General features: G+C 45.0%; 51 protein-coding genes (2 of these 51 only partly in view). 3 read left to right on the plus strand and 48 right to left on the minus strand.

The window, feature by feature from the left end:
- Together R3187_RS12485 and R3187_RS12490 are read right to left on the minus strand one after the other, a co-directional pair.
- Positions 1-552: the 5' portion of a TonB family protein gene (locus tag R3187_RS12485; protein WP_318967385.1), read on the minus strand. It extends 81 nt beyond the left edge of the window; the window shows 552 of its 633 coding nt (coding positions 1-552); the start codon lies at positions 550-552; its stop codon lies beyond the left edge, outside the window.
- 112 nt (positions 553-664) lie between these two features.
- Positions 665-1033: a DUF440 family protein gene (locus R3187_RS12490; RefSeq protein ID WP_318967386.1), complete on the minus strand. Its 369-nt coding sequence runs from the start codon at positions 1031-1033 to the stop codon at positions 665-667.
- A 70-nt stretch (positions 1034-1103) separates the two neighbouring features.
- Between R3187_RS12490 and rlmA the strand changes: the two genes are divergently transcribed.
- Positions 1104-1901: a 23S rRNA (guanine(745)-N(1))-methyltransferase gene (gene rlmA / locus R3187_RS12495; protein WP_318967387.1), complete on the plus strand. Its 798-nt coding sequence runs from the start codon at positions 1104-1106 to the stop codon at positions 1899-1901.
- Between the two features lie 47 nt (positions 1902-1948).
- On the opposite strand, the gene R3187_RS12500 is transcribed toward rlmA, so the two are convergent.
- From R3187_RS12500 to R3187_RS12510, 3 genes are all read right to left on the minus strand, one after another.
- Positions 1949-3196 (minus strand): serine hydrolase domain-containing protein, encoded by a 1248-nt coding sequence (locus tag R3187_RS12500; protein WP_318967388.1) that lies wholly within the window; start codon positions 3194-3196, stop codon positions 1949-1951.
- A complete protein-coding gene (locus tag R3187_RS12505; protein WP_318967389.1) occupies positions 3174-5852 on the minus strand; it encodes a S8 family peptidase in 2679 nt (892 codons plus the stop codon). The genes R3187_RS12500 and R3187_RS12505 overlap by 23 nt, the downstream gene beginning before the upstream one ends.
- A gap of 99 nt (positions 5853-5951) precedes the next feature.
- On the minus strand, positions 5952-6368 hold the full coding sequence (locus tag R3187_RS12510) for an MAPEG family protein (protein WP_318967390.1): 417 nt from the start codon (positions 6366-6368) through the stop codon (positions 5952-5954).
- Positions 6369-6517: 149 nt separating this feature from the next.
- On the opposite strand from R3187_RS12510, the gene R3187_RS12515 reads away from it, so the two are divergent.
- On the plus strand, positions 6518-7102 hold the full coding sequence (locus tag R3187_RS12515) for a thymidine kinase (RefSeq protein WP_318967391.1): 585 nt from the start codon (positions 6518-6520) through the stop codon (positions 7100-7102).
- Between the two features lie 74 nt (positions 7103-7176).
- Positions 7177-8709, plus strand: a complete 1533-nt coding sequence (locus R3187_RS12520) for a diguanylate cyclase (RefSeq protein ID WP_318967392.1) — start codon at positions 7177-7179, stop codon at positions 8707-8709.
- 4 nt (positions 8710-8713) lie between these two features.
- On the opposite strand, the gene R3187_RS12525 is transcribed toward R3187_RS12520, so the two are convergent.
- From R3187_RS12525 to rfbA (R3187_RS12735), 43 genes are all read right to left on the minus strand, one after another.
- Complete coding sequence (locus tag R3187_RS12525; protein WP_318967393.1) at positions 8714-10831, minus strand: YjbH domain-containing protein; 2118 nt, start codon at positions 10829-10831, stop codon at positions 8714-8716.
- Positions 10828-11601: a capsule biosynthesis GfcC family protein gene (locus R3187_RS12530; RefSeq protein WP_318967394.1), complete on the minus strand. Its 774-nt coding sequence runs from the start codon at positions 11599-11601 to the stop codon at positions 10828-10830. The genes R3187_RS12525 and R3187_RS12530 overlap by 4 nt, the downstream gene beginning before the upstream one ends.
- Positions 11598-12317: a YjbF family lipoprotein gene (locus tag R3187_RS12535; RefSeq protein WP_318967395.1), complete on the minus strand. Its 720-nt coding sequence runs from the start codon at positions 12315-12317 to the stop codon at positions 11598-11600. The genes R3187_RS12530 and R3187_RS12535 overlap by 4 nt, the downstream gene beginning before the upstream one ends.
- Before the next feature lie 70 nt (positions 12318-12387).
- Positions 12388-12777, minus strand: a complete 390-nt coding sequence (locus R3187_RS12540; RefSeq protein WP_318967396.1) for a hypothetical protein — start codon at positions 12775-12777, stop codon at positions 12388-12390.
- 89 nt (positions 12778-12866) lie between these two features.
- Positions 12867-14846 (minus strand): nucleoside-diphosphate sugar epimerase/dehydratase, encoded by a 1980-nt coding sequence (locus R3187_RS12545; RefSeq protein ID WP_318967397.1) that lies wholly within the window; start codon positions 14844-14846, stop codon positions 12867-12869.
- A 170-nt stretch (positions 14847-15016) separates the two neighbouring features.
- Entirely contained in the window at positions 15017-15916 is a 900-nt protein-coding gene (gene galU / locus R3187_RS12550) for a UTP--glucose-1-phosphate uridylyltransferase GalU (protein WP_318967398.1), read from the minus strand.
- On the minus strand, positions 15913-17256 hold the full coding sequence (locus tag R3187_RS12555; protein ID WP_318967399.1) for a UDP-glucose/GDP-mannose dehydrogenase family protein: 1344 nt from the start codon (positions 17254-17256) through the stop codon (positions 15913-15915). The genes galU and R3187_RS12555 overlap by 4 nt, the downstream gene beginning before the upstream one ends.
- Before the next feature lie 126 nt (positions 17257-17382).
- A complete protein-coding gene (cysC, locus tag R3187_RS12560) occupies positions 17383-17982 on the minus strand; it encodes an adenylyl-sulfate kinase (protein WP_318967400.1) in 600 nt (199 codons plus the stop codon).
- A gap of 61 nt (positions 17983-18043) precedes the next feature.
- On the minus strand, positions 18044-19771 hold the full coding sequence (locus R3187_RS12565; RefSeq protein WP_318967401.1) for an SLC13 family permease: 1728 nt from the start codon (positions 19769-19771) through the stop codon (positions 18044-18046).
- Positions 19768-21201, minus strand: coding sequence for a sulfate adenylyltransferase subunit CysN (gene cysN / locus R3187_RS12570; protein WP_318967402.1), 1434 nt, complete (start codon positions 21199-21201; stop codon positions 19768-19770). The genes R3187_RS12565 and cysN overlap by 4 nt, the downstream gene beginning before the upstream one ends.
- A gap of 16 nt (positions 21202-21217) precedes the next feature.
- Entirely contained in the window at positions 21218-22162 is a 945-nt protein-coding gene (cysD, locus tag R3187_RS12575) for a sulfate adenylyltransferase subunit CysD (protein ID WP_318967403.1), read from the minus strand.
- Positions 22163-22514: 352 nt separating this feature from the next.
- Positions 22515-22778, minus strand: a complete 264-nt coding sequence (locus R3187_RS12580) for a four helix bundle protein (RefSeq protein ID WP_318967404.1) — start codon at positions 22776-22778, stop codon at positions 22515-22517.
- A gap of 124 nt (positions 22779-22902) precedes the next feature.
- The gene (locus R3187_RS12585) at positions 22903-23454 is read right to left on the minus strand and encodes a sugar transferase (protein ID WP_318967405.1); all 552 of its coding nucleotides are present in this window, start codon (positions 23452-23454) and stop codon (positions 22903-22905) included.
- Positions 23455-23522: 68 nt separating this feature from the next.
- Positions 23523-24464, minus strand: coding sequence for an SDR family oxidoreductase (locus tag R3187_RS12590; RefSeq protein WP_318967406.1), 942 nt, complete (start codon positions 24462-24464; stop codon positions 23523-23525).
- Complete coding sequence (locus R3187_RS12595) at positions 24454-25626, minus strand: glycosyltransferase family 4 protein (RefSeq protein WP_318967407.1); 1173 nt, start codon at positions 25624-25626, stop codon at positions 24454-24456. Before R3187_RS12595 ends, R3187_RS12590 begins: the two co-directional genes overlap by 11 nt.
- A 10-nt stretch (positions 25627-25636) precedes the next feature.
- Positions 25637-27277 carry an alginate lyase family protein gene (locus tag R3187_RS12600; protein ID WP_318967408.1) on the minus strand — a complete coding sequence of 547 codons (1641 nt, stop codon included), beginning with the start codon at positions 27275-27277 and terminating at the stop codon, positions 25637-25639.
- A 2-nt stretch (positions 27278-27279) separates the two neighbouring features.
- The gene (locus tag R3187_RS12605; RefSeq protein ID WP_318967409.1) at positions 27280-29412 is read right to left on the minus strand and encodes a bi-domain-containing oxidoreductase; all 2133 of its coding nucleotides are present in this window, start codon (positions 29410-29412) and stop codon (positions 27280-27282) included.
- A 10-nt stretch (positions 29413-29422) separates the two neighbouring features.
- Positions 29423-31300, minus strand: a complete 1878-nt coding sequence (gene asnB, locus R3187_RS12610) for an asparagine synthase (glutamine-hydrolyzing) (RefSeq protein ID WP_318967410.1) — start codon at positions 31298-31300, stop codon at positions 29423-29425.
- A gap of 5 nt (positions 31301-31305) precedes the next feature.
- Positions 31306-32403, minus strand: a complete 1098-nt coding sequence (locus R3187_RS12615) for a glycosyltransferase family 4 protein (protein WP_318967411.1) — start codon at positions 32401-32403, stop codon at positions 31306-31308.
- A 4-nt stretch (positions 32404-32407) separates the two neighbouring features.
- Complete coding sequence (gene asnB / locus R3187_RS12620; RefSeq protein ID WP_318967412.1) at positions 32408-34297, minus strand: asparagine synthase (glutamine-hydrolyzing); 1890 nt, start codon at positions 34295-34297, stop codon at positions 32408-32410.
- Positions 34297-34836: an acyltransferase gene (locus R3187_RS12625; RefSeq protein WP_318967413.1), complete on the minus strand. Its 540-nt coding sequence runs from the start codon at positions 34834-34836 to the stop codon at positions 34297-34299. Before R3187_RS12625 ends, asnB (R3187_RS12620) begins: the two co-directional genes overlap by 1 nt.
- Before the next feature lie 9 nt (positions 34837-34845).
- Complete coding sequence (locus R3187_RS12630; protein ID WP_318967414.1) at positions 34846-35994, minus strand: hypothetical protein; 1149 nt, start codon at positions 35992-35994, stop codon at positions 34846-34848.
- Positions 35995-36145: 151 nt separating this feature from the next.
- Positions 36146-37063: a glycosyltransferase gene (locus tag R3187_RS12635; protein WP_318967415.1), complete on the minus strand. Its 918-nt coding sequence runs from the start codon at positions 37061-37063 to the stop codon at positions 36146-36148.
- Positions 37060-38346 carry an O-antigen translocase gene (locus R3187_RS12640; protein WP_318967416.1) on the minus strand — a complete coding sequence of 429 codons (1287 nt, stop codon included), beginning with the start codon at positions 38344-38346 and terminating at the stop codon, positions 37060-37062. Before R3187_RS12640 ends, R3187_RS12635 begins: the two co-directional genes overlap by 4 nt.
- A gap of 3 nt (positions 38347-38349) precedes the next feature.
- The gene (locus tag R3187_RS12645; RefSeq protein ID WP_318967417.1) at positions 38350-39459 is read right to left on the minus strand and encodes a DegT/DnrJ/EryC1/StrS family aminotransferase; all 1110 of its coding nucleotides are present in this window, start codon (positions 39457-39459) and stop codon (positions 38350-38352) included.
- Positions 39456-40394, minus strand: coding sequence for a GNAT family N-acetyltransferase (locus tag R3187_RS12650; protein WP_318967418.1), 939 nt, complete (start codon positions 40392-40394; stop codon positions 39456-39458). The genes R3187_RS12645 and R3187_RS12650 overlap by 4 nt, the downstream gene beginning before the upstream one ends.
- Position 40395: 1 nt before the next feature.
- Positions 40396-40872, minus strand: coding sequence for an acyltransferase (locus R3187_RS12655; RefSeq protein WP_318967419.1), 477 nt, complete (start codon positions 40870-40872; stop codon positions 40396-40398).
- Positions 40869-41777 (minus strand): hypothetical protein, encoded by a 909-nt coding sequence (locus R3187_RS12660; RefSeq protein WP_318967420.1) that lies wholly within the window; start codon positions 41775-41777, stop codon positions 40869-40871. Before R3187_RS12660 ends, R3187_RS12655 begins: the two co-directional genes overlap by 4 nt.
- Positions 41778-41779: 2 nt before the next feature.
- Positions 41780-42190 carry an FdtA/QdtA family cupin domain-containing protein gene (locus R3187_RS12665; protein WP_318967421.1) on the minus strand — a complete coding sequence of 137 codons (411 nt, stop codon included), beginning with the start codon at positions 42188-42190 and terminating at the stop codon, positions 41780-41782.
- A complete protein-coding gene (rfbA, locus tag R3187_RS12670) occupies positions 42187-43068 on the minus strand; it encodes a glucose-1-phosphate thymidylyltransferase RfbA (protein WP_318967422.1) in 882 nt (293 codons plus the stop codon). The genes R3187_RS12665 and rfbA (R3187_RS12670) overlap by 4 nt, the downstream gene beginning before the upstream one ends.
- 1 nt (position 43069) lies before the next feature.
- Positions 43070-44140, minus strand: a complete 1071-nt coding sequence (gene rfbB / locus R3187_RS12675) for a dTDP-glucose 4,6-dehydratase (protein WP_318967423.1) — start codon at positions 44138-44140, stop codon at positions 43070-43072.
- Between the two features lies 1 nt (position 44141).
- The gene (locus R3187_RS12680; RefSeq protein WP_318967424.1) at positions 44142-45164 is read right to left on the minus strand and encodes an NAD-dependent epimerase/dehydratase family protein; all 1023 of its coding nucleotides are present in this window, start codon (positions 45162-45164) and stop codon (positions 44142-44144) included.
- Positions 45165-45176: 12 nt separating this feature from the next.
- Positions 45177-46454 carry a Vi polysaccharide biosynthesis UDP-N-acetylglucosamine C-6 dehydrogenase TviB gene (gene tviB / locus R3187_RS12685; RefSeq protein ID WP_318967425.1) on the minus strand — a complete coding sequence of 426 codons (1278 nt, stop codon included), beginning with the start codon at positions 46452-46454 and terminating at the stop codon, positions 45177-45179.
- Positions 46451-47710 carry a UDP-N-acetyl-D-mannosamine dehydrogenase gene (gene wecC, locus R3187_RS12690; RefSeq protein WP_318967426.1) on the minus strand — a complete coding sequence of 420 codons (1260 nt, stop codon included), beginning with the start codon at positions 47708-47710 and terminating at the stop codon, positions 46451-46453. The genes tviB and wecC overlap by 4 nt, the downstream gene beginning before the upstream one ends.
- 3 nt (positions 47711-47713) lie before the next feature.
- On the minus strand, positions 47714-48835 hold the full coding sequence (gene wecB / locus R3187_RS12695; protein ID WP_318967427.1) for a non-hydrolyzing UDP-N-acetylglucosamine 2-epimerase: 1122 nt from the start codon (positions 48833-48835) through the stop codon (positions 47714-47716).
- 3 nt (positions 48836-48838) lie between these two features.
- A complete protein-coding gene (locus R3187_RS12700) occupies positions 48839-49765 on the minus strand; it encodes a Wzz/FepE/Etk N-terminal domain-containing protein (protein ID WP_318967428.1) in 927 nt (308 codons plus the stop codon).
- An 8-nt stretch (positions 49766-49773) separates the two neighbouring features.
- Entirely contained in the window at positions 49774-52431 is a 2658-nt protein-coding gene (locus R3187_RS12705; protein ID WP_318967429.1) for an SLBB domain-containing protein, read from the minus strand.
- A gap of 206 nt (positions 52432-52637) precedes the next feature.
- Positions 52638-53156 (minus strand): transcription/translation regulatory transformer protein RfaH, encoded by a 519-nt coding sequence (gene rfaH / locus R3187_RS12710; RefSeq protein ID WP_318967430.1) that lies wholly within the window; start codon positions 53154-53156, stop codon positions 52638-52640.
- 31 nt (positions 53157-53187) lie between these two features.
- Complete coding sequence (locus tag R3187_RS12715; RefSeq protein ID WP_318967431.1) at positions 53188-54543, minus strand: capsule assembly Wzi family protein; 1356 nt, start codon at positions 54541-54543, stop codon at positions 53188-53190.
- 62 nt (positions 54544-54605) lie between these two features.
- The gene (gene rfbB, locus R3187_RS12720; RefSeq protein WP_318967432.1) at positions 54606-55634 is read right to left on the minus strand and encodes a dTDP-glucose 4,6-dehydratase; all 1029 of its coding nucleotides are present in this window, start codon (positions 55632-55634) and stop codon (positions 54606-54608) included.
- A 35-nt stretch (positions 55635-55669) separates the two neighbouring features.
- Entirely contained in the window at positions 55670-56560 is an 891-nt protein-coding gene (gene rfbD / locus R3187_RS12725; RefSeq protein WP_318967433.1) for a dTDP-4-dehydrorhamnose reductase, read from the minus strand.
- Positions 56553-57128: a dTDP-4-dehydrorhamnose 3,5-epimerase gene (rfbC, locus tag R3187_RS12730; RefSeq protein ID WP_318967434.1), complete on the minus strand. Its 576-nt coding sequence runs from the start codon at positions 57126-57128 to the stop codon at positions 56553-56555. The genes rfbD and rfbC overlap by 8 nt, the downstream gene beginning before the upstream one ends.
- Before the next feature lie 21 nt (positions 57129-57149).
- Positions 57150-57671 carry the 3' portion of a glucose-1-phosphate thymidylyltransferase RfbA gene (gene rfbA / locus R3187_RS12735; protein WP_318967435.1) on the minus strand. It continues 375 nt past the right edge of the window, so 522 of the gene's 897 nt are visible here — the last part of the coding sequence; its start codon lies off the right edge, out of view; it ends in the stop codon at positions 57150-57152.

Here is a 57671-nt window from a genome sequence, read left to right on the forward strand (position 1 = left end):
ATATTTCCAGCGACGCAAGGCCCTGGCAGCTTCGCGGTCAAATACCCCCCGCGGCTCCGCCTGCACTACTTCAACATCAGCAACACTGCCGGTTTCATCAATGCTAAAGCGCAGTTTAACCCAGCCGCTGATACCGTCTCTGAGTGCCTCAACCGGAAAACGGGGTTCAACCCTGACTACCGGCGTTGCGCTCTGATCCCTGTCAGCGCCAAACTGCCGGATCTCAGTTTTAATTGCCGGAGGCGCCACGGTAAAGTCCGGCCCTGGCAGATCGACATTGGTGACTTCTACCGGCGTACGTGGTGCCTTCTCTGGTGGCACTACAACTGACGGCGGTGGTGGGATAGTTTTGACAACAACCGGCGGGTCGTCAGGAGTAACAAATAATTCCACAACCGGCAGCGTAACCTGTGGCGGTCGCTGCACCAGTGGCGGCTTTATCAGCAGGTACATAACGGCAAACAAACTGAAGGTAACTAAGCCGGCCAGCAGCAGGCTGCTGATCATCCGGTTCAGGGTGGTTAAGGGTTTGGCAGAGCTGATGGTTTGCATAGGCTATCCTCCGTGTTTAATGATTAGACGCCGGAGGATGAAATAAGGGGTTAAATTATTTTGGTTTTTTAATGGCCACGCCGCTTTCTTATTGACCACGCCCACTTATTTATTACTGGCCACGCCATTGGGCATGGCAGATGCCATCATGTTTTTCGCGGCTTAATAAAATGCGGGCCAGCACTTTATCGGGGTTTCCATCCAGCCCGGTTAAGCCGATCTGGGCCTCGTAATGCAGCTCAGGCTCCAGATCCTGCATAATCAGCTCTACCCACTCTTCGCCGGGCACTACAAGATCAACGTAACCGCGTTGCTCGTACTGCTGCTGATACTGGTTATAATCCTCAGCGCTGAGGTTATCCGCCGCCAGCTCTTCAAAAATATCAAAAGCGTGATCGCACAGCTCATCCAGCGACCATAATTCCAAACCCTGCATAGTTTCTGCCCCGGTATCGTGTTGCTCAGCTAATGTGGCCGGCATTATAGCAAGGCTTTGCGCACAAAGCTGCCAAGCTGTTACACTGCGCCGGTTTCTTTACGCGGATGTCAGCATGTATATTTGTCCCCTTTGTCGCCAGCCATTAGAGTTAACCGGCCGCCAGTATCAGTGCGCCGCTAACCATAGTTTTGATCTTGCCAAAGAAGGTTATGTTAACCTGTTGCCGGTACAACAGAAAAACTCGAAAGATCCCGGCGACAATAAACTGATGATTGACGCCCGCCGCGCTTTTTTACAAAGCGGCGCTTATCAGCCTTTATCCGATGCCGTCAATAAGCTGCTGCTGCAAACCGCGCCGGCAACTGTACTGGATCTTGGTTGTGGTGAGGGCTATTACAGCAGCCGGTTACAGCAAGTATTAAATCCGGCCACCAGACTCAATGGCATTGATATCTCCAAAGCGGCGGTTAAATATGCCGCCCGCCACTACCCTGCAATCCAATTTGCCGTTGCCAGTGCCTATCAGCTGCCCTTTGCCGATAACAGCTTCGACAGTGTTATCCGGATTTACGCGCCGTCAGATAACAACGAGCTGCAGCGGGTTATCAAGCCGGACGGATATCTTATCAGTGTCAGCCCGGGGCCCGAGCACTTAGTTGAAATGAAACAGGCGGTGTATCGTGAGGTAAAGCGGCACAGTGCTGAGATAAAACAGGAGCCTGGCTTTACCCATACCAGGCGGCAACAGCTTAGCTACCCGCTTGCAATCAGTGAGCCAGAGCAGCTCGATAACTTGTTGCAGATGGTGCCACTGGCCTGGAAGTTTACCAGCGAAAGCCGGCTGGCGTTTGTCGCGGCTACCAAAACAATCAGCATCGATTTTCTGCTTGATGTCTATCAATTGGCCTGAGCAGCTGACCTGAGCAGTTAGCCGGCTAATCTAATTTAGCAGCGCCATTAACATTGGGTTTGGCCGGCAGTATTAACGGTGCACTTTGCCAGACTGGCCTTATCCTGCTGCTGCAAAGCGCTGAACATCGAGGCCCAGAACGTGGTGCTTAGCTCATTAACAACGTTTGATTCGGCATTCAGTAAAATAACCAGTCCCAGTTCCCGCTCGCGTGAATAAGCCAGTTCTGCCCGAAAGCCCTGCACCCAGCCACCGTGGTAAATAAGTTGCTCGCTGCCAAACTGGTAAACCCGCCAGCCCAGCGCATAGTGCGCCTCTGTAATGTAGTTCCGCCACTTTGCCCGGCGTAAATCCCGCGGGGTTTTCACCCGCTTTTCAATAATTTTATCCAACACCTTTTGCGGCATCACCTGCGGATAATAACCCAGCTGGGCGATCAGCCAGTGGCTTAAGTCTATCACGCTGGCATTAACACCTGCCGCCGGCGCAAACCGGTAGTAACTCTGGTTAACATTGCGCGAATGCCAGCGGCCACGGGCCCGGATATGCGGGCTGGCGCGGTTTTCATTCAGCAAATAGGCTTCAAGGCCAACAGAGGCCGTTGGCAGCTGCAACGGCTCAAAAATATTCTTCTTCAGCAAACTGGCGTAATCGCTGCTGGTAGTCTGGCTGATAATCGGCTCGATCAGACTGAACAGCACATTCTGATAGCCATAACACTGGCCGGGGTTACACAAAGGGTCGATTTTCTGAAACTGCGGTAATATCCGCTCCGGTAAAATATTGGCTTCAATCAGGTTATCGTAGGCATTGGGCATCACCCCGCTGCTTTGAGACAACAAATGCTCAATTTTCAGCTGCGGATTATACTGGGCATTTTTAAATGAAAACTCCGGGATATACTGCACCACCGACTCGTCCCAGCGAAAGTGGCCCCGCTCTTCCAGCAGGCTGGCCAGGCCGGCGGCAAAGGTTTTGGACACCGAGGCAATCCGGAACACCGTATAGGGGTTCACCGGCTTATCGCCATCAATATCCCTGACCCCATAACCTTTGGCACTGATAATCTTATTCTGATACACCACCGCATAAGCGGCACCAGGAATGCCATGTTTGGCCATCTGCTCGTTAAAGTAGCGATCAAACTCTGCCAGCTCAGTCGCTAAAGGTCCGGCAGCTAGCTGCTCTGCGTTAAGTGCGGTTGGCAGCAACAAAAACAAATTCATTAGTACTACAACTGAAAATACCCGAATCAAAATAACCTCAAAATTGTCAATGTCGGCAGCCAGCGCCATAGCGTCGCCAGCCGCTGCAGAGTGCCAGCACCAGCAGCAGGCTATAGCCAACGCCGCCACCACTGCTACTGCCTGCCCCGCCACTCCCGGCCGGATTTATCTGCACCTCAGTAGTACTGCTGCTTTCGCTCAGCCCATCATCTGCAGTAAATCTGAATACCAGGCTGGCACTGCTGCTAAGCATTGGCGCCGTAAAACTGGCGGTCAGACTGGTGGCATTAGCTAACGTTACCGTCGGCCCGGAAACCTGCTGCCAGCGATAGCGCAACAGATCATTATCGCTGTCGGTCGCTGTGGCCTGCAGCTGCACTGTCGCACCGCTTTGTGCCGAAATACTGGCTGGCGTTGCAACCTGCGGACTACTGTTGGCGCAGTCAATGTTACGCTCCAGTGTAGCAATCCCGGCTAGCCAGCTGGAGAACGCCAGATTTTTAGGCGGACACAAGCTGGTATTCTGGTAACTGAATGCCGTTACACTGGTTAACTCAATAAAATTCTGCGGCAAGGTACCATTAAAATTGTTATCCGCCAACCACAGCACGCGTAAATTCGTCAGGGTTGAAAGCGCTGCGGGCAGTGCACCAGCTAACTGATTTGATTCAACAAACAACCGCTGCAATTCGTTTAACTGGCCCAAAGCAGCAGGCAGGCTACCACTGAAATTATTAAAGGATAAATCCAGCTGCTGTAAAGCACTCAGCTCACTGATTGCTGCCGGAATGGATCCTGAAAAGCCATTTTGCCACAGGCTTAACCGCTGCAGCTTATCAAGCTGCAATAATACCAGCGGGAAACTGCCACTGAGACTGTTAAAACTTAAATCCAGAACGGTTAGCGCATTCAGACCACTAAGCGCGGCCGGTAGTTCGCCGCTCAGGTTATTATTTGTTAAATTCAGCTCGGTTATCTGTCCATTACTGCAACTGACCCCTGCCCAGTCACACACACCGACAGCAGGATCAAGCCAGCCTGTATTATTCAGCCAACTCTGACCCAACGTATCATAATAAAGTTGTACCAGCGCCTGACACTGCGCCAGAGGCACCCCGGGGCTGTTCAGCTCATTACAGTAGTTGTCGTTGCGGGGCAGTACCGTCACCACTGAATCGGCAAACCGCAGCTCTGTAGCCTGGCCGGCAAACTGCCACTGACCACTGAAAATACCATCTGGCATAGTGGCACGCTCAGTCAGGTCAAGCCGCTGGCCACTAAGACTGTCAGTTACAGTCGGTGTCGTACTATTCCCGTTACAATCGATACTCAGCACTTTGATATCCAGGCTGCTGCCCGGTCGTAAATATAATACTGCAGGGCCGGGCAATATGCGCCGCGCTGGCGGGGTCTGGCACTCCAGCACACCGTTATCCAGCGCTGCACTGCGGCCACTGTTGCTGGCCAGCAGCAGTTTACCGCTTACGGTATGGTCCCGAATTAATGGATCAGTACTGATTTTGCCGGTAAGTAATAGTCTTGCCCGCAGTGCCGGCCAGTCCAGCCCGGGCTCGGCGGCCTTTAACAGTGCCACCAGGCCGGTTACCAGCGGTGCCGCCATCGAGGTACCGGCAACTGCCTGGTAAGCATTGGCTAAATCTGTTGTTAATATGGCCACGCCGGGAGCAGTTACATCTACCCAGTCCCGGCCATAGTTACTGAAAGACGCCTTGTTTTGCTGCTGGTCGTGCGCCGCAACACTGATTATATTGGCCAAATCGTAAGCGGCGGGATACAGCAGGCTCTGGTTACCACTGTTACCAGCACTGGCAATAAATAATATGCCGGCATCCTGCTGGCGTTTAATGGCTTCATACAACGCCTGCGACTCGCCCGGACCACCCCAGGAGTTATTGGTGGCGATAATATTGATGCCGCGGTTTTGCTTTAAATCCAGCACATAATCCAGGCAGGCAATGGCATCGCTGACAAAACCACTGCCGGTTTCATCTAAAAACTTGCAGTTCAGCACCTGCAATTGCCAGTTAACGCCGGCTATCCCCTGGCTGTTATTACCAACGGCACCAATAATGCCGCTGATCTGCGTGCCGTGGCCATCTTCATCTGCCGGGTTACTGCTGTTGTTGGCAGTATCAATACCAAAAATATCATCGATATAGCCGTTACCGTCATCATCCAGACCATTGGCGTTTTCAGCCGGATTGCGCCATAGGTTATCCTGTAAATCAGGGTGCTGATAAGCAACGCCGGTATCAATGACTGCCACGACCAGCTGCGGATCGCCAGTGGTAAACTGCCACAGACCGGGGGCATTGATGCCTTGCAACTGTTGCAGATGCCACTGCAGACTGAACTGCGGGTCGTCAGGAGTTTGCTGTTTTGTCAGCCGGTGATCGGGCTCAGCAAAACGAACCCCCGGCAACCGGTTATAATACGCCAGCGCCTGAGCGACTGAGGCGCCGTCATGCAGTGTAACCTGCAGCAACCCCGTTGCCGGTTGCCGTTGCTCAGACAAGCCAACAGCTGCAATGCTGCTGGCATATTTACTGGCAAACCGACGCTGCGTATCTGGCATCGGCCGGGCTTCACCCTTGGCGTACTCAGCATCTGTGGCAATAAGTAATCTGCTGGTCTGAGCCGCCACCGGCGCAACAACAATGGCAGCGATAGCAAGCAATACGGGCAGTATTCGCAATGGTCGCATCAGATCACCCCGCTATAATTATCAGCTTTATATCAGACTATACACCGTAACAGCCTTATCCGATGCATTAACTGGCCAATGTGATGCAAACCATGACATTTACATAAACGCCAGCACCAACAGCCGGATCCAAATCAGCCAGAGCACTAAGCACCCCAGCAAAAATACCCGAAAGCGCAACCGCACGTTATTACTGCCAATGTGAATAATAGTATGCCAGTAGCGCAGTACGACAAAAACGGCGCCCATAATGACAAAGGTCAGGTCTGTCAGGCCAAACTGTAAGCAGAATAAAACACTGAACAAATACAGCATTGGCATCTGAAACTGATTATCAAAATTACGACTGGTAGCAATAACCTGCTCACTGGCGCCGGTTAAATCCATGGTGCGAAAGGCACCCATCGTTATTTGTTTGGTTTTTGCCGCACTAATACGCCGGCGGCCCATAATAATCATTACCACACTGGTCAGCAGTACCTGGGCAATTACCGGCAGCAACATCAATTTTTCCATCTGTTTTTCCTGTCAGGTTAAGTAAATTACGTAATTATCCGGCAAAGTATGCCTGTAACAGCGGCTAAAGCCAATCCACAGCCAACAGCCGGCGTTTACAGCGGTAGTCGCTTTGGTTATTCTTAGCCGTCAAATTTCAGGATCAGCCAATGGCCCAACTCTATTTTTACTATTCGGCGATGAATGCCGGTAAATCGACCTCGTTATTACAAAGCGCTTATAACTATCAGGAAAGAGGGATGACCGTTGCTATTTACACCGCAGCGCTGGATAACCGCTTTGGTCTGGGTAAAGTCAGCTCGCGCATTGGCCTGGCGATGGACGCCCATATCTTTGACCCTCAGTTTAATTTTACTGACCATGTTAAGCAGCTTAAAGCCGAAGACCGGCTCGACTGTGTGCTGATTGACGAAGCGCAGTTTCTCAGCAAAATTCAGGTACGCCAGCTTACCGATATCGTCGACGAGCTGAATGTGCCGGTGCTGGCGTTTGGCCTGCGAACTGATTTTCTCGGTGAAACCTTTGCCGGCAGCGAAGCCCTGCTGGCCTGGGCCGATAAACTCATTGAACTGAAAACCATCTGCCACTGTGGCCGCAAAGCAAACTTTGTGGTGCGGTTGGATGCCGACGGCAATGCTGCGACAGCGGGCAGCCAGGTGCAAATTGGCGGTAATGAAAGCTATGTTTCGATGTGCCGTCAACATTTTAAACAATTGGTCTGGCAGCAGCCGTAAGTTGGCTTTAGTCGTCATCAGGTTGCCATAAACGCTCAATCCGTTATAGTTAGCAAAAACAACTATAGTGATTTATGGCTGATAACTCAGACGCTTATCCCCATTTTTGGGCCATTTTAGATCAATTGCCAGTGGCGCTGCTTTATAAAGAAAGCGCCAAAGCGGATATTTTTGCCAATGAAGCCGCCCGCACCTTGCTGAATGTCAGTCTGCCAACTAAGCCGCTCAGCCTGCCGCAACTGTCCGAAATCCGCTTGCTGGATCAGCACCACAACAGAATAAGCCTGCTATCGAACCCTTTGCTGCTGGCGTTAAGTGGCACAGCGTTATCTCAGGATGTGTTACTTGATATCAAAGGCACCGCAACCCCTTTTACCCTGCATAGTCAGCTGATAAAACTGCAGTTCAGTATCGGTAATACCATTATCGTTACCCTTTGCCCACAGCAAAGCGACAGCAGCGCTGCAACAAACAAAGCAACGCCTGGTGCGCCAGCGCCTGATATCGCAGAGCTGGAAGAAGCGCTGGCCTTTGACAAATTAATGTCGCTGATTTCGACCGAGCTTATTAATGTCAGCAGTGAAGCATTGGACCAGCACGTTGAAGATGCGTTGGCCGCCCTGGGTGAATTCTGCCACGCTGATCGCAGCTATATTTTTCAGTTTACCGACGATCTCAGTGAAATGAGCAATACCCATGAGTGGGTACGTGACGAGGTCGTTTCTCATAAAGACAACCTGCAGCATATTCCTGACTATGCTTTACCGTACTTTTTTGAAAAAATTCAGCGGGATCATATTTTTGCCGTGGCCGATGTCAGCAAATTGCCAGCTGAAGCCAGCGCAGAACAGCTTGAATTTAATAATGAAAATATCCAGTCAGTATTATGTACTGCAATGCTTGCTGGTCAGAAACTGATTGGTTTTGTCGGCTGCGACATGGTTGCCCGCCAGCGCAACTGGACCAGCAATGATTTACGCCGGATTAAACTGGTTGGCGAAATGATTGCCAACAGCATTCAGAATGTTAACTACCGGGTCTCATTGCAGCAAATTCAGCAGCAATTGCTAAAAGCCAATCAGGAGCTGCAAAAACAGGCAAATCAGGACGGGCTCACCGGTTTGGCAAACCGCCGGCATTTTGATGAGAAGCTGCTGGAAGAATTACAACGTAGCGCCCGCAGCGAGTTACCGCTTAGCTTAATTTTGCTGGATATCGACTTATTTAAACCCTTTAATGATCATTATGGCCACCAGGCTGGTGACGACGCCCTGCAAAAAGTGGCCACTGCGCTTAGCAAAGAGGCCCGCCGCCAGGGCGAAGTGGCCGCCCGCTATGGCGGCGAAGAATTTGCCCTTATTCTGCCCGCCTGTGACAATAACGACTGCCTTGAGGTTGCCACGCGGGTACAACAACATATCGAAGCGCTTAATATCGAACATTGTAAATCTGATGTCGCGCCTTACCTGACCGTCAGTATCGGCTGTTACAGTGTTATCGCTAATAAAGATACCAGCGCCAAACTGATGCTCAGTAAAGCCGACCAGGCGCTTTATCAGGCAAAAGCGGCTGGTCGGAATACTATTGTTAGCGCCGGTTCAACCTAGCGGCTTAATCATAAAATCCAGAGCGTGCTTCGGTCATATCAATTAATTTCACCGGCCGGTTCAGCGGCTGACCACCATCGCGGGCAATCGGCACCCAAGGCAAACGGCCGCGGCCTTTCGCCGGTTTAACGGCAAATAAATCAAACGGTAGTGATAAATAAAAGCCCTTGGTAAAGCTGCCTTCACCATAATCGGCAGACGATGCATCGGTTATTGCCGCATAGGCACCAATAATAATGCCGCTGTCAAAGCGTTTGGCAAAATCAATATTTACCCCTTTATCTTTCGCCAGAAACTGGCCAACGTTGAAGGTTAAACGGGTATCAGGCAAGAAATCCGGTTGCCAGTACACATTGATATGACCGGTAACGGTTTTATAGTCAAAAAAGTCAAAATCGTTTTCAAACGAGCGCTGTCTTACATAGTTTACATCAAAGCCAAAAGCAAAATTGCTGTCCACCGGCCGGTACAGCACTTCAGTACCTACCCCGCCAAACATGGTTTCCAGATAACCACCATAGGCCTGGACAAACAGATTATCGCCTAACTGTTTTTGCCAGTGGCCATACGCATTTTCCATGGTTAGTTTACTACGGGTTACATACTCACGCGCATAAGTTCGTACCCGGGGTAGCGGTGTATCCAGCGCATCAACTTTAAAGTTAAACTTATCAAAGTTTTCCAGCAGGGTTAATTTTGCCGCACCATTAAAACTGAAGTTTTCAGTAAAGCGGTAACCGGCCCCCAGAAATAAGCCGCCCTGATACATATAAAAAACTTCCGGATTACCAAAGCTCTGGATCCAGAAAATCTCCGCGCCGGTATAAAAACCGGTATTATAAGGCACATCAGCCAGTGCCATAATATCCTGCTCTGGCGCTTGCCGGACATAAGTCGAGCGGATATCCGGTTGCAGCTGCTCATACGCCGCCGCACTGGCAAACGCCTCAACTTCTATTACTTTTTCCAAAAGTGGCAAATTGCCACTGAACTCAACTACTCTTATTCGTTTTATATGGGACGGTAACTGACTTAGCACAACCCGGCCTAAGCGCTCAGTGGCCTCTTCTTCATCACGGTAAAACAACTGATGGCCGTATAAAATAAACTCATCATCCGTCATCCTCGAGGTTTTTAAATAAAAACCGGCGTTAAATAACAATTGACGCAAAATCACATTTAAATCTTTAAAATCATCAATTTGTGGTCGCGGGGACGCTACCGCAACCATTGCCGGCTTAATTTTCGGCTGATCAGTACTATTTAAATCCAGCTGATAGTGCAGGCCAAAACCCAGAGTATTGCCGCGCTGATAATTTAAATCAAAAGTAACATCCCGCCACTGATATACCGCACCAATATTCCAGCGGCTGTCTTGCAATAACTCACCGGCAAAATCCTGCTGATAATTATTACCCTCATATTCCAGTTTTAGCCTTAATGGCTGCCATGGTGTCTGGTACTCAATACCACCAAATAGTGACGCTGGGCCTTTAAAAAATTTCTGATAATCTATTTTACCGCCTCTACCGCTAAAGCCCGCCGGACGTCTGCAGAAGCTATCCCGAAACTTACAAAATGGGTTTAAGGTATTGCCGGCCGCCCCTAAATAACCCCAGCCCATACCTAAGTGAAAATCCAGTGGCCCCCAGGCTTTACTTAACGCAATAAACTCACTTTCAAATAAGCCAGTGCCACCAAAATCATTAAAGCCAACGGCTATCTGCGGCAAATAGTGGCTTTCTGCTAATAACCGAAATTTAACATCCAGCCCTTTATCTTTATATGTCTGGTCATTACTAAAACCGGGAAACGGACTATACAACCGGGTTCGGACATCAGTATAACGGGCGGTGGTTTCTAGCCAGTCAAATAGCTGGATACTGACCGACCAGAACCGGTACTCTTCATTGTCAGTGTAATTTGCTGTCATCCTGCCGGCAGGCAGCATTCTGGCAGTAGGGGTCTGAATAAGACCCACGCCGCCACGAACCATCTGCGAGGACTCACCATCGGCTTGTTGCCAATGCAGATTACCACTATGTTGCTGCGCGCCCGCGCCAGCAGACAGCAGTACTAAAGCGCTTAAAGCCGTGACTAAAATATAACCTGAAAATTTCATTCAACTACCCAATGTAATGCCAGTGCCAATATGCTTTTATTTAAACTATTCATATCTGCCCCAAACCAGCTCTCAGCAAAGGGGATAAATACCTGTGCGCCAGGCATTGCTTCAAGATGCTGCTGGTTCCAGGCCGCGACACCGGCTCTAATAATCCGACCATCGGGCTGAATAATATAAACGTAAGCTTTATCGGCAAAATCAGAACGCATTACTGAGGGCAGATAATCAGATACGGCAGTTGCTCCGCTATGAGTTAACGTTAGCGATTTTTCTATGGCGCCCCAGACTAATACTGTCACAGGCCGGCTAACCAGTTGCAGCTTATAATTACCTGGCTGAAAACGGCGATTAAAAGGCTGTTGCGCCCGAGCCAGATCGTAGTCAATCGGAATTAATATCCGCTCGGCTAACTTCCAGCTTTTTATCTGTAACTGCAGCGCTGCCAATTCTTGTTGTAATGCCGGCTTCACATTACGCTGCAATGCCTGCAGCTGCAGTAACACTTTTTCCCGCAAGTGTTCTGGCTCGTTGCTGTTTAAACCAGAGCTGTTAAGCCGATACAACTTTGCAGCCGGCCAGTACCAGTTTTGCTGCAGCGCAACCGGCGCCAGCACCTCTACCAGTCTCGGTTCCGTTTTAAAGTTGTAATTCTGGTGATTAATCTCAATATTAACAGCAGCTTTGTGATCAACACCAGGCGGAGGTGAAGCAAAACTCAGTCCGGAAAATAACAGCACACTACTTATTATCATATAAGTCATTTTCATACTGCATCTGCCGCCACGTCTATACCTGCCCGGCGAAGCTGCCGGACAACTTCACTGATAAAAGTCATTTCAAAAGGCTCCGCGCCGGGCGCCAATGTTTGCCGGCTTTTCAACACCACGCCGGTCTTAGCATCCAGCCAGAACCGGTTCTGCCACTTATCATCAAACCGGACAAAATTAGCGTCAGCCAGATACTGGACATTTTCAATTATTGGCACAACATCCAGCTGCTGACCAAAAACCGTCAGCTGTTCAATCGCCCCATACTGAAAAGTCGAGCGCAGAGGATAGCCGTATTCATTATGCAGCCAGTCGGCACTACGCAGCCAGTTAGTCGCCACTGCTGCTGTTAGCTGTTTTTTTAACGGGTCGCTACTGGTATTGCTCAGGTACACTAAATCGTTCTTCAGGCCAACAGTGCGAACTATCCGGCCCTGTTCGGTTACCAATACCACTCTGTCAGCCGATACCCACTTAAACTGGCCCTGTTCAATAAACATCAGCGCCATCGCTACCTGTGCCTGCTCACCCTGCTTAACATATAAATAATCGTGTTTTGCTGCAGCCAGTACCGAATAGGGCAACTTAACGTCGGGTGTTTCGGTAAAAGCCATTTGCAGCATATCGGTGTAAGAGCGGTAAGTGCCGGAACAGGACATCAGAAATAGCAAGCAGAAACAACAACCAAGCAACAACAGGTTTTTACCAGGCATCATCTTCCAAACCTTTAAAAATTGCCATATAAACAAAAAAGCCGCCAGAAGGCGGCTTTTAAAAAGCGAAAACTTAGCCTACTGGCTGCACGATAGCCGGATAAGTTACTGTTACGGGTACCACTGTGATGGTATTAGTATTTGTAACAGTACCAGAAACGCTGGCAGTAGCAGTAGCGGTTGCCGTAGTCGTAGAAGAGTTGGTACAAACGCCCGCTACAGGTGCACCGTCGCCTTCATTACACACCAGCTCAAATTCCTGCTCTGGTGGCAAAGTAACGCCAGAGTTATTTGAGATAATGGCCGCAGCAACCGCAGCAGAAACACCCAGCGCCGTCAGGGCACCAACTGTTAAACCACCAATACCTGCAACACCAGTGCCGCCGGCTGCCGCACCTTCCTGTTGAGCATTTACACCAGCGCTTAACGCCAATGCCATCGCAGCAATAACAAATTTTTTCATACTCTGTCCCTCATTTCTTAAATTAAAATCCCAGTTGCCAGCAGCTTAAACCAATCAGGTTGCAAGCTCAACCAGAATAACCAAATTATTTACGCTATTTGCTTAGTTTTCACGCCAACTACCAGCGTTTCTCTATCTGATGCTGTCGCCAGGCCCATTGCCGCTATCTGGCCACCACTGCTGACATCACAGGCAGCTCTGACTACCAGATCACTGGTGGCGCAGCTATAGTTAAACTCGGTCGGTGCACTGCGAATAAGCTCGATAATTTTCTCTACCGCAAACTCTTCACAGGCTTCATCCAACCGCTTTAACAAATGGGCCATTTCCGGCCAGCTTAGCCTGGCTTCATCGGCTGCCATTATTCGGCTATGCTCAGTCTGCCGCACATTTTCACCAATCAGCAACTCTTCATATAGTTTTTCACCGGGCCGCAAGCCGCTGTACTGAATTTCAATATCGCCATTGGGGTGAATATCGTCTTTAACTTCCAGCCCCATTAAGTGGATCATTCGCCTTGCTAAATCAGCTATTTTTACCGGCTCGCCCATATCCAGCACAAAAACATCACCACCTTTACCCATGGCGCCGGCTTGAATAACTAATTGTGCTGCTTCCGGTATCGTCATAAAGTAACGGATAATATCTTTATGGGTTACCGTTAATGGCCCACCCTTGCGAATTTGTTCGCGAAACAGCGGTACTACCGAGCCACTGGAGCCCAGTACATTACCAAAGCGCACCATACAAAAACGGGTCGTGCTCTGATATTCCGCCAGTGCTTGCAACACCAACTCAGCCAACCTTTTTGATGCTCCCATCACATTGGTTGGCCGCACTGCTTTGTCGGTTGAAATCAGCACAAAAGTTCCTACCTGGGCCTTTATTGCGGCCTCTGCGGTATACCAGGTGCCAAACACGTTGTTGCGAACCCCTTCCACCACATTATATTCGACCAGTGGCACGTGTTTGTATGCCGCAGCGTGATATACGGTATTTACCGCAAAAGTCCGCATTACTGTTTCCAGCCGATTCTGCCGCTGCACCGTGCCCATAACAGGCGCAAGCTCTACCTCAAACTTTTCTCGGCTGATAATTGCCGCCAGCTCCTGCTCAATACTGTATAAACCAAACTCAGATAACTCAAACAGCACCAGCATTTTCGGCTCATAACGAATAATCTGCCGGCATAACTCCGAGCCAATGGAGCCACCGGCACCGGTGACCATGACCACTTTACCTTTAATATCAGCGTTCATTAATTTGCTTTTTGGTTCAACTGCATCGCGGCCCAATAAGTCTTCAATTTTGACATCCTGCAGCTCGTCTATCCGCATGCTGCCATCAACCAGATCGCTCATGCCGGGGATAGACTGCACCGGTATCGGTAGCTCTTCCAGACTATCCAGCACTTCCCGCCGCCGCGCCCGGCTGGCGGATGGCACCGCTAACAGCACCCGGCTAATATTTTTACTTTTAATCAATGTGCTTATTTGCGAAGGCGAGCCAACCGAAATACCTAATATCGTCGAGCGTTGTAAGGTGGTGTCATCATCAATAAACATCACCGGATGGTATTGCTCGCCGTTAAGTAAAGCATGGGCTAACTGGCGACCAGACGAGCCGGCGCCATAAATTAACACCCGCTCTTTATGGCCATTATTACGCTGCACTAAAAACATCCGTGCCAGTAAGCGCACGCCACCAGAGGTAACCAGAGCCAGCATCGCATAAACAAAGATCAGATTACCTTTATCATTTACCCCCAAAAAGGCGAACAACAGTGCCAGGATAATGGCACTACTGACAATACCACTTAACACCGCACCGAGTGCATGCTGACCGATATAACGGATCACCGCCCGGTATAAGCCCAGCTTGGTAAAAATAAACAGGGTAACCGGTAACGTAATGGTAAACGCCAGGGCAATCTGCGGCACAAAACTCTGCTCACCATGCTGAGTCAGCAAATACGCCGCTAAAATCGATGTCATTAAAAAGCAGATATCAACCACCACTGATACCAGGCGCTTTACTGACCGCGGCAACCCCAGTAACCATCCAAGCATTTATATCTCCATCATCCGTTCTGCTCCCTGAACACCACTGGTTCAATAGATCAGGTAAATCAGTTTAAATAACTCAGCCCGTTTCAGGCAGAGCCATAGCAAAAATTGCCCATATTATAGCATTAGCGCGCGATTACAGACAGATCAAAAACACGCCAACAGCAACTTTGTTACTGTTTCAGATACTTTAATCCGCTAAGCCAGTGCTTAAATTCAGCGCCAAGGTGCGGATCCCTGATACCGTACTCAACAAAGGCTTTGATATAACCCAGTTTATTGCCGCAGTCATGGCTACGTCCGTTAATATGGTAAGCGTTTACCTGTTCTGTCTCCATCAGCATAGCAATAGCGTCAGTTAACTGAATTTCATCACTGGCACCCACCGGAGTTTTTTTCAGGCAGCCCCATATCTTCGCATCAAATACATAGCGCCCCACCACCGCAAGATTTGACGGCGCCTCTTCTTTAGCTGGTTTTTCAACAATCGCCAGCATTTGTTGCGAATCGCCGGCCGTCAGTTGCCGGTCAGACACATCTACCACACCATAATCACTAACCTGTTCCATCGCAACCGGCTCAACCATTACCTGACTAATACCGGTTTGCTCAAATAACCGCAGCATATGCGCCAGATTATCGGTGCTCAGGTTGCTGTCATAACAATCAATAATCACATCGGGCAACACCACGGCAAAAGGCTCATTACCTACCAGTGGCAAGGCACAAAGTACGGCATGGCCTAAGCCTTTTGCTTCGCCCTGGCGTACATGCATAATCGTCACATCTTTCGGGCAAATTGCTTGAACTTCAGCTAATAACTGCCGTTTAACCCGCTTTTCCAGCACCGACTCCAGCTCAAAACTTTTATCAAAATGATTTTCAACCGAGTTTTTCGAAGAATGGGTTACCAGCACAATTTCTTTAATGCCTGCCGCTATACACTCATTCACCACATATTGAATAAGGGGCTTGTCGACGACTGGCAGCATCTCTTTCGGGATCGCTTTAGTCGCCGGCAGCATCCGGGTGCCCAGCCCCGCAACCGGTATTACCGCTTTCTTAACATTCATTTGAACTCCCTGACACTGTCACCCCGGCCAATCGCGAAGTATTTAAAGCCTTTGCGTTTCATCCTTTCCGGTTCATACAAATTACGCCCATCAAAAATAACCGGCTGATTTAGCTGGGCTTTTATTAAATCAAAATCCGGTGCCTTAAATTGCTGCCAGTCAGTACAAATCAGTAATGCATCGGCGCCTTTTAAAGCGGCTTCTTTGGTACCGACCAGGGTTAAGTCATCCCGCACCCCATAAAGCTGCTGGATCTCTTCCATAGCTTGTGGGTCGTATGCCTTTACTTCAGCGCCGGCCCGCCACAACAACTCCATCAGCACTCTGCTCGGGGCTTCACGGATATCATTGGTTTTCGGTTTAAAGCTCAAGCCCCATAGCGCAAATATCTTACCTTGTAAGTTTTCCCCAAAGTAACTGCTTATCAGCTTAAATAAGCGGGTTTTCTGAGTGTCGTTAACTTTAGCGACAGCCTTTAACAATGCCACATCATGGCCGGCCTTATCGGCAGCACGGATAAGCGCTGTTACATCCTTCGGAAAACAAGAACCACCATAACCACAGCCCGGATAAATAAAGTGATACCCTATTCGCGGATCAGAGCCTATACCCCGCCGCACCGCTTCTATATCAGCACCAACTAACTCAGCAACATTGGCCATTTCATTCATAAATGAGATTTTTGTTGCCAGCATACAATTTGCTGCATACTTGGTCAGTTCAGCTGAGCGCACATCCATAAACATCATTTTGTCGTGGATCCGGTTAAACGGCTCGTACAACTCCCGCAGCAAATCTTTTGGCCGCTCGCTGTAAGTTCCGACTATTATCCTATCCGGTCGCATGCAATCAGCAACTGCAACCCCTTCTTTTAAAAATTCAGGGTTAGAGACTACATCAAACTCCAGCGCCAGGCCGCGTTCAGCCAGTTTCGCAGCAATTCTGGCAGTTACTTTATCAGCCGTGCCCACTGGCACCGTCGACTTATCAATAATAACTTTGGCTGTATCCATATAGCGGCCAATGGTGTCGGCAACCGCCAATACATACTGCAAATCAGCAGAACCATCTTCTTCCGGTGGTGTGCCAACAGCAATAAACTGCACTTCGCCATGCTCGACACCGGCTTTAGCATCAGTAGTAAAGTGTAAACGGCCAGCCTGATAATTGCCGTTAACTAATTGTTCAAGCCCGGCTTCATAAATAGACATAATACCATTGGTTAAATCAGTCACCCGCTGCTGATTAACGTCAATGCAGTAAACATCATGCCCGACTTCAGCCAAAACCGCCGCCTGCACCAGGCCGACATAACCAATCCCAAAAACCGTGACTTTCATTCGTTGTCCTTTTATTGTTTAGCCAAAGCAGCGATAGGCCGGCTATAGCCACCACAAATCTGTCTAACCGGAAAATTAATCAATAATAAGCTATTTTTAGCAGTATGGCATGAATGTCAGCTTAACTTAGGGCTTGGGTATGACAGCCTGATGACGCAGAAAAGCCAGCACCTGTCTGGCTGCCTGCTCAATACTCAGCTCTGCCGTTTGCAGGTGAATATCCGGCGATGTTGGCGCTTCGTAAGGTGAGCTGATCCCGGTAAAGTGGGCGATTTCGCCGGCGCGGGCTTTTTTATACAGGCCTTTAGGGTCGCGCTGCTCACATATTGCCAAAGGCGTATCGACAAACACTTCGATAAAGGCATCCCCTGCCAGGGCTTTAGCCTGAGCGCGGTCGGCAATAAAGGGCGAAATAAAGGCGGTACCGACAATTAACCCGGCATCCAGCATCAGCCGACTGACTTCGGTAATCCGCCGGATATTTTCTACTCTCGATGCATCATCAAAGCCTAAATCCCGGTTCAGGCCATGGCGTATGTTATCACCATCCAGCAAATAAGTATGGCAGCCCAAATCAAATAACAGCCGGTCTACGGCATTGGCAATGGTCGACTTGCCTGAGCCGGATAAGCCGGTATACCACAATAAACAAGGTTTATGGCCATTGCGCCCCTGCCGCTCATTATGGCTTACTGCGGCATTATGCCAGACGATATTGTTATTCATTGCAAAGTCCATCTATGTAACAGGTGTTTAAAAGGGAAATTCTATTAAAATAGAAACAGTACTAAAAAGGAAAAACCAGGGGTATCAACAATATACTCAGCACCACATAGGTCAGCGCCACCGGCCCGCCCACTATTAAAAAGTGCTTCAGTTTATAACTGCTGGCATTAAATACCATTAAGTTAGTCTGATACCCGTAAGGTGTAACAAAGCTGGCAGACGCGGCAAAGGCTACCCCCATAACCATTGGCATAATATCCACCCCCATACCTTTGGCCAGGCTGTAAGCTACCGGAAACATCAGCGCTGCCGCCGCATTATTAGTAATCACTTCGGTAAGCAGATAAGTCAGCAGAAAAATACCGATAAAGGTTACCATCGGCGCCTGACCGGCTAAAGCAGTACCGGCAAAATCACTGATATTCTGCGCCAGGCCAGTATGGCTCATGGCACTGGCAATACACAAAGCGCTGCTGACAATCAGCCAAATCTCAACCGGAAAGCGGCGTTTAATTTCATTTATCGTTAAACACCCGGTGAACAGCAACGCCGCCAGTAAATAAATCGCCGCCAGTAATAGTGAGGTGCCGGTAAATACGGTACCGGCTATCATTGCCACAAAGCCCCACCAGGTTAACCGTTCACGCCAGCCGCTTAACATATGCTCGGGCTCAATGCCGGATAACAGATAAAAGTTCTTACTGATATTATGCCGGCTGGCAAAATCGGGGCCGGTTGCGAGCAATAAAAAATCACCGGCTTTTAATTCAATCTCGCCTAATTTACCATTAACCCGCTCGCCTTCGCGCCTTACGGCCACTACTGCAGCATCAAACCGGGCCCGAAAACCGGTTTTTTTCAGGGTTTTGCCTTTTAAAACCGACTCTTCTTTAATGATCACTTCAGTCAGATTCTGGGTAGTCAGGCCATTTTCATCAGCAAATAAACTGATACCGCCAAACTGCTTTAACACATTTACCTTATGGACATTGCCGGTGAAAATCAGTTTATCGCCGGCTTTTAGTACATCATAGCGGGCGACAGGGCGGATAACTTCCCGCTCCCGGACAATTTCGGTTAAAAACAGCTCGTCCAAATGGCGCAGCCCGGCCTGCTCAACACTCTGGCCAATCAACGGTGAGTCGGCATTCAGCTTGGCTTCCAGCAGATATTCAGTTATCGCCACCTCAGCGGTTTTATCATCGGGTAGCAGATAGCTCATAATAAACAGCACCAGACTGCCGCCAGCCAGTACGCCCAGGCCAATTAAGGTAAAGTCAAAAAAGGCGAAACCGCTCTCCCCCGCTTCAACCAGCATTGAATTAACAATTAAGTTAGTGGAGGTGCCAATTAACGTCAGGGTGCCTCCCATTATGGCGGCATAGGACAATGGAATAAGTAGCTTAGTCGGTGCCACTTTTTTATTGGCCCGCACCGCATTTAACATTGCCGCTACCACAGCAGTGTTATTCAGCACCGATGAAGCCAGCGCCGAAAAGCCGATAGTGCGCCAGATAGAACCCGGCACCGAGCGGGTAAATAAAAAACGGGATAAGCGCCTGAGGAGACTGGTTTTCTCCAGCGAGAAGGAAATAAGCACCAGTAACACCAGCGTGGCCAGGCCGGGGTTTGCCGCATTGCGCAGTAATACCCCGGTATCAATAAAGCCCAGCGTCAGCAATGCCAGCAACATAGCAGCAAAAATGCCGGTCGAATGCGCTGAATAGCGGACAAGTGCTGCCACCAGCAGCACTAACATCAACACCAGCACAATGGCCGGCAGGCTCATTTACGGCCTTTTTGTGATAATTCCGGAAAATGCTTACGTAACAGCTGAATAAACTCTAGCTCAAAGCTGCTTAAGCCGGTTATTTCCTGCGCCTGTTGTGGATCATACTGGGGCTCAGGTTGCGCTGCCAGCGCTGCATCGACCATCCCGGCCGCTACGGTCAGGTTGGTTAAGCGGTCAATAACGATAAAGGCGCCGGTTTGCTTATTTTTTAAATAGGCATCAAAGGCGACGGCTTCGGTTAAGTTAATATCCACCAGGCCAATTTCGTTTAACCCCAGGTTTTGCGCATCGCGCTCTTCCAGAGTATTAACATCAATCCGGTAATGCAACCTGGCCACTTCGCCGCTCACCAGTTTGCAGGCAAACTTAAAGTAATAATCACGCTCGGTTTTCATTGGCTGCTCATGCATCCAGATAAGCTTAGCCCTAAGCCTTGATGAAACATGCGCCAGCACATCTTTTTTCACCAGCATATTGCCGCGGCTGATATCAATCTCATCATTCAGGGTAAGCGTTACTGCCTGTGGCGCATGCGCCTCGGCGAGCTCACCATCAAAAGTGACGATCGATTTCACCGTCGAAATCGTACCGGCCGGTAAGACCCTGATGGTATCACCGACTGCCACACTGCCGGCAGCAATGGTACCGGCAAAGCCGCGAAAGTCAGAGTTAGGCCGGCTGACCAGCTGCACCGGAAAGCGAAACTCCGGACTGTCGGCTGAGGCACTGATTTCCATCGTTTCCAGATACTGCATTAACGTAGAGCCACGGAACCAGCTCAGCTTTTCGCTGGGGTTAACTACGTTATCGCCTTCCAGCGCTGAAATCGGTACAAAGCGGATATCCGGAATATCCAGCGAGCCGGCCAGGGTTAAATACTCTTCCTGAATTTCTTTGTAGCGCGCTTGTGAGTAGTCCACCAAATCCATTTTATTAATGGCCACAATGACGTGCTTAATACCCAGCAAACTGCAGATAAAACTGTGGCGCCGGGTCTGGGTTTGCACGCCCTTACGGGCATCCACCAGAATAATTGCCACATCGCAGGTCGAGGCGCCGGTCGCCATATTGCGGGTATACTGCTCGTGGCCCGGGGTATCGGCGATAATAAATTTACGCTTGTCGGTTGAAAAATACCGGTAGGCGACATCAATGGTAATACCCTGCTCGCGCTCTGACTGCAGGCCATCCACCAGCAGTGCCAGATCCACTTTATTGCCCTGGGTACCTGACTTTTTACTGTCTTCTGTAATTGCCGCAAGCTGATCTTCAAAGATCATTTTGCTGTCGTGCAGTAAGCGGCCTATTAAGGTACTTTTACCGTCATCAACACTGCCGCAGGTAATAAAGCGCAGCAGCTGTTTGTTCTCGTGCTGCTGTAAATAGCTTAAAATATCTTGTTCAATTAAGGCTGAAGCGTGACTCATAGTATTTCACCCGGTACTAAAAGTACCCCTCCATCTTTTTCTTTTCCATCGAGCCACTGCTATCGTGGTCAATTACCCGGCCCTGGCGCTCTGAGGTTTTGGTCAGTAGCATTTCCTGAATAATATCCGGTAAGGTCGCCGCAGACGACTCGACCGCACCGGTTAACGGGTAGCAGCCCAGTGTGCGAAAACGCACCTGCTTCATCTGCGGTGTTTCGCCGTCTTTTAATGGCATCCGCTCATCATCAACCATTATAAGAGTGCCATCACGCTCGAGCACCGGCCGCTCTTTGGCAAAATACAAATCGGGAATATCGATATTTTCTAAATAGATATATTGCCAGATATCCAGCTCAGTCCAGTTTGACAGCGGGAACACCCGGATACTCTCACCTTTATCAACCCGGCCATTAAAGATATTCCAAAGCTCCGGCCGCTGGTTTTTCGGATCCCAGCGATGATGCTTATCGCGAAACGAATACACCCGCTCTTTCGCCCGCGATTTCTCTTCATCACGCCGGGCGCCGCCAAAGGCCGCATCAAACTTATATTTATCCAGCGCCTGTTTCAGGCTCTGGGTTTTCATAATATCGGTATGTTTGGCGCTACCATGGCTGAACGGGCCAACATTCATCGCCAGCCCTTCAGGGTTAATATGCACCAGCAAGTCGAGATCATACTTTTTGGCAATGGTATCGCGAAAGGCGATCATTTCCTTGAATTTCCAGGTGGTGTCGACATGCAGCAGCGGAAACGGAATTTTACCTGGATAAAAGGCTTTCCGGGCCAGGTGCAGCAGTACAGAAGAGTCTTTTCCTACCGAGTACAGCATGACCGGATTATCAAACTCGGCAGCTACTTCCCGGAAAATCTGGATAGATTCGTTTTCCAGCGCTTTGAGGTGGGTCATTCCCTTATTCTGCATAGCGTTTTGTGCAGGGTTTTGCGAAGGCGTTTGCATAAATCACTCCTGTTGATTCGTGGCCATAGCTTACAGAAATAGTCATTGCAGTACCAGATATCAACTAACGATAAACCACCGGCAGTGGCAAATAAAAGCAGCGGTGTAGACGGCTGCAGCGGCGGAAATATACCGCTGAGCTTAGGGGAGGTTCAAGGAATTGTTTGATATAAGATATGCCGTGCAGCTGCGAGGTTGGCGACAGCTTGTGCAAGTTATGAGTTGTTAGGGTTTAGTGTTTAGTGTTCTGCTGTGAGGTTTTTACTATTTTGGTAAGTATTTTTATCAGCTCTTCGCTTTGAGTCAGTATGCTTATTACGTGGGGCTGTGTAGTATCGAGATAGCCAGTTTCTCAGAGCAGCTCTAACCAGTATTTCGCTTCTCTCGACTCTTTGCTGGCAATACTCATTTTGGCGACAAAATCTGCTTTCGATTGGCCCGCCTGCGCTTCATTAATATTAGCCCCAATAGAAGTGCCACATCGCAGCAGCTGTTTTGAGAGAACATACTCTTTATGTTCTTTCGCCAAATGCTGATAAAGCTTAATCACCCTAACAGCAAAATCAAAAGCTTTTTCTAATACATTGTTTGATCCGACCGGCATCCAGTGCCCCAACTAACCAACCCATATACTATCTATAGCCAAGAACTAATTTTTTACAAAATAAAACTCACCATGCAATGCTCGCAACTCACCATCAAGCACTAAGCACTAAGCACTCAATACTCAATACTCAACACTACCTAACTCTATCCCCCCGCCCCTTACCAGTCACTGTCATTAATATATATTTAAAATAATCAGCTACTGTAAGGCTTTGCAGCATTTTTGCGTCTGTCTCAGCCAGCAACTCTGGGGTAGACATATCAATATCATTAACCTGTGCGAGGCCGGTAATACCAGGGCGGCTATTTAATACTCCGCGCTGCTCACGCTCACCTATAAGCTCTTCCTGGTTAAACAAACAAGGCCTCGGGCCTACTAAGCTCATTTCACCTTTAAGTACATTCCATAACTGCGGTAATTCATCCAGTTTGGTCTTACGCAAAAAACCACCAAAAGGCGTTATCGAACTGGCGCTTGCCAAGTGGCTGGCAACATGAGCGGTATCCGGCCTCATGGTCCGAAACTTAACCAGAGTAAAAGGCTTTTTATGCCGCCCTACCCTGACCTGGCGAAAGATCGGCGAACCGGTATCAAAAAAACCAATAACGGTCAGAATAACCAGCACCGGAAAACCGAACACCAAACCAAAGAATGAAAAAGCAATATCTAACAACCGAATCAACATAGAACCTCTAAAATGGGAATTTACCACTCAACACTTAACACTTAACACTTAACACTCAAAACTAAACACTATTCACTCTCTGCAAAGCAGCGAGCAATCCCCTCTTCCACCGTAATCGGCGGCTTCCAACCCAAGGTCTTTTTGGTATGGCTGATATCAACCTGCAAATTACCACACAACCGGTCAACTACTGCCTGTTTACCTGTTAGTTTGCCGGCTAACTTTAACCAACTTACCGGTACTGGTATTAACCTTGGCTTTTTGCCCGCCGCGTGGGTCATCATTTGCAGTAACTCAGTGGTCGATACATCCTGGTCGTCACTTACCAAAAAGGTGTGGTTAGCAGCTTTCGGGTGGTCAATACAGGTAACAATTAAATCTACCAGGTTATCCAGTGCCACCAGGCTACGCTTATTATGGATGGCACCCAACGGGAGGGGCAGGTTTTTTTTAGCTAACATCAACATCGCCGCAAAATTTGCTTTAACACCCGGCCCATAAACTAATGGCGGACGAATTATAACTACTTCCATCTTGGTGTCAGCTGCAATTTGCCATAAACCTGCTTCTGCTTCAGCTTTGGAGATACCATAATAATCTTCAGGCCTGGGTGTATTGTCATATCGAAAAGCTTGGTTCTCAGATGTCGCCTCACCATTTACTTTTACCGAGCTAATAAATATAAAGCGCTTAACACCAGAGGCAGCCGCCTGTCTGGCAAAGTTTAAAGTACCTGAGGTATTTACAACACGATATTCATCTAGTGGGTCGACAGCAGTATCTGTCATAACATGTACTCTGGCGGCGGCATGGATAACCACATCAACCTGTTCCAGATAAGTTGCATAGTCTGATAACGGGCTAATCTCTGCCGGGCAAAATAATGCTTCGGTAAAACGCGGATCTTTCCTGCCCAGAAGACGAAGCTCTTTAGTTTTGATCTCCGATGCTACTGCGCTACCAACAAAACCGGTGGCACCAGTGAGAAGTACAGTTTTTTCAAGCTTCATTTTTTACAACACTCACAATGTCACTGGCCATTTCAGCCATGATTTGCTCACGAGAGAATTTATTAATAAACTCAGTTCTTGGTTTTACCCCCAACTCCAATACTTCAAAAGAGCAACAAGCTTCTTCATCATTACCAGGGTTAAATACTGAAGAGTTAGTGACTTCCTCCTCAAGAAATTGGGCCGCATAGCCAGACACACCCGCCCAAACAGGCTTACCTAATGCAGCGTATTCAAAAATTTTTGAAGGGAGTACTTTTCGAAATGCAGGATAGTCATTTAAATGTAAAAATAATACGTCAGCATTCTGATACTCACGTATTAGCTCACCCCGGCTTACTGGCGGCAATAATTCAACGTTAGTCAATCCATTCAATCTTTGCTGAAGCGCCTGTTTACGGCCTCCGTCGCCAATAATCCTGAACTTCGCTTTACCCCCTAATCGTTTTGCCAAAGCAGGAATGATCGTGTGTAACCCCTGTCCTTCCCCCATATTACCGGCATAAAGCACTGTAACTTGCTCTGAAGCTGAAGAAACTTCTGATGCCAGAGGCGCAACAGCAAGAAACTCCTTATCAATACCATTGGTGAACCAGCGAAACTCAGCATTTGGATAGCGGCTGGAAAAATAACCTTTAAAGCCTTTTGAGACCAAATTAATCCGTTTAGCTTTGCCAAACGCATAAGCCTCAACCAAAGAGAAAACAGGTTTCGCCAGCCAGGTAATCTTCGGTGACAGCACGTCCTTAATGGTATCAACAAAAATATCCCTGATATCCAGATATAATGGCAGTTTTTTTGAGGAAGCTATCCGGGCACCTAAAAATGCAGTAAATAAACGTGATGATGTTGCAAATATAAGGTCGTAATCTTTACCCTTTGCTATTTTTAACGCTTGTCTGTAATACGCAGTAAAAGCCTTAATTTGGTCCAACATACCGCTTTTATGCGAAGGTAAAGCAATACGATGAATCTCCACGCCATCTTTAACCTCATGCTGAGGTGCTTCTGCAGAAAAAGACGCGTACCGGTTTGGTAGTGTTGTTATAACTTCCAGTGAAACGTTTTTATGCTTTTTTAATTGCTCAATTAATGCAGTACAGCGAAAAGAACCGGCACATAAATCCGGCTCAAAATAAAATGACAGAACTAATATTTTCAATATTGGTTTCCTAACTAACAGTAAAAGTCGTATTCACTTGCGATGAGCTAAAGTGTGCTATAACTTTCTTCGAGCTGATTGTTTCACCAAAACCAGGGTGCCAGGTTGACGGTAAGACTTGTAGTGGCACATTGCATTTAATACTAACGTGCTTACCACTACAGAGGGTAAGCATAAGTTCGCAAGCAGATATTTGCTCAACCTTAACCCCCGGGTGTAAATGCCAATTAACGATAGCGGTAGTATATTTTCCCTGCAATTTATCGACGATAGCTAAAGTTTTTCTATTAACATTAACTTCGCGAAGATGGATAACTTTACCTTTCAGCCGCTTATAACCATCATGAGATGCACTCAGCATCACATTGCCATTCTCACTGTCAGCTTTTAAAAGTTTTGCGTATGCTCGGCGAGCAACACGAAAGCCGCTCCACACTTCCGAAGAGTCACTATTATCGACTTCAACAGTATTGTGTGCGGCTGTTTTACGTTGGCGTAATCTTTCCTGACTTACTCCATAAACTGAGGTGCCCGAGTTAACCAGAACGCGCTCTAGTCCAACAGACCATTCCAAGCTTAAAGTATCAGCATGGGCATGGCCGGGTAAATAGTCAGGCCCGACAGCAGCGTGGTCGAACAAGAGCGTATGGTTAAGCATCGAAACCCGACTATAACCAGAAACAGGAAGGGTAACTAGTTCAGGTAACGGATGAGTATCTAATTCAAGCTTTAAGCTTGCTGCATAATCGAACAATTGCGCGGGACTGGCGGCAATTCCCATAGTGCTGTCATTAAAAAAGCTCACCTCACCATCGGGGTGCTGCATTACTCTTAACCAATATAAGGCTTTTTCGGCAACGCGTCGCCAAAAAGGTAAAACAACCGCCAACGCCTGTTTTTTAGTTATTGACGCCAGATTAATTAAATCCAGTAGATCCCAAAGTAAAATGCAGTGATACATCGGGGTAAGTTCAAAATGACCACCATCTGCTAAAAACTGCTCTGGTATCTCGCGTTCAAGTATTTTCAAACCAGCGACAAGATATTTATCAGCAGCAGCACCTTGTAGAAAACAACCTACAAAAACTAATGCTTTAGCATTGGCAAACAGGTGATTTCCCAAAATATGATACTCAAGCTGCTTACTCAACGCCTTTGCCTGTATATCTATACTACATAAAATTTCGGGCTTATTAAGTTGTACTCTGTTATACCATTTTATCCAATTTACCAGCCGTAATGATAAAGGATACGGTTCCCAGCCATTGCCTATTGCGGCGGGGTTTTCAGAGATCCATCGCTCTACCAAAGCAAGCTGGGTTGAAGTTCTATGCATACTATTTTGGGCATTTAAGTCATCAAAATAGTGCAGGTTATACAGCCAGAGTTTTTCAAAAGCAGGATTATTCCAATCCTGAGCTGAATTAACCTGCCCAGACAGATTTAGAAAACAAACCCTGTTGCCGCCTAAAAATGACGGTTGAATAACCTCTGGCCCATACCAGACCCAGTCGGCAGAACGACAAGGTCCCAAGTCGGATGAAATGCTCCTCAATGGAAATAGCTTATAGTAAATTCTATAAACTATTTGCTCGAAGCGCAGCGGCCTAACCGTATGATAAAGCCGTTGAAATTTAGTATAAAGTTGCATCTCTAACTTTGTTGCATCCGCAGTTGCTCAGCAATTTCAAGTGAAATTCTGGCTACTTCGAATATTTCATCTGCTGGTATTGGGCAAGGTTCCCCAGAACTAATAGCATTTAAAAAAGCCTTACAACAGGCAAGTTGCCCTTTGTCCTGGCGCCACAAATTCATTTTTGAAAACCCCGGCCAACCGAAACCTTTTAACTTAATAAAATTATCTAACTGCAACACCCGCCCAGCAGTAAACACCTCAACACGCTCTTTCGGGAAGCTTGCAGCACCATTTGCGTAGTAATGAATAGTGCCAAACGAGCCATCTGCAAAACCGAGAATAATTGCTGCTTTATCTTCAGTTACCGCCTGAAGCGCATTATCACCCATCCGCCGCGCCTGCACCGAAATAATCTCTGAACCAGCCAGAAAGCGCATTAAATCAATAAAATGGCACGCTTCACCAATAATGCGCCCACCACCAACCAAATTGTCCTGGGTCCAGTGATCTGCTGGAATAGCGCCAGCATTCATGGTCATAATAAATGATTTTGGCTCTTTAACGGCGCTAAGCAAAGCTTTCATTTTCTGCACTTGCGGCGCAAAACGCCGGTTAAAGCCCAGCATCAGCAACTGCTTACCTTTAGTTTGATGATATGCAGTCTCTACTTTAGCCAGCTCTTCTTTACTGATAGCCAGAGGTTTCTCTACAAAGACATGCTTACCGTGCTGTAACGCCTGCTCAGTGAAATAAGCATGGCTGTTGTGTTGGGTAACAATAACTGCGGTGTTAATTTCGGGGTTTTCAAGCAACGCCTGGGTATCGGTTGAAGCGTTAGCAAAACCGGCTTTTTCACCGTGAATAACACTATTAATACCGCCCGAGGTGCTAATAGTGTGGAATTGAGCGCCTGCTGCTTTAAATGCCGGAATTAATACCCGGGACGCATAGTTTCCTGCACCAACGAAACCTAAGGTGGGTTTGTCGCCAGTAAACGATGTTTGTTGTAAGCTAACTGAGCGAATATGCCGCTCAGGGAATTCGCTTGGGTATAGTAATAAAATACCCAATGCGCTTTTATCATCAGTTAACACTGCATAAGCGTCGGCAGCATTCTCAAATATAAATCGATGAGTAATCAAGGCTTCAACATTCAGGGCGCCCGCCGACAACATGTCCAGTATTGCTTCAAAGTTTCGTTGTTCAGTCCAACGCACAAACGGCAATGGATAATCCATACCCTTCTGTTCATAATCAGATTCGTACCGGCCGGGGCCATAAGAGCAAGAAACCTGAAAACTGAGTTCCTTTTCGTAAAAATCAGCACGATTTAATTCAAGACCTGTCACACCAACCAAGATAATTCGACCACGTTTCCGGCTCATCCGGGCAGCTTGAGTTACCGGATCATTAGACTTGGTTGACGCAGTAATAATTACCGCATCGACACCGTTACCACGGCTAAATGCCATTCCCGCTGCAACAGGGTCTTCGCCAAGGCCCGGGTTACAAATTTCAGCACCAAATTGCTTAGCCAATTCAAGTTTACGCTGATCGAAATCAATAGCCAGCACCCGACAGCCTTGAGCTCGCAGCAACTGAACTGTTAATAAACCAATTAAACCGACCCCGGTCACCACGACCGATTCACCTAAAGTTGGCTCAGCTAAGCGAATACCTTGTAAACCAATACTTGCGACAACAGTAAAAGCCGCAGCTTCATCGCTAACATTATCGGGTATTTTTGCGCATAAGTTTTTCGGAACCCGCGCAACGTCAGCATGAGGGCCATTAGATAACACTCTGTCACCCGACTTAAACTGCTCAGCGCCTTTACCAACGGCCTCAACAACACCGACGTTGCAATAACCCAGAGGAAGCGGCTGACCAAGCTTTGAGCGCACGGCATCAATAGTGGTAAGCAAACCATCTGTCTGTGCTTTTTCAAGCACCATTTTAACCTTTTCAGGCTGTTGTCTGGCTTTGTCTATTAATGATGCTTTACCAAAATCAACTAACATGCGTTCGGTACCAGCGGAAATAAGGCTACAGGTAGTATTAATAAGCAGATGACCGGAGGTAACCGAAGGTGAAGGCGCTTGTACCACAGTGGTTGCGCCTTTTGCGAGGTCTTGAAGGATTTGTTTCATAAAAAGTCTCTTAATCTAAAAATTGTTGACACCAGATTTCAAAACACAGCAAAGCGAATATTGGATACGAGTAATCAGCCTTACCGCTTCGGTCATCAGCTAAAAGTTGCTGAACTTTCTCAGCATCAAAAATTCCGCGCTTATCAATAGAATCTGTACTTAACAGGTCGTCTACAAAATCAGACAGGTCATTTTTCAACCAAGTACGGAGAGGGGCACCAAAACCTGATTTAGGACGATAAATAATATCTTTTGGTAGAAATCGCTCTGCTGCTTTCTTAAGAATTGATTTACCGACCCGCCCTTCTTGCTTAAGCCCAGAAGGAACCCTTGAAGCCGCTTCTGTTACCCTTTTATCCAAAAAAGGTACTCTAACCTCGACCCCTGTCGCCATACTCATCTTGTCGGTGTAATTAAAGTTGTGATCAACTAAAAAGTACTTCTGCTCTAGCGTCAACATTCGTTCAATCGGATCCTTGGTTTCGACTTTAGCCAACTCGTCATAAATAAACTGGAACGGAGTAGTACTGATTAGTTCAGGGTCTTTAAACAACCCAAGCGCAACAGATGGGTCCAGCCAGAAAAAGTAGGATAACAGCCGCTGATCTGCTGATAAATCTGCATATTGAAAGGCTTTAGAAATACGCCTAGTCACAGCATGATTTTGGGGTAATAAAGTTGCTACTGATTTAAGAAGACTGCGGGCTGGTTTTGGTAACCATACCCAATACTTTTCCGCTTTGACGGCATAATGCCGTCGGTAACCAGTAAAAATGTCATCCCCGCCAGCCCCTGACAGGAGAACTTTTATACCTTGCTTTTTTGCCTGTTCGCAGATTAGCATTACATTTATCGGAGCAGGATCTGCTTGCAACTCATCGAGGTGGTAAATCATTTTTGGTAGTAGCTGAGTGATATCAGGAGTAACTTTTAAGATGTCCAGTTCAACATTCAGTTGTAAAGCTACTCTCTTGGCATAGGGCAAATCATCTTCAAACCCATCTTTTGCCTGTTCTGCACTACCTGAATCAATAGTAAAACAAAGTATACCGTTATCAAGATTCTTTTTGGCTAGCGCCACGATTAGACTTGAATCAAGGCCGCCGGATAAAAATGAACCAACTTTTACATCTGCAACAAGTTGCTCTCTAACCGCAGAATCCAAGGCATTGAGAATATTGTCTTGATGTCCATTGGAATCAAGTGCGGTGTTAGGTAGGTAAGCAGGCCAGTCCCAATATTTTTCATATCTAACAATTTTCCCAGCTTTAACGACCATGAAATGGGCTGGTTTAACTTTCCTAATATCTTTAATTAATGTCTCTTCGCCTGGGCTCCATAGGAAAACTAAAGATCTATATAAACTATCATAATTGATATCTCGTTTAATCGAGGGTACACAAAGAAGCGATTTTAGCTCACTGGCAAAAACGAAACCTTGTTCATTGCTAGAATAATATAAAGGCTTAACGCCAAAATTATCTCTAGCAATAAAAAGCTGCTGTTTAACTTGGTCCCAAATTGCAAAAGAAAAAATTCCACTCAATGCGTCTAAACATTGCTCTCCATGCTCCAAGTACATATTCAATAGTACTTCAGCATCACCGTTCGATCTAAATTTGATGCCTTTTTCTTCCAAGATTTGGCGTAGTTCACGATAGTTATAAATCTCCCCATTGAAAACTATGCACGCCCTAGATTTTATATCCCATAATGGTTGATTGCTACTCATTGATAAGTCGATGATGCTCAATCGCGCATGGCCTAAATGAACGAGGCCATCTGAATATACAGATAAATTATCAGGACCACGATGGCTCATTTTTTCAGCCATTGATGTGACTATTTCTTTTGGGAACTCCCCAATGGCACCTACAATACCACACATATACTCTACCTATTCAACATGTCAAATATACGCCGACAATTTTCATCTCTGTCGTGTAAACGCTTGATTATTTCTAAGGTGCTCAAAGAATGCTTATGAAGAAGAGCCGGTTCGTTTAAATATCTCAGCATTGCGTTTGAAATAGCGCTAGGAGAGTCAACGGGCACTACAAATCCATTCACCTCATTTTTTAAAGAATCAGATATAGCACCAACACCAGTACAAATGGCTGGGAGACCCAATGCCATCGCCTCCAACAGACTATTAGGGAACCCCTCTGCATGGGAGGGAAGCACAAATACGTGAGATTTTGACAACGTTTCAGCAACCTGTTGCGGGTTACACCAACCTAGAATATCAACAATATTGTCTAAATTATTTCGCTGAACATATTCCCTTACGAAATTCTCTAATGTTCCGCCACCAACAAAAGTAAAGTTAAACGCATTCGTTTTTTGCTTAACTAAACTTATTGCGTGCAATAATTCTATGATACCCTTTTCTTTTACAATCCATCCAACAAAACAAAAATTAACAACGTCAATATCCAACCCTAACGGAGCGTCAACAACAGATACATGCTCCGGTAACCAGTTCGGCACTGTCAAAATTCTTTCCTCAACAACTCCGAGTCTTTCGTAAAAAGGGCGCCAACTGTCGCCCTGAATACCTATTACGGTTGGTGAATGCAGAAGACAGCGCGTTAAAAACCGTTTAATAATGCTATTAGCTACTTCATCTTTAAAAAGCCCAGACCTCATAAAAAATAGTGACTTAACACTAAATATATTGGATAGCATGGTTATCGCTATTCTTTCGTAAAAACTAAAGCCGTGACTACTAAAGATGATAATACCGCTTACCTTATGGCGTATTAGTAACACCAGCACCTGAAAGAGCCGAGAAAGACCTTTTTTGACACGAAAAAAAAAAGAAGGAACTGGAAAGCTAGACTGTGTTGTGTCTACGACAAAGAAATCAAATCCGTGAGCCATCGCATACTTTTTGAGGCCAATAGATGCAGTCAACTGACCACCCGGGTTACTTGTCATCACTTTCGGTTCTTTAGCGCCTACAAAAATATATGCTTTCTTCTTATCCACAAAGCTAGAACTCCAAATTAACCTGATTACCCCAAACCACCAAATTCAAAAGCTTCCAAAGTAAGAAACCATGATCTCGACTGCCTGATTTATGAGACTGAATAATTGAATCAATCCTTGATGGCGAAAGAACATCTGGATACTTCCGGTAGAAGTCTGAAAGATTATCTTTCAAGTAAGGTAATAAAGATGATTTAATCCAATATTCGTAAGGAACACCAAATCCTTGTTTTTTCCCATATAATATATCGTTAGATATAGTTCCTTCTAAACTTTTCTTTAGTAGCCATTTTTGTATCCCGCCACGGAGTTTTAAATCTGCAGGCAACGACAAACAAAAATCTACTAAATCGTGGTCCAAGAATGGTACCCGTACTTCAACACTTGCAGCCATCGTGGCACGGTCAACTTTTTGTAAAAAAATGTCCGGTAAGATAATTGATGTATCGACCGCAAGCATCCGATCCAGTATATCTTTCTGGCTTAAAGCGCTAGCAACCTCTCTATATCTTCTAAAAGGGTCAGAACGACTAACCTCATCATACAATGAGTCTGAAAATATTTGCGCAGGAGAAAAACTTGTTTGCTCAACCGTGAGCAAGAGTGCCATTACATCCTCGGGTGTTTGAGCACTCAAAGCTGAAAAAAAACGTTCTCTCCGAAACTTGGCAGACGTTCCTGGAAGTAAACCATTTAGAAACTTACCTACTAAGCTCAAAGGTCTAGCATATTTAAATCGGGATAGCGTATTGTATCTTTGATAACCTCCGAACAGCTCATCACCGCCATCGCCCTGTAATACAACTTTTGTTGAATTCTTAATATTATCCGAAAGCAAATATAAAGGGATGTTCGCTGCGTCTGAAAAAGGACCATCATTGTGATAAACCATTTTCTCAACTATTTCCGCTACATCAGTTCCGGAAATAAACACTTCGTTATGTTCAGTGTTAAATGAGGTTGCCACACTCTTTGCCCTTTCCAACTCACTTCGCTCTTTTTGGAAATCAAAAGCAACTGAGTATGTGGTCAACTTCCCGCTATAGTTTTTGGAGGCGAATGCGGTTATTGCACTACTGTCGATACCGCCTGATAAAAATACGCCGACAGGAACGTCGCTTACCAATTGTCGACTAACACCTTGCTCAAGGAGGATCTTGGTCTTATTTATCATTGCATCCATCGACAACGGACTACACTTACTATGATTTACTTGCGATGCAACACTCCAATACCGACCCGATTTTATAGTTTCGGCAATTAAATCGATTTCGAGGTATTCGCCGGGAAGCAGTTGAACAACATCCGAATACAACGTGTTTGTGCCCAGTGAGTTACCATAATGACACCATTCATTTAAAACTTTTTTGTGTACAGTGATATGAGTCTCACCGGTCATCGCTATAATAGACTTGATTTCAGAGGAGAAAAAAACTGATTTGTCGGATTTCTTTAAATACAACGGTTTTATGCCAAGCCTGTCCCTCACTAACCAAGCTTTTTTTAGTTGTTTGTCGACAATGCAGAATGCAAACATACCATTTAGCATGGAGAACATTTCTACGCCAATTTTTTCGAATAATTCTAATATGACCTCAGTGTCAGAACTCGATCGAGTTGTTATATTGTATCTCTCAGCCAAATCACGAAAATTATATACCTCGCCATTATACGTTATTACATATCTATCACTTTTAGAATGCATAGGTTGATGGCCGGAAGAGCTCAAATCTAATATACTAAGTCGTACATGAGACAAGTAAATACCATCAGTTGAAAAGATCCCATTGTCATCCGGACCTCTATGTTTTAATACATCCACAGAAGCTTTCAATTTTCCATCATTAAGGTAAACATTTTTATCGAATGAAATTAAACCAGAGATACCACACATTAATTGATGCCAACCTTTAATTTATGTAATTTGAGATTTTCTTCAGAAAAGCGCATTCCGATAACTTTTGCTGGTACCCCGGCTACAATAGAATATTCGGGTACCGACTTTGTAACAACAGAACCTGCTGCAACTATTGAACCTGTTCCAATAGTCACACCTTTTAAAATAATTGCTCTGCAACCTATCCAAGTATCGTTACAAATCACAACAGGTAAGTCGTCACCAGGTCTCTTTAATTTAACATCGAACATACACTCACCCACTAAGGAAAAGTTATGGTCGCCTCCCATAATGCAAACTTCAGGGCCGAACATAACTTTACTGCCGATTTGAATTGAACTCTCACTCGCATTAAAAACTGCACCGGGGCCAATATAAACATCGCTACCTAAACTAATGGTCTCGTAAGAAAAGTTATCAAAGGGATTAAAAATTACGTTTCGACCGTAAGCAGAAAATCTATATAAAAAAAGCTTCATGAGCAATCGACGAAAAGCCTTAAAGAAAAAAAAGAAAAAATTAATCAATGGGCTCATTAGCGTTCCTTAGGTTAGTTGATTTCGATGAGGACTTTTAACATAAATGTAATATAAAACCACAACCAAAGTAATATGGAGGCTTATCCTAGTCATAAAAAATATTTCTTTGGCATTCATTAAAAAAACAAAGCTTATAATTGACAAGGGTAAAAACCATAAGTAAAAGTCGTTTAAATCTTTGTATTTCATCCGAACTAGTTTAATAATAAATACTAAATAAAATAGAACGTGGAGTATAAGACCTATTACACCATAACCCCACACAAGCCTAAAATAACCGATATCAGTCATAACATTATAATATGTGTTACCTTCAAGATAACTACTCCGACCAATCAACAAATGCGAAATCTCGCCCGGCATAATAATCATATCAGCAAGTGCAGCGACCGTGTCATCTTGAAAACTACCTGTTTCACTAAAATCTATCAGTGTTTTAAATGTTCTATTAAAGGCCGTTTCAAAATACACTAGGTTCTCACCCAGCAATGCTGGAATACTATTAATTATCAGAACTAAGGGAACTAGTAATAAAATATAAAATGGATTAAATGAAAGTCTCTTTTTCTTCACCGAAAGCGAAATAATTACATTAAGGAAAAGAAAAAGTAAAAAACCCAGAGCAACAACCAGCAATCCTGTTCGGCCAGATAGAATAATTGAAAATATTATTAGTACATTCCCAATGACCACTAACGTTTTATGAGAGTAGTCTTTATAGAAAATTAAAAACCAACCCAGTAAACATCCTAATCCTTGAACAAATGAAGTCTGAGCACCACCAGCACCGGTTAAACCAGCCATTCTAAACATTTTATTATATTCTAGCTGGTTTTTCGCAAAAGTGAACTGATATATAAAGTCTCTGAAATCAGGAAAAACAAATTGCAGGCACATCAGCGTAGCATGGATGACTACAATCAAATAGACCAATTGTACTAATGCAATGAATCTATCTTGATGAGAAACCTTAATCTGCCCTAACCAACCATCAACGAACACTACACAGTAATAACAACTTAATACAACTACGAAAACACGTACCGGACGAAAAATCGCTCTAATGCCGACCAAAATCTCAAAAGGGTCCAATAAGATTGTATTTAAAAGCGCCAGAATGAATATACTAACGACCAGCCCAAGGGCATATCTCATATAAACAGGTACTTTAATACGCTTGAATAATAACGCATATACAATTATGGTTATAGACAAAAGGAAACTAACATCGCCGAGTTGCCCTAGGCCAACATCAACAACAGGACCGAAAATCAGTAAAAACAATAATATAAAGGGTAAGATCGCTTTAACTCCTGGAAAACGTTTTCTTTAATAAACTGGGTAGTAAGAAAATTAGTTTAATTAATGCTTTCCAATTAAGTATATCGTTCTTCAAAGCAATGAGATAACATCTCGCAGCTAAATAAAAGTCACCTTTGCTTGAATAGTAATTAGCGTAACCATAGTCAACCAGATACGATTTTCCTTTGCGGATTTCCTTTATATATTTTGAATATTGGAGTTCGCAAATTGAAATGCAGTTTTCTAAATCTACGATCGCTCTCAATACATTCTTCGTTACATTGTTTGAATGCTTTCTATACAAACCCAACACCTCAGGAATGTAACCGTATTCAAGCTCATCGTTCAGTACATCTATATATAATTTCCAATCCGATACAATTGGCACCCTCTCATCATACACTGGAGACGGTAAATATTGCCTTTTTATAATAATTGAAGTGGCGCCAAATAATGGACCAAATTTAAACCATTTTGATCTTCCTCTGCCAGATTTTGGCAAAAGATGGCCATACTTGCCTGTTACTTTTGTTTTCTCATCGCATATGTTAAGGGCATGACCGCAAATTGCTCTTTTGCTATCATGTAAAAGCCACGTCATTTGTTTCTCAATTTTAGTAGGGAAAATCACATCATCTCCACCTACCATGGCAATATATTCACCCTTGCACGCTGCCATTCCTCTGTTAGCATTCTTAGTTATCCCCTCATTTTTAGACCCTATCACTGGTTTAATAAGCTCTGGATATCTTTTTACGTACTCATGGATAATATCTATGTTACCGTCTGTGGAGCAGTCATCCGCTACTATAATTTCAATATTCGAATAAGTTTGATTTATAGCACCTTCCAGTGTTTCTCTAATAAATCTAGAATGATTGTAGGTAAAAATAACAACTGAAACCAGTGGCACTTGAATCATTCGTATACTCCTCTATCCAACTTATTAAAATAGCCACCTTTCTTCGAAAAAAGTAAAAATAATAACGTAAAATAAAAAATATAATTTAACATATAACCTAAAGCAACGTACTCAAAGCCCAAGAGCTTTACAAAAAACTCTGTAAGTACCACATAAAAAATAGTAAAAAAAAGCTCCAAACTGATAAATGCTTTTATTTGAGCTTTTGCAACTAAATAGTATGATAATAACCAGCTGCAAATTTTAAAAAAATCACCTATTAATTGGTATAACAACAAATCACCAACTCGACTAAAATCAGTGCTATATACAATACTAACTATGTAATCTCTTAGAAAATATACTATTACTAAAATGACAATAAGAGAAGGAACCACTAATAAATAGCCATTTTTCAATTCAAATTTAAGCTCCTTAGAATTTGATATTTTTGCATATTTAGGTAGAAAATATATAGCAAGCACAGTTGTTATTAATGAAAGGTATGCAATGCTGAGTTTTTGCATCGCTTCCCAATACCCTGCAGATTCCGCAGAGAATTCATTGATAAAAAGATTTCGAAGATATAGCTGAGCGATAGGTACACAAATTGCCGTAATGAGTGACATCAACATAAAACCGCTTAGAAACTTTAAGGCTTTAATTGATGTATTGCCAAAAAAATTTTGAAGTTCACACCACTTATACCTAATACAAAGGCAAATAGTCACAAAAAACCATACACCTTGGTAGATAGATAGTGCGACAAGTGCACCAAACAAGTTCCATTTTGTGACTAAAACATAAACTAGCAATAATGCAATTATACTACCACTAATATTCGAAAACATAATTAAAGTAACTTTACCAAAACCATTTAGTATCGAAATTAGAATATTATTAAGACAGAAAAATATAAATGACGCGGCAAAAAATAAAGGTACTTTGGAAAACTCTGCGCTTCCTAAAAACGCCTTGGATATAGAATCTCCATAAAAAAATGCTAAAAGTCCAACAATAACCATCGAAGCTAATGAATATGCAACCGACGCTCTCCATACATCGATAGTCGCTTGTTGGAGTGAACCTTCTTTATCTGACTCGGCAGTAGTCTTTACTATACCACTTCCCAGGGTATTAGTAGAAAAAACACTTAAAATCTGTAATATGGATTGATACTGCCCAACTAATGCGAATCCCGCTGGCCCAAGGTATACTGCAAGAACTTTGTTTAGCCCGAGTTGGGCTAAAAGTCTAACGACGACTCCTAACCCACTTATGATGGAACTTTTGAATAGTCCCATTGATTATAATTTAAAAGAATTAATGGATTTAACAATATAAGAAGTTTCTTCATCAGTCAGAGTTGGGCTATTAGGTAAGCTCAATACCTGATGTTGAAGCTCTTCAGCAGCAACAAAAGTTAAATGCTGCATATCTTTGTATGCTGATTGCTTGTGAGGACACTTCGGATAATGAATCATAGTCTCAATTCCCAACCTGGAAAGATGGTCCTGTAATTCCTGCCTGTAGTTAGTTCTTACAACAAACAAATGCCACACATGTTCACCAATATCTGCAGGGTGCGCGGGCAGATAAATGTTTATATTCTCTATATTGTCTGAATAAAATCGTGCTACGTCCTGCCGCCGCTTGTTATCTATATCTAAATCTTTAATTTTAAGTGCTAAAAAAGCAGCTTGAATTTCATCTAGTCGAGAGTTAACACCCTGATATACATGTTCGTACTTTTTGTAGGACCCGTAATTAGCAACTGCACGTATGACAGAAGATAATTCGTCGTCGTTTGTCGTAATTGCACCGGCATCACCTAGAGCGCCAAGGTTTTTACCTGGATAAAAGCTGAATGAAGCTGCGTGACCATATGCGCCAGCTTTAAGCCCGTGCAATTCTGCACCATGGGCCTGCGCGGAATCCTCTAAAACTAATAAACCAAACTCATCAGCTATGCTATTGATATCAGGCATAGGGCAAATTCTACCGTAAAGGTGTACAGGGATAATTACTTTTGTTTTGCTTGTTATGACTGAACGCAGCGAATCTGAAGTAATATTAAATGTTTCAGGATCTGGCTCACAGAAAACTGGAACGAGATTAACATCAGATACTGCTAAAACAGTCGCTATAAAAGTGTTTGACGGAACAATTACTTCATCTCCATCGTTTAGTTTTCCGAGAATTTTCCAAGCCAACAAAACTAATTTCAAACCATCAAGACCGTTTGCAACACCTATACAATTTCTAACACCACAATATTGAGCAAAGACGTTTTCAAACTGTTGTACTTCACTACCCCTAATATACCAACCAGATTCAATAACTCGCTTACTAGCATCGACAAACGAGTTCTCATATCTAAAATTAGTTTTTTTAAGATCAAGAAATGGTATTTTCATATATCCAACTTATAAAATTCATGACATACAGCCCGTGCGCCGAACCCTTCTTTTTGTGCGATTAACCCCTCATTTAAATATCTTCCCTGTTGCTCATTTGAAATACCAAAATCAAAATACTTAAAGTCTGTGTAAATCTCTTTAACCAGCCGGTCTATAAGATAATCTAGCGCACCGATTTCTCGCCCAACTTCAGTATTAAACAAGTACTGAGTATGAACAGTATTCTCCGTTACAAACAGCACACATCCTGCGAGACAGTCACCGTCTTTTCTAACACTATGAAACTTTATATTCTTGGGAAAAAGATCACTCAGACTAAGTATCTCTTTTTCTGAATGCACTGGTTTAACGCCATGCTTAGCATCTAAAACTGACGCAAGCAATTCCCAAAATTCAGAAATATCTGACTCATCAACAATCTCCAATTCAGATTTCTTCGCTTTATTTACCAGCCATTTTCTACCTTTACTATAACTTATCTGATTCGCTAGAATAATAGATGATGAAACATCACGTCTAAACAATTTAAAGTCGTTTATAAAAAGCGCGTACAAATCTTCATCGGAGGGTAAAATATGATATATATAGGGGATTCTTTTATATATGAAACTTGACAATTGCAAATTTTTCACATAATTAATTGTAGCTTCAAATATACTCAACATTACTGACTGTTTCATTGAGCTTTTAACTAAAAAACCGCCAAATGTAAGCCCCTGGTGGCTAATAATTTCATTTTCGCTGATATTCGCTGGAAGCAAAGCAACTAGAACTTTTGCTTCGTCATATATCATTAAAGAATGATCTTCAAATCTTTCAGAGTGATACTCCATAAATCGCCGGAAAAAAAAGAAGTGTTTATTTTTGGAGTTTGACACAAACTCATCCCATATTAGCTTATCTTCAAAACTATATTTTTTTACAAAGAACATGCTATCTCTCTAAAAATTTTAAAATTTTCGCTGGGTTGCCCCCAATTACTGAATTTGCGGGAAAAGATTTATCAACCATACTATTTGCAGCAACAACACAAAATTCACCTAAAGTTACATTTGGAAGGATTACTACATTTGCCCCAATCCAACAATCGTTTTCTATATGAACTGGCCCAATCGTAATAGGGTAATACTTCTGCATTTCTTCACTTGCATTGGGACCTGAGTCAGTCATTATCGAAACATTCTGAGCGATACTAACGTTTTTTCCGATGGAAAGCTTTGCTTTAAATCCATTAAGACAGCAATTCATACCAATGTAAGTATTATCTCCTATTTCGAGAATATTTTTTTCAGAACCGAACAACGAACACCTTTTAGAGACTTTTACGTGATCACCTATCAAAATATTATTAAAGGAGCTCGATTCATCTATATCACAAGTTGTTTTAATATTTATATGAGAGTATTTCACAAAAGGCTATCCTTAATAGCGGCTTCGAAAATCTTCGAAATATATTCAACGTCATTTTTCTTCATGTTGAAATTACATGGAAGAAAAAAAGCAGCTTCACCATAAAACACGCTACACTCAATAAAGTTCTTTTGAAGTTTGACTTTTATTTTATGAAGAATGTCTTGTGGCAAGTTTATTTTGAAGAGGTATACTCCAGGACACTCATATTCTTCAAATTCGAAAAAAGAACCTTCACTAAAATTATTAAAAAATCTTTCGTAGTGAATTTTCAATTCATTTTTAGCATTGAAAATATTATCTAGATTGTCAGAGTTATTATAGAAAACGTTTCTCGAAATACCACAGTCATTTAATTTATTAATTTTTTCATATCTCTTTCTGTATAGTAGTAAGCCGCCGTTTTTTATATTTAAAAATTTTGATAAACTAAAAACTATGAAGTCGCCCTGAAATAGGTTTTGTTTTTTCAACCCCCAAAAAGAGTGTGCATAATCTTCAATAATCACCCAATGTAAAGGAAAGTCAGTGCGATCAAAATTACAAAACTTTCCAAATTCATGGATTACAACCACGCATTTCGTTTTTGCACTAGGTAGTCTGGAATGCTTGCAATAACTTTCAATTGTATTAGTTACACATGAACTTACATAACGACTTCCAGATGAAGTAATAATTAAAACTTCATCATCAAAAGACAGTTTCGCAGCGTCAAGCGCTAAACTCAGTGCACTACGTCCAGAAACACAGAACTTTTCTAAATAATCTATATTCTCACTCACAAGACTGTGATTTGGAGCAGAATCAAGCATTATATTAAAAGAATCACTATAAGTGGTGTAGGGGCTAATTCTATAAATTGGACTAGAAAACACATCGTTAATTTTATCAACAACAGAATTCACAGCTATCTTCCCGACTCATTAACAATTTTTAGGAATTCTTTAAAGTCTCTAATATAATCTCTCTCGTCATATATTGCACTTGCTAACACAAGAAGGACGCAATCATCACTAAAGTCGTGCATTTCACGCCAGACATTATTACCTATGATCAAGCCTTTTTTAGGTGAATCTAACCAAACTGACTCTTTAGTTTTCCCATCGTCTAAAAGAAATCGACATTTTCCTGCAACACAAACTGCCAGTTGCTGTAAATTTTTATGAGCATGGAATCCTCTAGAAGTCCCTTTATTAGTACCAAAAATGTAATACACCCTTTTTACTTCGAAAGGAATATTAATTAATGATTCAATAGCGACTAATGAACCACGTTCGTCGCCTAGAGAGGGTAAATCTATTAATTCGACAAGACTCATAACTTACCCTTTGCGACTTCTACTAAGTAACGGCCATAACTATTTTTGCTCATCGATTTTCCAGTTTTTAATAACTGTTCTTTGCTAAGCCATTGCCGGTTAAAAGCGATTTCTTCTAAGCATGCTACTTTATAACCTTGCCGTTTCTCAAGAGTCTCTACAAATTGAGCTGCTTCCAATAAACTCTCGTGAGTACCAGTATCCAACCAAGCAAAACCGCGACCAAGAAGTTCAACATTCAGCTCATTTAATGTTAGGTATGCATTATTTATGCAAGTAATCTCTAACTCTCCACGCTGACTTGGCTTGACTTGTTTAGCGATATCAATAACACGGTTATCATAGAAATACAGCCCCGTTACCGCGTAATGTGATTTTGGATTTTTTGGTTTTTCTTCAATAGAGATGGCTTTCATATCGTCATCAAAATCTACTACCCCAAAACGTTCTGGATCTTTTACCTGATAGCCAAAAACCGTTGCTCCTTTTCCTTCTTTAGCTTTGTTAACCGCCTCATTTAGTTTTGGAGTAAAACCTTGCCCATAATAAATGTTGTCACCTAAAACTAAGCAAACATCATCACTACCAATAAAATCCTCACCTATTATGAAAGCTTGGGCTAAGCCCTCAGGACTTGGTTGAACTGCATAATTTAGATTGATACCAAACTGAGAACCATCTTTTAATAGACGTTGAAAGGCCGCCTGATCTTCTGGAGTTGTTATAATTAAAATATCACGAATCCCTGCAAGCATTAGTACCGAAAGCGGGTAGTAAATCATTGGTTTATCATAGATGGGTAAAAGTTGCTTCGATACTCCCATGGTAATGGGATATAAACGAGTGCCTGATCCACCAGCGAGAATTATTCCTTTCATTTTAAGCTCCCTGTCCTAGCCGCTCTAATTGATAACTGCCGTCCAGTACTGCCTGCCACCACTCTTTATGTTCTAAATACCACTGTACTGTTTTCCGTAGACCACTCTCAAAAGTTTCTGCTGGTGTCCAGCCCAGTTCACGCTCAATTTTACTGGCGTCAATGGCGTAGCGCAGGTCATGGCCCGGACGGTCTTTCACAAAAGTGATTAAACTCTCGTAATTTGGAATGTTAAGTGATGAGTTTTTAATTGGCGCCAGCTGTTCCAAAATAGTACAGATAGTTTTAACTACATCGATATTTTGTTTTTCGTTGTGGCCACCTATGTTATAGGTTTCGCCAACAATACCTTCGGTTACTACTTTGTATAAGGCTCTGGCATGGTCCTCTACATACAACCAATCACGTATCTGGTCACCCTTGCCATAAACAGGCAAAGGCTTACCTGACAATGCATTCAAGATAATTATAGGTATAAGCTTTTCAGGAAAATGATAAGGTCCATAATTGTTAGAGCAATTGGTGACTATAACCGGTAAACCGTAAGTACGATGCCAGGCGCGCACTAAATGATCTGAACTGGCCTTACTGGCAGAATAAGGGCTGCTTGGCGAATAAGGAGTAGTTTCGTTAAATAAATCATCTGTACCATGAAGGTCGCCATACACTTCATCTGTAGAAATATGATGAAAACGAAACGCCTTTTTACGCTCTTCTGGTAAATCTTTCCAATAATTACGTGCTGCTTCAAGCAAAGTGTAAGTACCAACAATATTGGTTTCTATAAAAGCTGCCGGACCATCAATCGAGCGATCAACATGACTTTCCGCCGCTAAATGCATTACTACATCGGGCTCATGCTTTGCAAATAGCGCTTTCATTGACTGTGCATCACAAATATCAGCTTGTTCGAATATATAGCGCTCGTTATTAGCAACAGCAGCTACCGAGTTTATGTTGCCGGCATAAGTCAGCTTATCAACATTAATTAAACTGTTTGATGTGTTCTCAATAATATGTCTCACAACCGCGGAGCCGATAAAGCCTGCACCACCAGTAACCAGTATTTTCATCTTAATTACTCATAAATTTTATGTACCAAGGCATCGCGGCAGCAATACCCTTTTTTATCACATAGGTAGGAGCATAACCGAGCAAACGTTCTGCTTTGCTAACATCTGCCTGAGAATGACGTACATCACCTGAACGAAACTCACGATATACCGGTGCTTGTTCGACGTTAATATCGTTTGAAGCAAGGGCAATTTTTATTGCGCTAAATAAATCATTGAGGGTGGTTCTACCCCCGACTGCGACATTATAAACTTGATCTTTAGCTTCGTCAGTCGCTGTTGCCGCCAGAATATTAGCCTGCACTGTGTTTTCTATAAAGCAAAAATCCCGGCTGGTTTCACCGTCACCATTAATAAATACATTCTCACCTTTTATCATCGCTGCAGTCCATTTTGGGATAACCGCAGCATATGCTCCTTTTGGATCTTGCCGTTTACCAAATACATTAAAATACCGTAAGCCAATTGATTTAAATTCGTAGCTGCGCGCAAAAACACTAGCATAAAGCTCATTTACATATTTAGTCACTGCATAGGGTGATAATGGATTACCAATATTTTCTTCTATCTTTGGTAAGGCCGGGTGGTCACCATAAGTTGAACTACTCGCTGCATAGGTAAAGCTTTTAACTTTAGCGTCACGAGCGGCCACTAGCATATTTAGAAAACCGGTGGTATTAACAGAATTTGTATTAATTGGATCAGCAATTGAACGGGGTACTGAACCCAATGCAGCCTGATGCAATATATAATCAACACCTGCTGACGCTAGCTGGCAGTCTTCTAAATTCCGAATATCGCCTAGAATAAAACTAAACCGAGACCATTGCTTGTCACTAACCAAACTTTTCACTTCGTCTAAATTATGCTGATGACCTGTTGCAAAGTTATCCAATCCAACCACGGTCTGATTTAACAGCAACAACGTTTCCAGTAGATTTGAGCCTATAAAACCTGCAACACCGGTAACAAGCCAAACTTTAGGGTCTGAAATTAATTGCTGTTTAATTTTTTCATACTGCATACCTAATAACCTTTAAAGACGCATATCTACTGACTCTGCGGGCAATACATACTTTAAATCATAAAGTACGCTGTCAGGCTTAGTCAGCGCACGGATGCCTGAAGCGCCCATTTCGCGAAACTCTTTATGACCCACGGCCAGAATTACAGCATCGTATATGCCCTGCTGCGGTGTACTCTGCACTGCAATATTATATTCATGTTGGGCTTCGTCCGCACTTACCCAGGGGTCAAATACGTCAGCTTCTACACCATATTCCTTTAACTCTGCCAGTATATCCACCACCTTGGTGTTGCGTATATCCGGGCAGTTCTCTTTAAAAGTTAGGCCCATCACCAGTACTTTCGCACCTGAGACGTGAATGCGCCGTTTAATCATCGTTTTTACCAGTTCACTAACAACATAGCGCCCCATGCTATCGTTAATTCGTCGCCCAGCCAGTATCACTTCGGGGTGATAACCAACTGACTGCGCCTTGTGAGTTAAATAGTAAGGATCAACACCAATGCAATGACCGCCAACTAACCCCGGCCTAAATGGCAAGAAGTTCCACTTAGTACCCGCGGCTAACAATACCTCTTCGGTATCGATGCCTAATTTATTAAAAATTAATGCCAGTTCGTTAATCAGGGCAATATTTAGATCACGCTGAGTGTTTTCTATTACCTTAGCCGCCTCGGCCACTTTTATAGAGCTTGCTTTAAAAGTGCCAGCAGTAATAATGCTGCGATAAAGGCTATCAACAAATTCGGCAACTTCAGCATTCGATCCTGACGTTACTTTTTTGATAGTCGTCACGCGATGCTCTTTATCACCCGGATTAATTCGCTCAGGGCTGTAACCCGCAAAAAAATCAATATTGTATTTAAGCCCGGAGACACGTTCGATAACCGGAATACAGTCTTCCTCTGTTGCACCCGGGTATACAGTTGACTCGTAAATTACAATATCGCCGGCTTTAATTACCCCACCGAGGGTTTCAGAGGCTTTAATTAAAGGAGTTAAGTCTGGCTGGCGATGCTCATCAATAGGTGTTGGTACCGTCACAATAAATACATTAGCACGGCGTAAATCTGCAATATCACTGCTGAAACTCAGTTTATCAGTTGAAGCCAGCTCTTCACTGCTCACTTCCAGTGTATGGTCTTCACCCAAGCTAAGCTCATTGATACGTTCCTGGTTAATATCAAAACCCAGGGTTGGGTAATGCTTGCCAAACTCAACCGCCAACGGTAAACCAACATAACCAAGGCCAACAATGGCGATATCTACTTGCGATAAATGCTTCATTGATTCCATATTCCTTTTGTGTCTACCACATAACCTTTGTTCGGGCCTTTTACCTTAAACTGCTTATGGTCAACCAATAAAACATGAATATCTGCTTCAGCAAAGGCATGCGCTGCGCTCGAAAGAGTCTGTATGGATAATTTTGCAGGTAGCGTTTCAATATTGGGCTCTACTAACAACATTGGGCCGCTATGAAGTGCAATTAGCTGCTGCGCAATTGCCATAGCAGGGCTTTCACGCAAGTCGTCAATATCAGGTTTAAATGCCAAACCGTAGCAGGCAATAGTCACGTCTTTTGCAGTTTTATCGGCATTGTCCTGCAGAAAATCGAAAACCGCCAGTTTAACTTTGTCGATTACCCACTCTGGCTTGCTGTCATTTACTTCTCGCGCTGTGCGGATAAGCCTGGCCTGCTCTGGTGTTTTGCTGACAATAAACCAGGGGTCCACTGCGATACAGTGGCCGCCTACACCAGGGCCCGGCTGCAGAATATTGACCCGCGGGTGGCGATTTGCTAGCTTTATCAGCTCCCATACATTGATATCGAGCTCATCGCAGATCATCGATAACTCATTGGCAAAGGCAATATTAACATCGCGAAAGCTGTTTTCGGTAAGCTTAGCCATTTCTGCGGTGCGGGCATTGGTAACTACACATTCACCTTGCACAAAGGTTTTATATAACGCAACGGAAGCCGCTGAACACTTCGGCGTCATACCGCCTATTACCCGATCGTTCTCAATAAGCTCACGCATAACATGGCCTGGTAATACACGTTCAGGGCAATGGGCAACCCGGATATCAGAATCTTCACCATGAGTTTGTGGAAAGGTTAAGTCAGGCCTTGCAGCCGCTAACCAGGCCGCCATTTGCTCGGTAGCACCCACAGGCGATGTTGATTCAAGTATAACCAGGTTACCCTTGGTAAGTACTGGCGCGATGGCATTGGTGGCTGCCTCAATATAGCTTAAATCAGGCTCGTGGTTATCGCCTTTAAACGGCGTTGGCACTGCAACGATAAAGGCATCAGCAGCTTCTGGTTTGGTAGTTGCCTTTAAATAGCCTTCGGTAACGGCCGCATGAACAACTATATCGAGATCAGGCTCGACAATATGAATTTTACCCTGATTAATGGTATCAACTGCTTTTTGATTAACGTCAACACCGATAACTTTTATTTTACGAGAGGCAAATACTGCCGCAGTTGGCAATCCTATATAACCCAGGCCAATCACGGACAAAGAAGAAAATTTCATTAATTAATTACCTTGATAAAGCGTATTGAGAATTCGTTGGCAGGCCTTGCCGTCACCATAAGGGTTATGGGCACGGCTCATGCTTTCATAAGCTGCAGTATTGGTAAGCAGAATACTGACTTCAGAAACAATTTTATCCACATCGGTACCTACCAGTTTTACTGTGCCTGCTGAAACCGCTTCTGGCCGCTCTGTCGTTTCGCGCATCACCAGCACTGGCTTGCCCAGAGAGGGGGCTTCTTCCTGAATACCGCCAGAGTCTGTGAGAATAATATGCGAGCGCATCATCAGGTAAACAAAGGGTAAATAGTCTTGCGGCTCGATTAAAAACACATTTTTTAATCCCGACAATAAACGATTAACCGGCTCTTGCACATTAGGGTTTAAATGCACCGGATAAACAATTTGGCTATCAGGAAACTTAACCGCAATTCGCCGCAGAGCTTCACAAATACGTTCAAATCCGCCACCAAAACTCTCCCGCCGGTGACCGGTAACCAGTACCATTTTTTTGCTGCTATCTAAAAATATGTAATGGCTTGCTAGCATTGCGGCAAGTTCAGTATTTAATTCTATTTTTTGTTTTACCAACAACAATGCATCGATAACGGTATTACCAGTTACACCAATACTTCTGGCATCTACATTCTCAGCGATTAAATTTTGTTCTGAAGTTGCAGTTGGGGCAAAATGAAAACTGGCTAATGCGCCGGTAAGTTTACGATTACCTTCTTCCGGCCAGGGGCTATAGATATTACCTGTGCGTAACCCCGCCTCTACATGCCCAACTTTTATTTGCTGATAGTAAGCAGCTAAAGACGCCGCCAGTGTGGTAGCCGTGTCACCATGCACCAGCACTACATCTGGCTTAAACTCAGCCAGTACCGGTTGTAAGCCTTTAAGAATACCGGTGGTAACATCAGTAAGCGTTTGACCAGCTTTCATAATATTCAGATCATAGTCCGGCGTTATTTCAAATAGTGCCAATACCTGATCTAACATTTCCCTGTGTTGCGCAGTGACACAGACTTTAGCATCAAAACGACTATCAGCTGCCAGGGCATGTACCAAAGGCGCCATCTTTATTGCTTCCGGCCGGGTACCAAATACAGTTAATACTTTCATTAATTAATTCTTTTGAGCAAAGTAACGCACCAAGACAACTGAAGTTGATAATGTGCCACCTAAAATAACTGCAAGTATCAATATTAATGCTCTCGCCGGTTTTGCTTTTTTCTCAGGCACAACTGCTGTGTCAATTGTTTTAAATGCATACTCGTCCCGCACATTGGCCAGCATTACTGTTTTAGTTTGCTCTTCAATTAATGAAAATAGCATAGTGCGTACATCGGCAATATTGGTTTGGTTAACCTGAGTGGTTAAATAGTCAATACTTTTTTGTGCTTCAGCCAATTCCCTGTCGCGCATTTCGTGATTAATTGCTTCTACTAACTGATCTATCCACTGCTTTGCCAAGACTGGAGAATAGTGCTCGATACTTAACTTAATCATTCCTGTAGTGCTATCTTCAGATATTCGGATCAACGCCATGAATGCTTCATACGTCTCCTGCACACTTGGCTTTTCACTGAAAGGCTCCTGGACAGACCTAACCCATTTCATTGTTCTTTCATCGTATAGCTCAGGGTCAATAACCAGTTTGTTTTCTGATCGAATCCAGCCTTCTGCCGCCATTACTGGCACAAATAAATTACGATTTTCAATAAAACGGCCAATAAATTCCCGCGATTTAAGAATTTCAATAGTCAAGGCGGTTTTGTCAGCACCTTTTCCGCCTAAGTTAACCCCAGCCAACGCTGCCAGGCCTCCCAACTGTCCTGGAATTTTAAGACCCGACTCTTCTGACACCGGCGCCAGCAAAACTTCGCTTTTATAAATATTCGGCAGGCTTAAGGCGTAAAACACTGCTGCAACGGCAAATACAAAGGTAGTAGCGATAATTATCCATTTACCCTGCCAGATAGCCCGGAATAATTCACGCAGGTCGATTTCGTCGTCGGCAGGTTTTTGATGTTGAGATACTTGTTCAGTCATGTCTTCCCTTAAAACGAATTAAGCGCAGCGATGGCGACAGCCGTCTGATAGAAAATCTGGGTAACCTGGGCCCACATACTTAAGTTGTCTTTATATTCGGTATCAAGCGGCGCAATAATGGTATCGCCCGGTTGTAAGCGGGTGCTGGAAACAGCAAACCAGCTACTTTGCGGAATAACCACTGAGCCATCGGCGCGGATAACATAGACACGCTCTTCGTCGGCACGCTTACGCAAACCGCCAGCAAGTTTTAAGTAATCATTAAGGGACATTGCCGGGTCGAAACGGTGACTACTGGGATGTTGCACCTCACCAAGAATGGCGACAGTATTATTGATGCGAGGAATGGACAACATATCGCCATCCTGCACCCGGATACTGTGATGCGGATTGCCGGCAATTATACTGTCTAAATCAATTACTAACCTGCCAACCGGCTTTTGTTGCTCTAACTCGCTAAGCATAGCGCTGGCATCAGCTACTGGTAACGTTGGCCCATCGGCAGTAAGGGCTTTAGCCGCAATATCAGCCCGCAGCTGGCTAATCAGCTTGGCCATTTGCTCGCTTTCTGTTTCCTGAATAATTTCCCGGGTAAATACCGCACCGCGGCTAAAGGCGTTAGCTGTTAAGCCACCCGCACGCTTTATTACATCGGCCAGGCTTTCGTTTTGCTGAATGGTATAGACACCCGGGAACCGCACTTCACCACGTAAGCTGATGCTGCGGGTAAAATTCCAGTCTGGCGTTTCAAATACGTTTAATGTGTCGCGACTGGTCAGCGTTGGGTTGTAATCACCAGAGAAAACCGCATTGAGATTCAGCGCGATATGACTTGTTTCAACCGCACCAAGCGTTTCATTATACTCTGCGCGGGTAAGCTCTGCCCGGTTAGCAAACGCCGATTGTGCCAGGCCGCCGGCAGCGATAATTAAATCACTTACCCTGCCATTTTTAGTCAGTGGATAGCTGCCAGCTACCTTAACGTTACCAGCCACATTAACAATTTGTGGCTGTAAGTTATACCGTGCCTGTTGCTCCAGTTTGGTCATAACAGGCACCAATAACTCAGTACGGGTTAAGTGCGCCGTGTAAGGCAGCAAGCGGCTGTCGAACATATACTGCTGTTTAACCCGGTTAAGATGATATTCAATTTGATGTGCCTGTTCGACGGTGAAAAAACCAAAGTCGGTTTCTTGTAATACCAGCGCTGCCGGCTCATCGATACTTTGCACGGTAAGTTTTTCCAGCTCGATGAATAGTTGCTTACGCTGATAACTGCCATCGCCATGCGGAAACACTAATAGCATATCGCGCGCCTGCAAGGTTAAGTTACTGGCGCTGGCGGGCTCGGTTATTGCCTGGCCTAAATTAAACTGAATAACCTCGATATCACCGGCGTTACTGCGCTCCCGGACAATAAGGGCGTAATCTAAATCGGCTACCATATGGACACCAGACCATAAGGTGGGTAATACATCTGCCACCGTTAACCCCGGCTGCCAGGCAAACTGACCGGGGCGGATCACGGCCCCGGCGACGGTTATGCTGTTTTCAACCCGGGGGGAGGTAGCGGCGATAGTTAATACATCCCCATTTTTAGCCGGGGTAGCAGCATCAGCTGAACTGGTCAGGTTCAGGCTTAATAAATCGCGCATATTGTCTTTATTAAAACGTTGTAATACCGCATTGCGTGGATAGGCACCGGCTTTGCTGCCGCCGGCCATTTGTAGCACATCAGCCAGGGTTTCAGTGCCTTTAAGCTCATAAATTGCAGGACGCTGTACTTCACCTTTTACTTCAACTAATGCTTTAACCGGCTCGACAAATACCACATCGCCATGCTGCAGGTTAACATCGGTGATGGCATTACCTTTTAACAATAATTCATACAAATCAACGTTTGCCAGGGTTTTACCGCCGCGGTTCACTTTAATGTGCCGCAAGCTGCCGATATCGGACACACCGCCGGCCACAAACAGGGCCTGAGTAACGGTCGTCATCGCAGATACCGCATAAGCACCGGGCTGCTTTGCTTCACCGGCGATAATAATATTAATAGTACGCAACTGGCCCATGCTAACTGTTGCGTTGACACCGATTTTCGCGTTTTGCACCCGCTCGACAATCAGCTCGCGCGCCTGATTGAAGCGCAGACCGCTGACATTAACGGTGCCAATTTCGGGCAGGCTGATACTGCCGTCACGATTAACCGTTAATTCATAACTGGTGTTCTCTTTACCAAACAACTGCAGCTCCAGGCTGTCATCCGGGCCTAAAATGTAACTGTCTGGCACCGGTACATTGGTAACAGGGGCAAAGGTACTGACCTCACTGTTAAACAGCTTTAAACCAAAACGTTCTAATTGATTGTCAGGTTTTGTATTGCGATCGAGTGAGTTGCGTTCAGCCTGCCCTTCACGGTCTGGCTGGCGCAATTGCTGCTCCAACGGTTTAACCGGCTCAGACTCACTGGTATTTGCTTGGTTGGCTGTGCCAGCCATGCTCGGCAAATCGTATCCATATTGTTTGGCTAAACGCTCCTGCTCTGCCCGCGGCAGTTTTTGAAACTGCTCTATCATTGCCGGCGAGATCGCCTGAGCGGAAGCCATAGCAGTGGTTAACCCTAAGGTTAAAGCCAGAAAACTAAGTTGGACAAATCTAAGCACCCGGAAACTCCGTTTTTAATAAGTATTTCGTTAACAGCAGCGGCGCTGCTTATTACTGGTTTAGCTTCAGACACGCTACCGCCATTAGGTTACAGCACCCTAAAGGCTGATGACACGACGACTTGTCTGATGACGCTTAAAAAGTTGCGGAATTCTACCTTTTTAAGCGACATTAATCGAACACTATTAACAGTTATTGACTGCCACTAACTCTTGTCTGGCTGGCTTTTGCTTATCTGCTGGTTATCCATTGTGGTTTTTACCCACTGCCCCAACAGGTTAAGTAACACGATACTGCGCTTATCACCATCGGCCAGCTGATACACTGCCTGAATACCGCTGAACGGGCCATTAAGCACGGTAAGTTCATCACCGGGTTTAAACGGCTGGTTCTGATCTTCCTGCTGCTGCTGCGCCAGTTGCTGCTGGCTTAACGCGGCAATAAGTGTCGCCGGCACTTGCGCCAATTGCTGACCGAAGCGGACAAAATCGGTAATACCACGGGTACTGCGGATAGTGCTGAGGTTAAGCTGTTCACTACTGATTTGTAAAAATAAATAGCGTGGAAACATTGGCTCGGTTACTTTTACCTGCTTGCCGGCTTTTAGTTTGTTGACAGTGAGCAGTGGTAAAAAACTGTGAAAACCCTGATTCGCCAGATGCTGCTGGGCTCGCTGCTCTTGCCGCGGCTTGCAGTAAAGTAAGTACCAGCTGTTTTTATCCATGTTACCCAAAGCCCTGTTACCAGCCCCCATTTTACCAGCGACGCTCCCAGCGCACGCCGATACCCTGGCTAAAGTCAGCTTCAGCTGCTCTGAGCGTGTCACGACTTAACTGGCCATCGATAGTCAGTAAACCATTAAATAACTCCAGCTGATAACCGGCCGCCAGCTGGCTGCGCTTGTTAACCGGTATAGCCGCCACTAAAGCGGTATTTTCGTTGTAGCTGGCGTGACTGAGGTTAGCATAAAAACTGCTGCCATCGCGATAATGCAGCTCTACCCCGGCCAGCCAACGCTTAGCAGCCTGACCATAGGGTGTATCGTGTTGCAGGCTTTGCCACTGCTGCATGTCCTCAGCAGTTTCTTTATATTCTGCCACCAGCATAGCCTGGACGCTGCGGTTAGCAATAAGGTATTCCGCACCGGCCAGCCAGCCGTATTTGCTGTTATTCAAGCTGATTTCACTGTACGCCGACAGGTTGCTGTTGATAGTAAAACGACCATCAAGGCTAACGGTGTTTATTCTGCTATCGGGAAATTGGTAAGAAGGGCTAAGATGCCCTGCTACTGTGACCAGCGAAGGTGCAACGCTGTTGACACGATGCAACTGTGAGCCACTGATAGCAAATTCGAAGCGGGTATGGGGTTTAAAGTTAACTCTGGCAGCCAGCACTTTAGCGTGGCGCAGTAAGGCACTGCCGGGTTGCTCGGCCAGCACCAGCTGGATATTAACTGCACCCAGCGGTTCCAGCACTGATAATAATGGCTCGCTGCTGTTTAAACGACTTAGCTGTAATGATTTTAATGGCCGGCCAGTGTTGCTGAAATTAGCACTGCTATCGTAACCCGGGCCCCACCACAGCTGCTGCTGGGCGGCACTTAATACCCAATTGCCTACGGTATAGGCTGCATAGCTACCATCCCAGTTGTTGTCAGCGGCAAAGCCATTGGCAAAATGATTGCTGTCAGCAAAGGTTTTACTGATACCCAGCGCCCAGTTTTCACCAATAAAATCGGTAGCAATATTCACTTCAGCCTGGTGTTGATAGGCCTTGCCAAAACCATTGCTGGCAACAGGATCTGAGCTTGCTGCCAGACTGAAAGATTTGATAACGGGCTGTTTGGCAAAATCGGCGGCTGAGATAACCCGCAAATAAGCAAATAACTGGCTGTTGTTCATGCTGGCGGTATTGATATTAGCTAAATCCGTTAACAAGGGTTGCCACATTAACGGATAGGTCGTAACAGGCGCACGCAGATAGCCGCCGTCTGCCAGAATCTTTATACTGCTGCGCAAGTACCTGTCATCGGTATCTACCCAGGGTGCAGCCTGACTAACAAAGGCTGATGCACTTAACGCAAGCGTCAGAAAAAATCCGGAGAAACGCATTGTAAAAAACATCCTGTAAGATGATAGCCTTTAGAAACGGCGTGGATGGTAGCAGACCGCTGTTATCGTGACAAGCAGTATGCTTGTACCGTTTTTAACAGGCCACTTTTTAAGCTTTCAAGTGGCTGCCAGCGAAGGTTAGTTTGGATTTTTGTACAATCAATAGCATAGCGTCTGTCATGTCCGGGCCGGTCGGCCACAAACTGAATAAACTGGCGGTAACTCTCGCCTTTTGACAGCTGGCAGAAGCCGGCAGGTGCCAGTTCATCCAGCAGATCATAAATTTGCTGTACCAAAGTCAGGTTACTGAGCTCGTTTAAGCCACCAATGTTGTAACTCTCACCGACATCACCTTTGGTAAGCACCAGATACAATGCCGCGGCATGGTCATCCACATACAGCCAGTCACGGATTTGCTGACCGTCGCCATAAACCGGTATAGGTTTGCCTGCCAGGGCACTGCTGATGGTTTTAGGGATAAGCTTTTCACTGTGCTGGCCCGGGCCATAGTTATTACTGCAGTTGCTGATAAGCACTGGCAGGCCATAGGTGCGATGCCAGGCCCTGACCAGATGATCTGAGCTGGCCTTGCTGGCTGAATAAGGGCTGCTGGGTGCGTAAGGTGTGGTTTCGGTAAACAGGTTATCTGTTTCATCTAAATCACCAAACACTTCATCAGTGGACACATGATGAAACCGGAATACTTGCTGCTCAATGGCGGTTAAGGTTTGCCAGTAACTGCGCGCAGCTTCAAGTAACGTGTAGGTGCCTATTATATTTGTCTGAATAAAGTCTGCAGGGGCATTAATGGAATTGTCAACATGGCTCTCGGCGGCCAGGTGCATGACAGCGTCAGGTTTAAAGCGGGCAAACAGCTGTTGCAGCAACGAAGCGTCACAAATGTCACCCTGTACCATGTTCACCCGGGGCTCAGTATTAAAACGCTCTACTGCAGCTAAATTAGCGGCATAAGTAAGTTTATCCAGCACCAGCAGCTGATGTCCGGTATGCTTTAGCAGATAATTAACCAACGCACAGCCAATAAAACCCGCACCGCCGGTGATCATTATCCTAAAATTACTCTGACCCATTTAATTATTCACTCCGACCCTTTTTAAGTAATAACTTATTCACTCAGACCCATTTTCTGCAGGCAGGAGGCGAGGCTATCTTGCCATGGCGGCAGACTAAGACCTAGCTGCTCAGTCAGCGCCTCGCTGGACAGCGCGCTGAAGGCCGGGCGCTTTGCCAGGGCGGGCCATTGTTTGCTACTGACGGCACTGACAGCGATATTGCTGCCTGTTAACCTGACAATCTCCTGTACCAGTTGGTACCAGCTAGCCTGGCCCTGCCCGGCGCAGTGCAGCAGTTGAGTGCTGGCAAAGCGCTCAGCAAAGCCTGCCGCTGTTACCAGCCCAACACAAAGCGCTGCCAGTTCACTGGCGTAGGTTGGGCTGCCGATTTGGTCGTTAACCACTTGCAGAGGGTTACCCTGACCAATTTGGTTAACAATACTGCGAACGAAGTTATGGCCAAATTCACTATACAGCCAGCTGGTACGCAGAATCAGGCCGGCAGGAGCGATATCGAGCATTAGCTGTTCGCCAGCGAGTTTGCTTTTACCATACTGATTAAGCGGCGCCGGCATGTCTGTTTCGGTATAGGGTTTTGTTTGCTGACCGTTAAAAACATAGTCGGTACTAAACTGCAGTAATGCTGCGCCGCTGGCTCTGGCGAAGTCACTGAGCTCAGCCACCAACTTCTCGTTTAACTGCCAGGCAAGTGCTATTTGCTGCTCAGCCTTATCTACCGCGGTAAAAGCACAGGTATTAATAATGATTGTCGGGGCATACTGCTTAAGGCAGCGTTTCAGCGCGGCGCTGTCGGTAACATCCAGCTTATGGCGCGGGATAAAATAAAACAGCTGACGAACAGGTTGTGGCAACAAAGTCACCTCTGCCTGAAATGCTTGTCCTAATTGGCCTGAGGCGCCCAGAACCAGGATCCGGTCAGTCATATAAGTTGTCAGTATATTTAAAATGCACCGGAAGATTGCTTAACAGCGATAGCTGCCGATCTTTCGCTGATAACAGCAATTGATCAGCCGGTAACAACCAGTCAATGGCCAGTGCTGGATCGGCATAGTAAATACCGCAGTCATCGGCAGGGCTGTAATAATTATCAACTTTATATTGCAATAAAGCTTGCGGGCTTAGTGTCAGATAACCATGAGCAAAGCCGCGGGGGACGAATAGCTGCTGCGGTTTGTCTGCAGACATTTTAGTAACCAGATGCTGACCGAAAGTCGGGCTGCCATGGCGGATATCAACAATAATATCTAACACAGCCCCCTGCACTACCCGCACCAGTTTACTTTGGGCAAACGGCGGTTTCTGATAATGCAGGCCACGTAATACGCCTATTTTTGAAACTGCTTCATTGTCCTGGATAAAACGCACTGAGTGGCCAGCAGCTTCATCCAGTTGCTGTTGCCGGTACATTTCACAGAATGAGCCGCGCTCGTCGCGATGCGGTTGATATTCCAGCAACAGTGCTCCATCCAGGCTAAGTTTGCTAATCTTCATACTGATTATTATAGCTTCCTGTTATTCAAGCAGCTGCAGCAAATACTGGCCGTACTGAGTATTGTCTATTGCTGCAGCCAACGCCGCTAACTTTTCTCTGGTGATATAACCTGACTCATACGCTATTTCTTCTAAACATGCTACTTTTAAGCCCTGGCGCTTTTCGATAACTTCAATATAGGCTGATGCTGCCTGCAGGTTCTCGGGAGTACCGGTATCTAGCCAGGCAAAACCACGGCCCAGCATGGTTAATGCCAGGCGCTGTTGTTGCAGATACTGCTGATTTAAGTCGGTAATTTCAAGTTCACCTCGCGCAGAGGGCTTCAGCAGACGTGCTTTTTCAACAACATCAGCAGGATAAAAATACAGTCCGGTTACCGCATAATGACTTTTCGGTTGCGAAGGCTTTTCCGCTATCGAGACTACTTTGCCGGAGCTATCTACCTCGGCTACGCCGTAGCGCTCGGGATTACTAACCCGGTAACCAAATATTGTCGCCATATTCTGCTTAACGGCCGTTTTCGCCTGCTGCAGCAAAGCGCT

It is taken from the genome of Arsukibacterium sp., assembly GCF_033721375.1.
Lineage (GTDB): Bacteria > Pseudomonadota > Gammaproteobacteria > Enterobacterales > Alteromonadaceae > Alishewanella.

Excerpts from the sequence above, each read along its gene's own strand:
- wecB (WP_318967427.1), bottom strand. The coding sequence starts at position 48,835 with ATGAAAGTATTAACTGTATTTGGTACCCGGCCGGAAGCAATAAAGATG.
- rfbC (WP_318967434.1), bottom strand. The coding sequence starts at position 57,128 with ATGAAGATTAGCAAACTTAGCCTGGATGGAGCACTGTTGCTGGAATAT.
- R3187_RS12545 (WP_318967397.1), bottom strand. The coding sequence starts at position 14,846 with ATGCTTGGATGGTTACTGGGGTTGCCGCGGTCAGTAAAGCGCCTGGTA.
- R3187_RS12500 (WP_318967388.1), bottom strand. The coding sequence starts at position 3,196 with ATGGCGCTGGCTGCCGACATTGACAATTTTGAGGTTATTTTGATTCGG.
- R3187_RS12600 (WP_318967408.1), bottom strand. The coding sequence starts at position 27,277 with ATGCAACTTTATACTAAATTTCAACGGCTTTATCATACGGTTAGGCCG.
- R3187_RS12505 (WP_318967389.1), bottom strand. The coding sequence starts at position 5,852 with ATGCGACCATTGCGAATACTGCCCGTATTGCTTGCTATCGCTGCCATT.
- rfbB (WP_318967423.1), bottom strand. The coding sequence starts at position 44,140 with ATGAAAATACTGGTTACTGGTGGTGCAGGCTTTATCGGCTCCGCGGTT.
- R3187_RS12605 (WP_318967409.1), bottom strand. The coding sequence starts at position 29,412 with ATGAAACAAATCCTTCAAGACCTCGCAAAAGGCGCAACCACTGTGGTA.
- R3187_RS12535 (WP_318967395.1), bottom strand. The coding sequence starts at position 12,317 with ATGATGCCTGGTAAAAACCTGTTGTTGCTTGGTTGTTGTTTCTGCTTG.
- R3187_RS12490 (WP_318967386.1), bottom strand. The coding sequence starts at position 1,033 with ATGCCGGCCACATTAGCTGAGCAACACGATACCGGGGCAGAAACTATG.
- R3187_RS12520 (WP_318967392.1), top strand. The coding sequence starts at position 7,177 with ATGGCTGATAACTCAGACGCTTATCCCCATTTTTGGGCCATTTTAGAT.
- cysN (WP_318967402.1), bottom strand. The coding sequence starts at position 21,201 with ATGAGTCACGCTTCAGCCTTAATTGAACAAGATATTTTAAGCTATTTA.
- rlmA (WP_318967387.1), top strand. The coding sequence starts at position 1,104 with ATGTATATTTGTCCCCTTTGTCGCCAGCCATTAGAGTTAACCGGCCGC.
- R3187_RS12540 (WP_318967396.1), bottom strand. The coding sequence starts at position 12,777 with ATGAAAAAATTTGTTATTGCTGCGATGGCATTGGCGTTAAGCGCTGGT.
- cysC (WP_318967400.1), bottom strand. The coding sequence starts at position 17,982 with ATGAATAACAATATCGTCTGGCATAATGCCGCAGTAAGCCATAATGAG.
- wecC (WP_318967426.1), bottom strand. The coding sequence starts at position 47,710 with ATGAAATTTTCTTCTTTGTCCGTGATTGGCCTGGGTTATATAGGATTG.
- R3187_RS12715 (WP_318967431.1), bottom strand. The coding sequence starts at position 54,543 with ATGCGTTTCTCCGGATTTTTTCTGACGCTTGCGTTAAGTGCATCAGCC.
- R3187_RS12555 (WP_318967399.1), bottom strand. The coding sequence starts at position 17,256 with ATGAAAGTCACGGTTTTTGGGATTGGTTATGTCGGCCTGGTGCAGGCG.
- R3187_RS12585 (WP_318967405.1), bottom strand. The coding sequence starts at position 23,454 with ATGTTGATTCGGTTGTTAGATATTGCTTTTTCATTCTTTGGTTTGGTG.
- asnB (WP_318967410.1), bottom strand. The coding sequence starts at position 31,300 with ATGTGTGGTATTGTAGGTGCCATTGGGGAGTTCCCAAAAGAAATAGTC.
- rfbA (WP_318967422.1), bottom strand. The coding sequence starts at position 43,068 with ATGAAAGGAATAATTCTCGCTGGTGGATCAGGCACTCGTTTATATCCC.
- rfbD (WP_318967433.1), bottom strand. The coding sequence starts at position 56,560 with ATGACTGACCGGATCCTGGTTCTGGGCGCCTCAGGCCAATTAGGACAA.
- R3187_RS12515 (WP_318967391.1), top strand. The coding sequence starts at position 6,518 with ATGGCCCAACTCTATTTTTACTATTCGGCGATGAATGCCGGTAAATCG.
- cysD (WP_318967403.1), bottom strand. The coding sequence starts at position 22,162 with ATGCAAACGCCTTCGCAAAACCCTGCACAAAACGCTATGCAGAATAAG.
- tviB (WP_318967425.1), bottom strand. The coding sequence starts at position 46,454 with ATGAAGCATTTATCGCAAGTAGATATCGCCATTGTTGGCCTTGGTTAT.
- R3187_RS12590 (WP_318967406.1), bottom strand. The coding sequence starts at position 24,464 with ATGAAGCTTGAAAAAACTGTACTTCTCACTGGTGCCACCGGTTTTGTT.
- rfaH (WP_318967430.1), bottom strand. The coding sequence starts at position 53,156 with ATGGATAAAAACAGCTGGTACTTACTTTACTGCAAGCCGCGGCAAGAG.
- R3187_RS12650 (WP_318967418.1), bottom strand. The coding sequence starts at position 40,394 with ATGTTCTTTGTAAAAAAATATAGTTTTGAAGATAAGCTAATATGGGAT.
- R3187_RS12700 (WP_318967428.1), bottom strand. The coding sequence starts at position 49,765 with ATGACTGAACAAGTATCTCAACATCAAAAACCTGCCGACGACGAAATC.
- galU (WP_318967398.1), bottom strand. The coding sequence starts at position 15,916 with ATGAATGTTAAGAAAGCGGTAATACCGGTTGCGGGGCTGGGCACCCGG.
- R3187_RS12625 (WP_318967413.1), bottom strand. The coding sequence starts at position 34,836 with ATGAGCCCATTGATTAATTTTTTCTTTTTTTTCTTTAAGGCTTTTCGT.
- asnB (WP_318967412.1), bottom strand. The coding sequence starts at position 34,297 with ATGTGTGGTATCTCTGGTTTAATTTCATTCGATAAAAATGTTTACCTT.
- R3187_RS12640 (WP_318967416.1), bottom strand. The coding sequence starts at position 38,346 with ATGGGACTATTCAAAAGTTCCATCATAAGTGGGTTAGGAGTCGTCGTT.
- R3187_RS12565 (WP_318967401.1), bottom strand. The coding sequence starts at position 19,771 with ATGAGCCTGCCGGCCATTGTGCTGGTGTTGATGTTAGTGCTGCTGGTG.
- R3187_RS12665 (WP_318967421.1), bottom strand. The coding sequence starts at position 42,190 with ATGAGTCTTGTCGAATTAATAGATTTACCCTCTCTAGGCGACGAACGT.
- R3187_RS12680 (WP_318967424.1), bottom strand. The coding sequence starts at position 45,164 with ATGCAGTATGAAAAAATTAAACAGCAATTAATTTCAGACCCTAAAGTT.
- rfbB (WP_318967432.1), bottom strand. The coding sequence starts at position 55,634 with ATGGGTCAGAGTAATTTTAGGATAATGATCACCGGCGGTGCGGGTTTT.
- R3187_RS12635 (WP_318967415.1), bottom strand. The coding sequence starts at position 37,063 with ATGATTCAAGTGCCACTGGTTTCAGTTGTTATTTTTACCTACAATCAT.
- R3187_RS12530 (WP_318967394.1), bottom strand. The coding sequence starts at position 11,601 with ATGAAAATGACTTATATGATAATAAGTAGTGTGCTGTTATTTTCCGGA.
- R3187_RS12630 (WP_318967414.1), bottom strand. The coding sequence starts at position 35,994 with ATGAGATATGCCCTTGGGCTGGTCGTTAGTATATTCATTCTGGCGCTT.
- R3187_RS12645 (WP_318967417.1), bottom strand. The coding sequence starts at position 39,459 with ATGAAAATACCATTTCTTGATCTTAAAAAAACTAATTTTAGATATGAG.
- R3187_RS12525 (WP_318967393.1), bottom strand. The coding sequence starts at position 10,831 with ATGAAATTTTCAGGTTATATTTTAGTCACGGCTTTAAGCGCTTTAGTA.
- R3187_RS12510 (WP_318967390.1), bottom strand. The coding sequence starts at position 6,368 with ATGGAAAAATTGATGTTGCTGCCGGTAATTGCCCAGGTACTGCTGACC.